Raw genomic sequence first — 57,671 nt, forward strand, 5'->3', positions numbered from 1 at the left:
GCCTTCTGATATTGGTGAAGATAGAGCCATGACAAATATGATTCTTAAACAAGGCTATCATGTATTGTTTCAAAGAAACGCAGTCGCCTATACAGATGTACCAGAAAAATATAGAAACCTTCATAAGATGTTTACCCGTTGGGGTAGGTCTAACGTTAGAGAAAACATAGAAATGGGTAAATACGTTTTCACCAATTTTAGAGAAGGAACCAAAGCTGGAGCAAGACTGTTATTTATTAGTCAAGCGCTAAAAATTATTATGTGTTATCCGCTTTTAATATTAATGTTTTATTTTGCAATAACACACCCATTATTATTCATTAGTTCAACCCTATTGAGTATTTTAATTGTAACCTCTTTTCCTGTATTGTTTTATGCAAAACGTTACAAATCGTTTGATTCATTTTGGGCATATTCTTACAGTATTCTATTTACGTTTGGGTTGTTTTGGATAACTCCTTACGCAATTGTAACTGCCAATAAAAGAGGATGGTTAACAAGAACTATGCCTGCAAAATAAAAAGTAGATTGATTTAAATTATAATAGGCTGAGTTGGTAATTCAGCCTTTTTTTATGCTTTTAATTTCAACCCAATGCGCAATACCAGCAAACAAAAAGTAACTTATTAATGCTGAAATAGTTAAACTAACCAAATCATGATTAACGGGTAAAACATAATAATTTAAATAGTTTACTAAAATCATAAAAAGCACAAAAGACCATACATACAAAGCCGCTCTTTTCTTAGCCATTAAAACAGTCTGCTTAAGAAAGTAAAAAGCTGCAACAACTAGTAAAACCAATTCTACTATAAAAGTGGCTAATTTATTATTCCAAAGTCCGAAGCCTAGCTTTGGTTCTCCATGTAATAAGGGTAAATCTGGGGTGTGTACTATCAAATCTGCAAACCAGTGAGATAATACCCCTAAAGTCATGATTATAGCAATTTTCTTTTTGGAACGCTGTTCGCGTTTAGAAAGTAATAAATAAACTCCACCAAAAATACCTGCCCATAATATCGAAGCTAATAGGCCATGGGTGAAAGGGAACGTCATTTTAAAATCGTTAACTGCTGTAAAACCCGATACAAATTCTAGTTTTTCCCATCCTAGAAGCGTAAAAGGAAAAAAAAGAATATCAACAAATTGGGTTGCAATAAATAATACACCTAAAGAAGCTTTTGGTGATTTACCTTTTAAGACAAAAGCTGCCGCGTAATGACCTACAAACATTTTAAATTTCTAATTTTTAGTAAGATAAAATATTTACTGTTAATTGTTAGATTCTAAAATGGCATTAATAGCTAAATCTAAATGCTCTTGCACCTTAGGGTCTGTACAATTAATAAGAATAGAAAAAACCTTTTTTTCGTTTGGATATACAAATAAGTTAGAATACGCTCCTACGCTACTACCCACATGACCATAAAATGGTCTGCCTTTTGCGTCATGACTTACTTGAAAACCTAATCCGTAATACGTAGGATTATCTTGAACTAGTTGTGAAGAAAGTAGTTCCTGATAGGTATTTTTATGTAACAAGGATTGAATTCGTATTTCCTCTCCAAGTTTCGCCACATCTTCACTTGTAGACAAATAACCGCCACCTGCTATTTTATAAGCATTATTAACTTCTATAGCCTTTTTAAAACAAATTGGAGTCTTAGTATAAAATTGTACCGCTGTATTAGTTGTAGGTGACACCGTATTATTGAGCTTCAACGGTTTTAATACCATAGTTTTTACGTATTCCTCAAACGAAATTCCGGCGGCATTTTGCATAGCTAAGGAAAGTAACACAAAGTCAAAACTATTATAGAGATATCCATTACCGGGTTGAAACTGTAATGGGTCATTTTTAAAAACTTCAATACTATCTTTAATCGAAAGGTTTTGGTTTAATGCAAATTCTTTTCCCCTATACCCTCTAATACCCGCAGTATGAGAAGCCAATTGTTTTACGGTAAAATCAAAATTCTTTTGCGGAAAATCTGGAACATATTTATAAATAGAATCCTCCCAATTTAAAATACCATCTTCTACCATTTTACCTAAAGCAATACCTGTTATACATTTAGATATGCTAGCAATTCTGAATAATTGGTCTTTAGGATTAGCCTTTAGTTTAGATTCTAAATTAGCGTGACCGTATCCTTTTTGTAAAATTATTTTACCCTTATTACTTACAGTAACAACAATACCAGGTACTTTTTGCTCAGCACTAAGGTTATGAAAAATAGCATCTGCAAGTTGAACCCCTTCTAAACCTAATGTGGACTTTGGTCTAAAAGATTTCTCTTTAAAAAGCGTAAAAAATTTTTCAATCCACATTAATCTTGAAAAATTAATTTTCCTTCAAATTGCTCATCAACTAATACAGAAGGTGGTCTATTAACACAAATTACATCACCATAACTTCTTATAACACCAGAAATTTGTTCTTGTGGATTCACAATAATGTTGTTAGTTCCTCTATGATTAACTACGACGTTAGTTGCTATAAGTTCTTGAGCTTCAATACGAGAATCACCAGAAGCAATATTCACACTCAAATTCTGTGAATTGCCCCTAAGTTTAAAATATGCAATACCATTAACTACAATACCAACTGTTTCGGTATTCAATTCTAAATCAAAAGAACCATCTGTTGTTTCAGCTTCAGGCACATTAAAACTTTCAGAAACTAAAGAAAGACTCTCAAAACCTAATGGCCCATTGCTTTGAATTAATCCGCCAGTACTACTTCGTAATTGTTTAAGGTCTGGACAGGTTACGTAAACTGTTGAGATACCGTAGGTTCTAAACCAATTACAGTCGTTTTCATTACGTAAAATCAAACGGTCATCTTCGACTTTGGCAGTAATATCATTAATCAAATTTTCACCAGATTCAATTTCTACTTTAAAATCATCGCCCTGTGTTAGCACTAAATTAAGGTTTTCGAATACGGTAATATTTTCGAAGGCTGTTACACCTACTTCAATTTTTTGCATATCTCCAGCGCTCTGAAAACAATCAGGCGTATTTTCTCCACCACAGGAAATCAATACAAAAACAAACAAAATAAATCCGTAAACTCTCATAATCGTACACCTATTCCGAATTCAACCGCTTCAGCTTTAGCGGCATGACTTTTTAGCGTTACCGCTGCAAAAATGCTATCACCAAAATATCGCTTTAAACCAATTCTATTATACGTTCTACCTTCAAAATCAAAAGGATAGTAAACATAATATCCAAATTGCGTTAATACACTCATTTTGTTAACAAATAACTCATGACCAAGAAAAATACCAGCTCGTTTAAAATCGGCATTAGAATCTACATTTAATTCTGGAAAAGATGAACTTTGAAACCGAATTAATTCTTTTAAGAAATTTGAATGAAAATAATCACCTCCTAACTGTATAGCACTTTTTCTTCCTAATCGTTTATCTGCATAGGCTGAGGCAATCCAAAAACCATATTGCCCAGAGCCATTAACATCACTTTCATTAACCCCGGAACGCAATGCCAAGTTAAATCTAATTGGTTCGGTAATTTTTATCGTTTTCTCTTTTGGTATAAATTCCTTTTGTAAAGAAGAGTTCAAATCATAAACCAATCCAAAATTGAAAGCGGCCGTATTGGTAGATGTATTGGGTGCTTTTACGTTTGCATTAGAATAATGCACTAAAGTGAGTCCTGTTTTAAACCCTAAACCACCAACAAGATTTTCTTTTTGGTAATTTAATAGCAACATAGTTGAACTTAATATATGACTTCCGTACGCGTTGTTTCTAAAGTTAGTATCCTTATCATACGGATTTGAATTGTAGGCGAGCCCCTGACCAACTCTAAATTGTAGTTTTCGTTTAAAAAAATAGAAATTATAATGTGCGTATAATGAAGTATTGGTACCTAACGTACCATTGGCCATATCTTGATAAATAAATGTAAAACCAGTATCAGGGTAACCAAAATCTTTCTCCCATTCTTTTTCACCAAATCTCTTTTGATTGAATCCCACTAATACACCAGCAGGATGCCCTGTTATTAAATGTGAAATATCTGGATTATGTAAAAGTATAGTACCATTGAACTGACTTACATCAATTGTATATTTATTTTGGGCAATACCCCTAATAGAAATTAGTGTAACTAGTAATAAAATGTAATGCTTCACAGCCTTCAAAAGTAGACATTAAAAAATGGCAGCTGCAATAGCTTTTATATTATCTGATTTACCCATGGAGTAATAATGCAGAACAGGAACCCCCGCAGCTTTTAATTGTTTTGATTGCTCAATACACCACTCAATACCAACCTGTCTAACATCTTTATTAGTATTGCATTTTTCAACAGCATCTATTAGGTCTTGAGGTAAATCAATCCAGAATACTTGTGGTAAAATACTAAGGTGGCGTTGAACCGCTAAAGGTTTTATTCCAGGAATTATAGGTACTGTAATACCCATCTCTCTAGCAGCATTCACAAATTCAAAATATTTTTTATTATCAAAAAACATTTGAGTAACTACATAATCTGCCCCAGCATCCACTTTCTCTTTAAGTCGTTTTAAATCAGATTGTAATGAAGGTGCCTCCATGTGTTTCTCTGGATAACCAGCTACACCAATACAAAATTCAGGCGTATTCTCTGTTTGAATCTGTTCTAGCAAAAACTTACCTTGATTCAAATTTTGAATTTGTTCAACTAACTCTACGGCGTAGCAATTTCCGCCTTTGGTAGGGGTAAAATATTTCTCCCCTTTCATGGCATCACCTCTTAACGCCATTACATTCTCAATACCCAAATATTGGCAATCAACAAGTAAATATTCTGTTTCTTCTTTGGTAAAACCACCACATAAAACGTGTGGCACAGTATCTACATTGTATTTATGCTGTAAAGAAGCACAAATACCTAAGGTTCCGGGTCTAAGTCTTGTTACTTTTTTCTCAAACAACCCATCTTTCTCAATAAAAACATATTCCTCTCTAGAAGTAGTAACATCTATGAACGGAGGTTTAAATTCCATTAAAGGGTCAATGTTATTATACAGTTCTTGAATATTTTTCCCTTTTACCGGAGGTACAATTTCAAAACTGAATAAGGTTTCTCCTTTGGCGTTTGCTATGTGTTCTGTTACCTTCATAAGGTTTGCAACTTATTTTTTATGATTTCATAATCCTCTTTGTATTCCCAATAAATCCATCTACCATCTAAATAATCAGTAAGGATATATTTTTCACTCAAGGATTTAATTCTTGCAACAGAAACGGTTTTCTTAGAAAATCCGTCTACCGCAATATGTTCTTCAATCTCCTTGTTATTTTCGTCAAACCCATGACTAATAACAAAATTACCAAAAGACAATTCAATAAACTTTTCCATTAATTCTCTGCAATATTGGGGGCCAACCATCTTTCTGCAACTTCCTTTCCTATGCCTTTACGATTAGCAAAGTCGTGCACTTGGTCTTCTTTTATTTTTCCTAATCCAAAGTATTTAGCTTCTGGATGTGCAAAGTAATAACCACTCACACTAGCTGCTGGCCACATGGCCAAGCTATCTGTTAATTCCACCCCAATGGTTTCTTTTATTTGCATCAATTCCCAAATGGTTAGCTTCTCTAAATGGTCTGGACAGGCAGGATAACCCGGTGCAGGACGAATACCCCGATAACTCTCCTTAATGAGCTCCGTATTGTCTAAATGCTCTGCACTAGCATAGCCCCAATAGTCGGTTCGTACTTCTTTGTGTAAGTATTCTGCAAAAGCTTCTGCCAAACGGTCTGCTAATGCCTTAACCATAATACTAGAATAATCGTCATGGGCAGCTTCGTATTTTTCTGCCAATTCTTTGGTTCCAAAACCTGCCGAAACACAGAAACAGCCAATATAATCTTGCAACCCACTTTCTTTTGGGGCTATAAAATCTGCTAACGCGATATTTGGCACACCCTCTCGTTTTTTAGTTTGCTGCCGAAGCGTTCTAAAAACAGTGGCTTCACTACCCGGTACACCCAATTCTATATCATCATCGTTTATCTGATTGGCAGGAAACAACCCAAAAGTGGCTTTACCTTTTAGCAATTCTTGCTCTAGAATTTCTACAAGCATTTTCTGCGCATCTGAAAACAGTTCTTTTGCTTGTGCACCTACCACTTTATCTTCTAAAATCTCCGGATATTTACCGTGTAAATCCCAGCTTCTAAAAAACGGCGTCCAGTCTATAAAGTCTGTTAATACTCTCAAATCAAAGTCTTCTAAAACCGTAGTTCCTAAAACCTTTGGTTTTACAATATCTTCTGGTTTAAAATCGATTTTTAATTTATTAGCTCTAGCCTGTTCTAAAGTCAAGAATTCTTTATGTTTGGAACGATTCAAAAACTTTTCCCTAAAGCTTTCGTAATCTAGCTTTACCGACTTTTTATAGGTATCTGATGATTCTTTTTGAAGCAAATCGCCCACCACGGTTACCGCTCTAGACGCATCATTTACATGCACAACTGCATGTTTATACACTGGGTCTATTTTTACTGCCGTATGTGCTTTACTGGTGGTTGCGCCTCCAATTAATAAGGGTACATTAAAGTTTTGGCGTTCCATTTCTTTGGCCAAGAAAACCATTTCATCCAAAGAAGGCGTTATTAATCCACTAAGACCAATTACATCTACTTGTTCTTCTATTGCACGATTGATAATTACCTCTGGCGGCACCATCACCCCTAAATCTACAATCTCATAATTGTTACAAGCCAATACTACCGATACAATATTTTTACCAATATCGTGCACATCGCCCTTTACAGTAGCCATCAGCACCTTTCCGTTAGCTCCCGTAGATTTGTCCTTAGATGCTTCTATATAAGGTGTGAGGTAGGCAACCGCTTTTTTCATAACCCGAGCAGATTTTACTACTTGTGGCAAGAACATTTTTCCGCTCCCGAACAAGTCGCCCACCACATTCATACCCGTCATTAAATTACCCTCAATAACGTGCAGTGGTTTTGCTGCCTGTTGTCTAGCCTCTTCTACATCTTCTATAATATATTGGTCAATACCTTTAACCAAGGCTCTGGTAATACGGTCTTGCAATGGCTCTTCTCGCCAAGATAAATCTACCGTACTTTCCTTGGTTTTTCCTTGAAAGGTTTCTGCAAATTCTAATAATCGCTCTGTAGCATCATCCCTTCTATCAAGAATTACATCTTCTACGTGTTCTAATAGGTCTTTAGGAATATCATCATAAACCTCTAACATAGTTGGATTTACAATACCTATATTCATGCCCGCCTTGATAGCATGGTATAAAAACACAGAGTGCATGGCTTCCCTAACGGGATTATTACCTCTAAACGAAAACGAAACATTACTTACCCCACCACTTACACTACAATACGGCAAGTTTTGGCGCACCCAACGTGTGGCCTCGATAAAATCGATTGCGTTCTTTCGGTGTTCTTCCATTCCCGTGGCAACAGGGAAAATGTTCAAATCGAATATAATGTCTTCTGGCGCAAATTTTACTTTATCTACCAGAATTCGGTACGAGCGTTCTGCAATTTCAATTCGCCTTTCATAATTATCTGCCTGCCCAACCTCATCAAATGCCATTACAATAACTGCCGCCCCATACCTCTTGATCAATTTAGCGTGGTGAATAAATTCTGCCTCGCCCTCTTTTAAACTAATAGAATTTACAACACATTTACCTTGCACCACTTGTAATCCGGCCTCTATAATTTCCCATTTAGAACTATCTATCATGATAGGTACACGGGCAATATCTGGTTCGGCGATTATTAAATTAAGGTATTTTACCATGGCCGCCTTACCATCAATTAGGCCATCATCCATGTTAATATCTATAATCTGTGCACCACCTTCTACCTGATGTCTGGCAACATCCAAAGCTTCTTCAAACTTTTCTTCTTTTATTAACCGCAAAAAACGCTTAGAACCAGCCACATTGGTACGTTCCCCTACATTGATGAAATTACTTTCTGGGGTGATGACTAGCGGTTCTAGACCACTTAACTTCAAAAACCGTTGACCGTTATTCGTTTTATGTTGTTCGTTTGACAGACTCATAACTTTCTATGGTAATTAATGAATCCATTGAGCAGTTTTTTAACTCGCTCAATTTCATCTAAAATTTCACTTTCATTGTGCGGAAGATATTCTAAATCTGACGCTAAAATTGTTTGAGTCTCCAACTCAAACAAAGAACCTCTGGCGATATGCAAGAAATTAATCGTGTCTTTTGCAGTCTGTCTTCCACAGCCCTCGGCTATATTTGAGGAAACCGATACGGCACATCTTCTAATTTGAGAAGTAAGACCATAACGCTCATCATCAAGAAAAGCTTTTGAAAGCAAGTATATTTTCTTTACTAATTCTCTAGCTTGCACCCAAACATCCAATTCTTTGTAATCCATCCTTTCGACCTACGATTAACGATTAACGAACAACGGGCGAGGCGCATAGCCAGCAGCCAATTTTGCTATCGCACTAATATGTTCTGGTGTGGTTCCGCAGCATCCACCTATTATATTCACCAAGTTTTTATCTAAATACTCTTTTATCTGTGCAGCCATTTCTTCTGGCGTTTCATCATACTCTCCAAAAGCATTTGGTAGACCAGCATTAGGGTGTGCAGAGGTAAAAAACTCCGACTTTGTAGAAATTACCTCTAAATGCGGCGTTAATTGTTTAGCTCCCAAGGCACAGTTAAACCCGACACTTAGTATGGGTAAATGCGAAATTGAAATCAAAAATGCTTCTGCGGTTTGTCCAGATAGAGTTCTGCCAGAAGCATCTGTAATAGTACCACTGACCATTATGGGCACTTCTATATTGCGCTCTTCTTTTACCTCTTCTATTGCAAAAAGTGCGGCTTTGGCATTTAGGGTGTCGAATATGGTTTCTACCAAAAGTAAATCTGCCCCACCATCTAACAATGCCTCTACTTGTTGTTTGTATGCCACACGTAACTCATCAAAAGAAATGGCTCTAAATCCAGGGTCGTTTACATCTGGACTCATACTAGCTGTTTTGTTGGTTGGGCCAATACTACCAGCCACAAACCTTGGCTTTTGTGGCTCTTTGGCAGTAAATTCTTCCGCAACGCGCTTGGCTATTTTGGCCGACTCGTAATTAAGTTCGTACACCAAATCTTGCATGCCATAATCTTCCATAGCAATGGTAGTGCCAGAAAAAGTATTGGTTTCTACTATATCTGCACCAGCTTCAAAATACTTGGCATGCACTGTGGCAATAGCTTCGGGCTGGGTTATAGATAATAAATCGTTATTTCCTTGTAAAGGACTTGGCCAGTCTTTAAAACGCTCTCCCCTAAAATCCTCTTCGGTAAACTTATAGCGTTGTAACATGGTACCCATGGCACCATCTAAAACTAATATGCGCTCCTTTAAAACTTCTTCAATCTTCATAACTACAAAGGTCACCAATATTGGCGACGTATTATTTTAGTAGGCTAGCAAAGTTACAAGGGTACACAAAAGACTGTTGTTTTTGTTATCCTTCTTCATAAATGCTGCTGGAATAAGTCAACAAACCCTAAATTAATTTCAGGATGAAGTAGAATGTAGCACCTTCATTGCTTATAATAATTAAAGCAAGGGTTGCTAAGGTTTCAACGGGTCTATTCCCTCCACCTTTCTTGATAACCTACATTATTTTTAATGAACTGCGTGCAAAGAAAAGGCCCTTAGGGATTAAATACAAAAAAACCGTTTCTTTTATCACAAAAAAGCCTCCCTTGGTAAGGAGGCTCGCTAACTCAAACTCATCTAAGATTTTAGACGATACTTTGCACCACCTCTTTTTTGGCTTCTTTCTTGGATCCGTCGAATCCTTCTACACCGCCAACCGTGGTATACTTCATTACAAATCGTTTATCTGGATTTATAATTTGGTAGGCATATTGACACATTACCGCTGCTTCATGAAAGCCTGATAAGATTAGTTTTAACTTTCCTTCATACGTATTCACATCACCAATAGCAAAGACTCCCGGTATATTGGTTTGGTAGTCTTTTGCATTATTTACTTTAATAGCATTCTTTTCTATCTCTAAGCCCCAGCTACCTATAGGTCCTAATTTAGGAGATAGACCAAACAACGGAATAAAATAATCGGTCTCTACGTACTTGGGTTCCACACCTTCTTCTGTAGATTTTATAACTACCGCTTCTATAGTATCCGCGCCATGTAATTCTTTTACTTCTGCTTTGGTGTGCAGCTTAATTTTACCTACCTGCGCTAATTCTCTTGCTTTTTCCACTGAGTCTAAAGCACCACGGAATTCGTTTCTACGGTGTACCAAATGTACCTCTGAAGCTACATCTGCCAAGAAAATAGACCAATCTAGGGCAGAATCTCCACCACCAGCAATTACCACTTTTTTATCGCGATACACTTCTGGGTCTTTTATCATGTATTCCACACCTTTGGTTTCATAGATATCCAAATTTGGAATTTGTGGTTTTCTTGGCTCAAAAGAACCCAAACCACCAGCAATTACCACTACTGGCGCATGGTGTTGCGTACCCAAATTAGTAGTAACAATGAACGAACCATCTTCTTGCTTGTCTAAAGTCTCTGCACGTTCACCTAAGGTAAATCCTGGCTCAAAAGGCTTTATTTGCTCCATTAAACGGTCTACCAAATCGCCCGCTAAAATTTCTGGATAAGCCGGAATATCATAAATAGGTTTTTTAGGATAAATCTCTGAACACTGCCCACCCGGTTGTGGTAATGCATCTATAATGTGGCATTTAAGTTTTAACAATCCTGCTTCAAAAACAGTGAACAATCCTGTTGGTCCTGCACCAATAATAAGTATATCAGTCTTTATCATGTTATCTCCTTTTGTATTTCCGCTAGCGCGGGAATTTCAATCTATTTTAATTTTCTTTTTCTAATGCTTTCTCTTTTACCGCGATTACGCACGGCCCTTTTATTTTTTATTGACCAGCTTCTCTGTAATCTGATTCATCTGGTCTACTTTCTCTTCAAAATTACCCTTAATGGTTTTTCTATATTCATTTAAGTTTTTAACCATTTGGTCTATGTCTTCTGGAATTACTTCCTCAAAAAACTGACGTAAGCGTTTTGCGGTGGTTGGTGATTTACCGTTGGTAGAAATCGCGACCTTTACATTCCCTTTAGTCACAATACCCCCCATGTAGAAATCGCACAATGGTGGGTTGTCCGCAACATTCACCAATTTACTCTGCGCCCTACAGTCATTATACACCTGTATATTTACTTCTGGAACATCTGTAGTTGCCACTACCATATGTTTAGCCTCTAAATATTTAGGATGATAAACATCGGTTATCATAGTCACATTAAATGCATTGGCCAGTTCAACAGTTGCATCTCTAAACATAGGAGATACCATTGTTACTTTTGCATCTGGACTAGACTTGGTTAAAAAATGTAACTTTTCTTCGGCTACAAATCCACCACCAACTATTAGCACTTCTAATTGTGAAGTTTTCAGAAATATGGGATAAAGGTTATTGCGTTCCATTAGGCTTGTACGTTTTGTTCTTGTTGTACTGCTAAGATACGCGCTCTATGCGCCACCACATCCCCTATAATAATGATTGCAGGATTGGACAGCTGCTGCTCCTTTGCCTTGGACTCTATGGAAGCAACAGTGCCAATACCTATTTTTTCATCTTTTCTAGTCCCATTTTGTATAATGGCAACCGGAGTTTCTGATTTACCTTCTTGTTGAAACAATGCCATGATTTCTGCTAATTTGCTCATGCCCATTAAAATCACCACCGTTGCGGAAGATTTTGCCGCCAACGCCACGTCTTTAGACAATTTATGTTCCTTAGTTGTACCGGTAATTACCCAAAAACTTTCTGATGCCCCTCTTTTGGTCACCGGAATATTTTGATAGGCAGGAACGGATACCGAAGAAGAAATACCGGGTACCATGGCCACTTCTAATCCAAAACTAGCGGCATATTCCATCTCTTCAGCTCCACGACCAAACACAAATGGGTCGCCACCTTTAAGGCGTACTACGTGTTTTCCTTCTTGGCCACGTTGTACAATTAGCTCGTTTATTTGTTCTTGTTGATAACTGTAACAACCTTTGCGTTTCCCCACAAAAATTTGTTCTGCTTGCGGGGCGTACTCCAATAAATCAGGGTTCACTAGGGCATCAAACAAAACCACATCTGCACTTTTTAAAGCTTTTATGCCTTTAAGTGTAAAAAGGTCTGCGTCTCCTGGTCCGGCCCCTACCACAGTAAGCTTACCAGCGGTCCCAAATGGCCCTGAAAATGGAGTAGTGTTTGCTGTATAATTGTTACTAAAACTCATTTTTTACGCTTCTTGTAATTCTAGGTTTCTAAACGCTTCTAGTTTGGCCAATACCTGTTTGGCGTCTTCTAAATAACTTTTAGCAAATGCTTCGGTAGGTTGGTTTTGATTTAGTTGTAGCACCAAATCACTAAAACCACCTTTAAAATCTATTTTATTAGTGGCTACAAACAAGGCATCAAAATCCTTGATGATGCTGTTGTGTGTATTTACCTTCGTCTTTTCTGATGTCAATAATGCTTTTGCAGAATTTACCATAGACTGATAGCTATAATAAACACTTGCCGCCCACTTACCTTGCTCTAGTGCTTCTGCAGCATTATCAATTTTTTCTTGGCTTTCAAAGAATAACGTAGCTACCAAATCCACGATAACCCCTGCACATTCCCCTACACCAATCTCTTTTTTATATTTTTCTGTATTTCCCCAGTCTACAAAATCTTCTGCGGTAAGGTTATCTACATCGGTCAACTCTTTAAGAAAATCGTAGAAGTACAGCTGACCTTTTTCCGCATAATACGCATCAAAAGATTTACCTTGTCCGTTAGCTTCATAATCATCTAAGATTAAGCGCAATGCCTGCGGCCCTCTTTTAGACGGCACTTTAACCACTTTATCTGCAAACGTTCCGTTACCATTACCGTGGTTACCACCACCTAGCAATACCTGTAATGCCGGCGCCACTAATTTATCCTTGGTACGTACACTCATCCCTTGAAAACCAATGTGTGCCATATTGTGCTGCCCACAGGCGTTCATACATCCGCTAATTTTAATTACCACATCTGGATTGTTGATGTATGATGGGTATTCTGCTTTAATTACACGTTCTAGTTCCGCCGCAATCCCAGTGCTACTGGCAATACCCAAATTACACGTATCCGTACCTGGGCAAGCCGTAATGTCCAAAGCTTTGTTATACCCTGCTTCTACAAAACCAAGTTTTTCCAACTCTTGATAGAAGTAAGGAACCAACTCCTCTTTAACATAAGGAATTAATATATTTTGACGCAGCGATAAGCGTAACTCACCAGCTGCATATTCTTTTACGAGATTCGCTAATTGTCTTGCTTTGTCCGTATAGAAATCGCCCAACAAAACTTTAATACCAATAGCCACATAGCCTTTTTGCTTTTGTGGAATTACGTTAGTGCTTTTCCACAACTCGTAGGCTAATGTTTCTTTAATTTCTATCGTTGGAATTTTTGGCTGCGCGATGTTTACCTTTGCATACGACTCAGCATCAATAGGATAGGTTTGGTGTGGTACCGCTGTTTTTTCTTGCTCTAGTAATTCTTTAAAAGCATCTAAACCAATGTCTTTCAACAAAAACTTCATTCTTGCTTTAGCTCTACTTTTACGTTCCCCGTATCTGTCAAATACACGAATCACCTGTTCCATTAAAGGAATTATTTGGTCTGATGGTAAAAAGCTATACAACTGGTCTGCGTGTCTTGGTTGTGAACCCAAACCGCCGGCCAACATCACTTTAAAACCTTTTACACCATTTTGTATTTTAGCAATGAAACCCAAATCGTGCATGTAAGACAAGCCCGTATCTGCATCAGAAGCAGAAAATGAAACCTTGAACTTACGTCCCATTTCTTGCCCAATAGGATTTCTAAGAAAGTATTGAAAAACAGCATGTGCATATGGTGAAACATCAAAAGGCTCGTCCAAATCTATTCCAGCAGTCTCACTAGCGGTTACGTTACGCACCGTATTACCACAAGCTTCCCTAAGGGTTACATCGTCTTTTTCTAGCTGCGCCCACAATTCTGGAGTACGTTCCAAATCCACATAATGAATTTGTATGTCTTGCCTTGTGGTAATGTGTAAACGACCGGTAGAAAACTCGTCCGAGACATCGCAGATACGTAGCAATTGGTTTGCAGTAACCTTGCCGTAAGGTAGTTTAATACGAATCATCTGCACACCCGGCTGTCTTTGACCATACACACCACGGGCCAATCTAAGACTACGGAAGCGCTCCTCGTCTACCTTACCTTCTTTAAACTGGCGAATCTTCTTCTCCAATTCAATGATATCCTTTTCTACTACTGGATTTTCTATTTCGGTTCTAAAACTTTGCATTGCCACACCCGACCTTTCTAATGGAAAGGAGCACTTTACGGTAATATTTAATTAAACTTTTACTATCCCCTTTAAACCTCTCAAAAGAGCGGAAAACTCTTTGGAGGAAGTGGTATTTTTAATAATTTATAATTCCTATAGATTTTATAGGTTATAAGTCTAAAAAATTCTGGAACCTTACGCTCCAGAACTTCATTTTATGCTATAAAGCCAACGCCAGCTGTAGCGTTAGACTGTGCATCTATCAATATAAAAGAACCATTGGTTCTATGGTCTTTGAAGGCATCGTAAAAGATAGGCTTGTTCAATTTAAAGCTCACTTTTGCAATATCATTCATCCCCAAACTTGTTGCCGCTTCATCTATACCCGTATAGTCTGGTTTAATTTTATGATGAATAGCATCTACTTTAGCCAACACCTTATTAACCCCATGCTGTACCACGTATTTTTTACCTGGAGTAAGTTGGTCAGAATCCATCCAAGATACCGTTGCGGTAAATTGCTTTTCTATCTGCGGCAAATCGTCCGCCTTAACCAACATATCTCCCCTACTCACATTAATCTCATCTTCTAGCGTAATGGTAACCGAAGACCTTCTTGATGCCGTTTGGAATTTTTTATCGTGAAAATAAATTTCTTTGATTTTAGAACGCGTTTGTGATGGTAAGGCTACCACCTCATCCCCCACACTTAATTCGCCACCGTACACTTTCCCAGCAAAACCACGAAAATCATGATAATCGTCTGTTTTAGGGCGAATTACATATTGCACCGGAAAACGAGGTGTACCTGTGTTATAGATATCTTTTAAATCTAACTCCTCTAAATGCTGCAACAAGGTTTGCCCATGGTACCAAGGCATTGCGTCAGATTTGTTAACTACATTATCACCTTTTAAAGCACTTACTGGAATAAACGTGATGTTCTGATCTTGATAATCGCGCTTCGCCATTAACTCCTCAAAATCAGCTTTGATTGCGTTAAAAGTGTCCTCTGCATAATCTACCAAATCCATTTTGTTGATAGCAACAATCACATCTTTAATGCGAAGCATATTATTGATGAAAAAGTGTCTATACGTTTGCTCAATAACCCCCTTACGTGCATCGATTAAAATAATCGCCGCTTGCGAAGTAGAAGCACCTGTAACCATGTTACGGGTATATTCTACATGCCCTGGAGTATCTGCTATAATGTAACTCTTGGTTGGTGTAGAAAAATAAATGTGAGCAACATCTATTGTGATACCTTGTTCACGTTCTGCCACCAAGCCGTCTGTTGCCAGGGAAAAATCCAAATAGTCATAACCACGTTGCTTACTGGTTTTTTCTATGGCCTCTAATTTATCTGTAGTTAAGGATTTGGTATCGTAAAGTAAACGCCCAATCAAGGTACTCTTACCATCGTCTACACTCCCTGCTGTTGCTAATTTTAAAACTTTCAATTTCGTTTATCGTTGTTAGTTCATAGTTGTTGGTGGTATTCGTAAAAATGTAGCAACGAACAACCAACGGCCATCAACTAGATTAAAAATATCCTTGTTGTTTACGTTTTTCCATGGCAGCCTCAGAACGCTTATCATCTATACGTGCTCCACGCTCAGAGATAGACGATTCGCGAATTTCTGCCACTACTTTTGCTATGGTATCCGCATTGGATTCTACCGCTGCAGTACAAGACATATCCCCTACTGTTCTAAAGCGTACGGTACGTTCTTCTACCACCTCATCTTCTGCTCTAAAAACAACATCGTCTTCTGCCGACCATATTAAGCCGTCTCTCAAAAAGATTTTACGTTGGTGTGCAAAATAGATAGAAGGTATCTCAATTTGTTCTCTTTCTATATAGCTCCACACATCTAGCTCTGTCCAGTTACTTATTGGAAAAACGCGTACGTTTTGCCCCAATTCTATCTGGCCATTCAACATATCAAACAATTCTGGACGTTGGTTTTTCTCATCCCACTGCCCAAAATCATCACGTACAGAAAAAATACGCTCTTTAGCACGCGCCTTTTCTTCGTCTCTACGAGCACCACCTATACACGCATCAAACTTAAACTCTTCAATAGCGTCTAATAAAGTTGTTGTCTGCAGCATGTTTCTACTAGCATACTTACCCGTTTCTTCCTTTACCTTTCCTTGGTCTATGGAATCTTGTACGTTACGCACTATCAATTCCAAGCCCAATTCTTCTACCAACCTATCTCTAAATTCAATAGTTTCTGGAAAGTTATGCCCCGTATCTATGTGCATTAACGGGAACGGAATTTTTGCTGGCCAAAACGCTTTTTGTGCCAAGCGCACTAAGGTTATGGAGTCTTTACCTCCTGAGAATAACAACACGGGCTTCTCAAATTGTGCCGCCACTTCTCTGATAATATAGATAGCTTCGTTTTCCAGTGCATTAGCCACATCTCCTGTTGCGCCCAATACTTGTGAATCCGTTGCCAAAATTTCTTTAGTTACTGTGTCCAAGGTCATATTTTTATATAGCCAACGCAGTTGGCGTTCTTTCTATTTATTAGGTATGCAATCCACACTCACGGTTTTCTAAAACCTTTGTAGGATCAAAATACTTATGTTCGTTAGGTAAGTTGTTTTCTTGCAGATATGCATCTAGTTGCGCATCACCCCAGTAAAAAAATGGACTCACTTTTAACACCCCGTTTTTACTTAAACTTAAAATATCTAAAGAATCTCTTAGTGCTGTTTGTCCCTTTCTTAAGTTAGTAAACCACACATCTGGTTTGTGCTCTTCCATTGCTCTACGAAAAGGCTCAAGTTTTACCTGTTCTGTAAATTCTTTGTGTAAAGGATCATCAATTTGCGGAATACCCATAATAGCATCTCTATGTGCAGCAGTTTGTTTAGGCACATAAAGTTTTACATTTAAACCCAACTTTGAAATAAGTTCCTCGGCATGTTTATAGGTTTGCGGAGTATTATACCCCGTATCACACCATATTACGGGAATATCTGGATTAACATCTGCCACGGCATGTAAGATTGCCACTTCATAAGGGCGAAAGTTTGTCGTAATAACAGGCTTAGCACCATGTTGAATAGCCCAAGCAATGATTTCTTGCGGCGGAATACCTTTTAATTGAGCATTCCATTTTGGTAATTGATCTTCAGACATAATACGAATTTATTTTCCCCAATTAATGCTATTCCAGAGACGCTCATGAAAAAAGTAAAGTACCATTTTGGTGACCAACTCTACCAAACCAATGGAAAAGGCCATTGTTAACGTCCCGGTTACAATCCAAGAGATAATAATAGTATCTAGTGTACCAATTACTCTCCAACTAATAGATTTAGCGATACTGCGTTTAGGGGATTCAGAAGTCTTATCTTGATTGTAGGTTGACTTCTCTTTTTTATTATCTAATACTAATTGTTCTGTAATCATTTTTATTATCCTATCAATTTAGTAGGGAATGCAAACATATATTTTTTAAAGCAGTAATTATCTAAAAAAGTGATAAAATATTTATTTATCCTATCGTTTTAATAGATTATTAAAAAAACAATTGAAAAATCGAAGATTTTTCAATGTATCAACATGTATTATTTTGAAATTAAGTCAGCTAGTGTAGTATTTCTATAAACTTCAAGGTTCGCATCACGAACTTTAAGCATCAAATCATGAACAGAACAACTTGCCTCATCTGGGCAATCATCGCACTTTTCATAAAAATTTAAGCTAACACAAGGAACCATTGCAATAGGACCTTCTAAAACACGCATTACTGCGGCCATACCAATTTCGTGCGGTTCTTTAATTAGGTAGTAGCCACCACCTTTGCCTTTTTTGGAACCCAAAAAACCATTTCTTCTAAGCGTAAGAAGAATACTTTCTAAAAATTTCTGAGAGATGTTTTCACTTTCTGCTACCTCCGCAATTTGAACTGGCGATTTATTATCTTTTGTAGCTAAATAGGTTAGCGCCTTAAGTCCATATTTAGTTTTCTTAGAAAGCATGAGGTAAAGATACACAAATCAAAATTTTGTTAATTTTTATTTTTTGAATTTGGTATAAGTGAAAATAGTATGCTTCAACAATCCTAAAATTACCCCTAAATCACTGAATAAAAGTATTTTATATTACATTCTAAATAACTGTTAACAAAGTGTTATAGCTATAATTTTAACCTATTCTAAATGATTTAATTTATAACTTCAATCACAAACTTTTTCAAAAATGGCAACATTCAATCTAAAAATTAACGGAGAAACAAAAAAAGTTGATGTAGACGGTTCTACACCAATGCTTTGGGTACTAAGAGACCATCTACAAATGGTAGGCACTAAATATGGTTGCGGTATTGCCCAATGTGGTGCGTGTACGGTACATTTAAATGATAACGCCGTACGTTCATGTCAATTACCCGTCTCTGCTGTAGGGGAACAAGAAATTACAACCATTGAAGGACTTTCAGAAAATGGAGACCATCCTGTACAACAAGCATGGTTAGAAGTTGATGTACCGCAGTGTGGGTATTGCCAAGCAGGACAAATAATGACTGCCTCTGCCCTACTGAAAAAAAATCCAACACCAACTGATGACGAAATTGCAACTGCAATGAATGGTAACATTTGTAGATGTGGTACGTACACTCGTATTAGAAAAGCTGTGAAAATGGCAGCAGACAACTCGTAAGTCACTTTAAAATTTACAAAAATGACACTTGTAAAAACACAACTGGGCCGTAGAGCCTTTATTAAAAACACTGGTTTAGCTGGTGGAGGGCTGGTACTAGGATTTAGTTTTTTTAATTCTTGCAAACCTAAAGTTGCCGAGGCTGTTGCTATGGAATTAGAAATGCCAAAAGAATGGTATGAGATTAATGGTTATTTAAAGATTGGAGACAATGGTGTAGTTACTATAATGTCTCCAAATCCTGAAATTGGTCAGAATGTGCGTACATCTATGCCGATGATTGTTGCTGATGAATTGGAAATAGATTGGAATAATGTTGTTGTTGAACAAGCTCCTTTAAATACTAATTTATATAGCTGGCAGGTAGCTGGCGGTAGCCGCTCTATCTCTAGTTCTTGGCAAAATTTACGAATGGCTGGTGCTACAGCACGCCAAATGTTAAAACAAGCTGCAGCAAATACTTGGCAAGTTCCTGTAAATGAAATCACAGCCGTTGCAGGATTTTTAAAGCATGAAGCAAGTGGCAAATCAGCAGGTTATGGAGAAATGGCTTCTGTTGCTGCTGAATTAGAGGTGCCCGAAGAAATTGAGTTAAAAGAACATTCGCAATTTTCTATAATTGGAACTACTAAAAAGAATGTTGACGGTAAAAAAATTGTAACCGGTGAACCTTTATTCGGAATAGATGTACAACGAGAAGGTATGCTAATTGCTGGTTTAGTGCATCCGCCAGCTTTCGGAAAAAAATTAAAATCATTTGATGCTGAAACAGCTAAAAGCATGCCTGGTATTAAAGATGTTTTTTCATTGAAGTTATATGATGAGGACTTTGATAAAATGGCATTTCATTTTACTGCTTTTAACGAGGTAATTGTTGTAGTAGGTGATTCTACTTGGCAAGTGATGCAAGCTAAAAAAGCAATTAAGGCAGAATGGGAAAATGCACCAGACATTTCAGACACCATGACACTTTTTGGTAACACAATGAAAGTGAATTTCCCATCTGGAATGGAAGATTCTGAAAAACACACCAGCAAATTAAAAGACCTTATCAACAGAAATGCTAAAGTTGCTCGTAAAGATGGTAATCCGGAAGCAGCATTTAAAAATGCAGCAAAAATTATCGAAAGCGAATACAGTTGTCCGTTCTTAGCGCACAACACCATGGAGCCTATGAATTTCTTCGCCAATGTAACTGAAAATCATGCAGAATTATTAGGTCCGACCCAAACTCCAGAATGGATGGAACCCGCGGTTGCTGAACGTTTGGGTCTTCCTCTAGATAATGTTGATATACAAATGACCCGCCAAGGTGGAGGTTTTGGTAGAAGGTTATATGGGCATTTTATGGTTGAAGTTGCTGCTATATCTCAGCGAATGAAAGCTCCTGTAAAATTGGTTTACAGTCGTGAGGACGACATGACTCAAGGTATATATCGCCCAGCATATTACGCTAAATACAGAGCAGCACTTGATGAAAACAACAACCTAATAGGTTTTCATGTTAGAGCTGGCGGAATTCCTGAAAGTCCTTTATTTGCTAATCGTTTTCCGGCAGGGGCAATTGATAACTACCTAGCGGAAGATTTTACCCTTGATTCGAACATTACCACTGGTGCTTTTAGAGCCCCACGTTCTAATTTTATAGCAGGGGCCGAACAATCCTTTTTAGATGAAATTGCAGAAGCCATGGGTAAAGACCCTATAGCGTTTCGCATAGAATTACTTAAAAAAGCAGAAACCAATCCTGTTGGAGAACCAGAATCTAATGACTATGATGCTGCTCGTTATGCTGGTGTATTAGAGCTTGTAAAAGAAAAAGCAAACTGGGGTCAGCAAGAAGCTGGCGTGCACAGAGGAGTTTCAGCTTATTTCTGCCACCAAAGTTATGTTGCACAGGTATTAGATGTAGTTATGGAAAACAATAAGCCTGTAGTACAAAAGGTTACCGCTGCTATTGATTGCGGAATTGTAGTTAACCCTGGTTCTGCTGCAAACCTATCTGAAGGAGGTGCTGTTGATGGCATCGGCCATGCCATGTATAGCGGCTTAACCTTTAAAGATGGAGCTCCAGAACAATCAAATTTTGACCGCTACCGATTAATTAGACATACCGAAGCTCCAAAAGAAATTGAAACCCATTTTGTTCAAAATAATATAGACCCTACAGGTATGGGTGAACCGCCATTTCCACCTATAATGGGTGCATTGGCTAATGCTTTGTATAAAGCAACAGGAAGAAGACATTATCATCAACCTTTTATTACAGATAGACCACCATTAGTAGGATAGTTAAAGAATTTTAGAAAGCGAAATCATGAGCATTGTTAAAACCAAAGTAGGAAGAAGAGCATTTATTAGAAATACCAGTTTAGCTAGTGGCGGCTTAGTTATAGGCTTTAGTTGGCTAAATTCTTGCAAGCCAAAAGAAGCCGCTAAAATTGTAGCTATGGAAATGCCAAAGGAGTGGTTTCAAATTAATGGATTTTTAAAAATTGGCGACAATGGCGTTGTAACCATTATGTCTCCCAATCCTGAAATTGGTCAGAACGTAAAAACGGCAATGCCAATGATTGTTGCTGAAGAGTTAGATACGGCATGGAAAAATGTTTTGGTGGAACAGGCACCGCTTAATACTGATATTTTCACTAGACAATTAGCTGGTGGTAGTCAAAGTATTCGTCAAGGTTGGGAAGGTCTTAGAATGGCTGGAGCAACTGCGAGAACAATGCTAAAACAAGCCGCTGCTGATGCCTGGCAGGTTGCTATTAATGAGATTCAAACATCAGAAGGTGTGGTTAGTCATACAGCAAGTGGTAAAAGTGCCACATATGGCGAACTTGCTTCGGCGGCAGCTAAATTAGAAGTACCAGAAGAAGTATCATTAAAAGAAACAAGTGACTTTACTATAATTGGTACCGACAAAAAAAATGTTGACGGACATCAAATTGTAACAGGTCAATCGCTGTTTGGTTTAGATATTCAAAAAGAGGGCATGTTAATAGCTATGGTGACGCAGCCTCCTGCTTTTGGAATGAAGTTTAAAGCAATAGACAGTAGTAAAGCAGAAAGCATGCCGGGTATCAAAGCTATTTTCCCAATAACAGTCTATCCAGAAGGAATTAAAAAGCAATGGTCAGACGGCGGTGCAGTTCCAGAAATGGTAGCTATAGTTGGTGAGTCTACTTGGCAATGTATGCAAGCTAAAAAAGCTTTAGATATTACTTGGGAACAGGCAGAAAAAGCCGAGGATACAGCTTATCATAATAGAGAATTAGATAACCTATTAAATACTAAGCCAGCCTCACCAGCAAGAGCAGATGGTAATGTAGAAGCTGCATTTAAGAATGCCGCTAAAATTGTAGAAAGTACCTATAGCGCACCTTTCTTAGCACACAATACTATGGAGCCTATGAACTTTTATGCGCATGTAACTCCTGAAAAAGCTGAATTACTAGGCCCTATTCAAACACCAGAGTACTTGGAATTAACTTTGGCGGAGGTTTTAGAAATGCCATTAGAGAAAATTGATATAATGATGACCCGTATGGGTGGTGGTTTTGGCAGAAGACTATACGGGTCTTTTGGCGTAGAAGCGGCAATGATTTCAAAGAAAATGAACGCTCCCATAAAATTGGTTTACACACGTGAAGACGACATGGCTCAAGGAACCTATAGACCATCCTATAAAATTCGTTATAAAGCAGGATTAGACGAAGAAGGTAATCTTATCGCTTGGCATGTTAGAGGTGCCGGAACAAATGATGATTTAGTATTCGAAAATCGTTTTCCAGCGGGGGCCGTAGACAACTATTTAGCGGAAAAACTTAGTTTATCTACTAATGTAACTACAGGAGCATGGAGAGCACCTCGTTCCAACTTTATTGCTGGTGCTGAACAAGCGTTTATAGATGAAGTAGCAGAAGCAGCAGGTAAAGACCCCATAGCATTTAGACTTGAATTGTTTGATAGAGCCATTTCTAAGCCTGTTGGCGATACAGAAAAAAACGATTACGACCCAGAACGTTATGCAGGTGTACTTAAATTGGTAAAAGAAAAATCTAATTGGCAAATTGGAGATAACAGAGGGGTGGCAGCATATTATTGTCACAATTCTTATGTAGCTCAAGTTTTAGATGTTACCATGAATGGTGATACGCCAAAAGTGGGTACTGTGCATTGCGCTGTTGATTGCGGTATTGTAATAAATCCTTTAAGTGCAAAAAATCAAATCGAAGGTGGAATAATTGATGGTATTGGCCATGCTACCTTTAGTGAACTAACGTTTAAGGAAGGAGAACCACAGCAACATAACTTTGACCGTTATCGTTTAATGCGCAATACAGAAGCTCCAGAAAAAATAGAAACTTATTTTGTTGATAATGGAATTGCACCAACTGGTTTAGGTGAGCCCTCATTACCACCTGTACAAGGAGCATTAGCAAATGCCCTGTATAAAGCTACAGGAAGAAGATATTATCAACAACCTTTCATCACAGATAAGCCACCGTTAGTTGGTTAATGTCTTAAATGAGCGAGATGTAAATTTTATCATTTATATTGAAAGAAATATAACTAAATGAAAACCAAACTATTTCTTTCAATTAGTTGCCTTACGCTTGTATTCCAGATTTGCTGGGGACAACAAAATAAAGTTATTAGCCTTTTCCCCGAAGGTACCGTTTTACATAGCAATGTAAACTATAACAATGATACACATGCTAAGCATCTATTAGATATTTATCTACCTCCTAATTCTTCGAAAAAAGTTCCTGTAGTAATTTTTGTTCATGGTGGCGGTTGGGTTGTAAACGATAAATATGCTGACATGGGCTATATGCGAAGAACTGTTCGAGATATAGTTTCTAAAGGTTATGCTTTAGTTTCCATAGATTATCGATTTGCTACTCAGGCCATTTTTCCTGCACAGATTCAAGATTGTAACAGGGCTATTTCATTTTTAGTTGATAATGCTGAAACGTATGGATTAGACACCTCTCTAATGGCAGTTATGGGTTTTTCCGCAGGTGGGCATTTAGCAGCAATGATGGGCTTATCTAAAAATGAAGACATTCAAGATTTTTTTATGCCCGAAACTACTAGAGATTTTAGCTTTAAAGCAATTGTAAACTTTTATGGTCCCGCTGAATTGGTATTGTTTCCTAACGCTGAAAATCCAGAGTCACCAGAAGCACTCTTACTAGGCGCAACTCCAGTTTCTAGACCAGATTTAGCAGAAAAAGCTAGTCCTATTAATTATATTGATAAAGATGACCCGCCTACGCTGCTAATACATGGCGAAAAAGATGATATGGTAGATCCTAGACACTCAAAACTCATGAGCGGATGGTTGTCTGCTAATGGAGTAAAAAACGAGTTAATAATTGTAAAAGACGCACCTCATTTTGGAAAAATGTTTGATGTAAATGAAGTTCGGTATAGAGTAATTGATTTCTTGTCGGAATATTTGAATTAATTCCGCTAAAAGCCGATTGAAATTTTGACATTCAAATAACAATTTTTTTGACATAAAAAAGGAGCAAAAATTTGCTCCCTTTTTAGTTAAATTAACATGAACTATAAATCAACAACAACATTCTTTAAAAAGTAGTATCTAAAAATTCATAACGAGCATCGCTTTGAGCATTTTTAGAGGAACTTTCAGTATCTAAAATCATCACTGGTGGTGTTTTATCATTTGCTTCTGCGTTAGGCCATTGAGGTAAATTTTCTCCATTTGGATTACCCATTTTTATAAAGTTTGCAAAAAAATCTTGCATAGTTTTTGAGACTCTAAAATCATCCGCTGTCCAAGCATAATCTTCAACTAGATGTAAATTACCCATGGCGTATTCAATTTCTACAGCATGTGGTGCTCCTAAAGGCTTTGGCGCTGGTGGTGCATCAGAACCTCTTTCAACAGTTCCTCCTGCCAAACCTGAGGTTAAATTTGCATCTCTTAAGGGTGGTCTAATTTTACTGTATAAATAGCGATATACTGGTTCATTACTATTTTTTCTATGCAAATCGAACCACTTCCAAGTACTGTAAACGATAAAACGGTCAGAGGCTAAATTAGTTGCGGCCCATTGTAACTCTTCATCTGTGTTGTGTGGATATAACGCTAACACCTCTTTGTACTTTTTAGGATACACTTCTTTTACTTTAGCAATAAAGCCTTCTTTGGTAATAGGAGCTTGCGTGAATGCCATACCAGGAATCTCCGCTGAATTCCAACCCACCAACAACGGTACTTGAGCTTGTTCACCAGAATTAAAAATTTCCGGTAGCGACTTTGGAAGCAAATAGCCATCTATAACCATCGGAAAACCAAATCTTCCGGCAGCATTATAGATTTCGTAAATATCTCTGGTTGACATTTTTCGTAACTGGTCGATGCTTATTATTCCAGCCTTAGTGAGAAATTCTTTTCCTTGTTTTTCCGCATCTTCTAGGGTAACCGGAGCCATTGTTGGATTGATTGAAGCACCGCTCTCCCCAATTGCACCGGCAATCAAATTTTTACTTAACGGTGACGCCATTTGAACACTTACTCCAATTGAACCTGCTGATTCTCCCGCAATAGTAACTTTACTAGGGTCACCGCCAAAAGCTTTTATGTTGTTCTGCACCCATTGCAAGGCCATATTTTGATCTAGCTGACCATAATTACCCGAAGCCTTATAGGGTGATTCGGCGCTTAATTCTGGATGTGCTAGATTTCCAAAAATATTTAGTCTGTAATTTGTGGTAACCACTACTATCCCTTTTTTGGCCATACTTTCACCATCATAACGGTATTCAGAAGCGTCACCAGCTACGTTACCTCCACCATAAAAATACACCAGTACTGGTAAATTTTTATTTTCTCTGGTTGTAGGTGTCCAAACATTTAAATACAAACAATCTTCACTCACCCCGTTAGAACGCGATTTCATATCACCAAAGACCATTGTTTGCATCGGTCTAGGACCAAATTTTTTAGTTTGCTTTACCCCTTGCCACACATCCATTGGCTGAGGTGCCTTCCAACGTAAATCTTTAATTGGTGGTTTTGCAAAAGGAATTCCGAAATAGGTTTGAATACCTGTGTGTGTATTATAATTACCTTCAATAATTCCCTTATCGGTGGTAACTTGAACAGGAAATGCATTATTACCTTGAGCGTACATTTCAAAAGAAATTAGTACTAGTAACAGTACAAGTTTTATTATGTTTTTCATGTGTCATTCAGTTTTATTGTTTCATATTGTTACAATAATAAAATATTTTTAGGACTTTTACACTTACTTAAGGGATTACTTATACATGAAAGAAAATAAAAATCAATTACTTTCTCCAGCAGAATACATTCCCCATCTAGCTTTTGATTCTGTAATATTTGGTTTTAATGGAAGAGAACTAAAAATCTTGGTTCTTGAATATCACAATACTGGACTCTTTGCCTTACCTGGTGGATTTGTAAAACACAATGAAACTTTGGATACCGCCGTTAAAAAAGGGTTGGAAGTAAGAACAGGAATTAAAGATGTTTACCTAGAACAGTTCCATACCTTTGGTGGCTTGTCTAGATTTCAGCCAGAAATCATGAAAACAATTCTAGAAGCAAACCACATTTCTTCTGTTGAAAATGAATGGATGCTTAAGCGATTTATCTCTGTAGCATACTACGCGTTAATCAACTTTACCGATGTTAAACCTACCCCCGATGCTTTGGCAGATTCTATTGATTGGTATGCAATAGACTCACTACCAAAATTAATGTTAGACCATCAAGACATCGTAAATAAAGCGTTAGAAACTTTACGTGAAAATTTGGACAGAAAATTAATCGGCATGAATTTGCTACCTAACAAGTTTACAATGAAGGATTTGCAATTAGTGTATGAGGCAATTTTGGGAACTAAATTAGAACGTACGGCCTTTCAACGTAAAATGTTAAACAAAGATATTTTAGTGCGTCATGAAAAGCTGTTCAGTGGTGGCGCACACAAAGCACCATATCTCTATAGCTTTAAAAGTTAAATCAATTTTCGGATATTTTTTTAATCTCTTTGGCGGGTACCCCAGCTACGATTGTATTTTTTGGAACATCTTTGGTAACGACGGCACCCGCAGCTACAATTGAGTTTTCACCAACCGTTACCCCAGGTAAGATGGTGGAACCAGCACCTAGCCACACATTTTTTTTGATATGAATAGCACTTAAATCCAATGATTTTCTGTCTGAAGGATTTACTGGATGATTTTCTGTGATTAAACTAACCTTCGGTCCTATGAGGACGTCATCTTCGATTCTAATACCCCCTAAATCCAAAAAGGTACAGCCATGATTTATAAAAACATTCTTTCCAAGAGAGATATGTTGTCCAAAATTGGTATGAAAAGGAACAAAAACCCGGGTAGAAACGTCGACCTTTGAATTGAGTAACTCCGATAATCGCTTTCTAATTTCGTCCACACTTTGCGCAGTGTTTAATCCCGCTGATAGTTTTATAGCTCTATTTACAAATTTCCACACCTTTGGCCATTGCGGATGGTCTTTAGGAATTAGACCACCTTTTAGCATCAAGTCAAAAATAGCTATATCTAGTTTGTTCATATGTTAACCTAATGCCTGTTTAATATCAGAAATAATATCATCTACATGTTCCAAACCAACAGAAACTCTAACTGTACCCTCCGTAATTCCCGCTTCTAACCGTTGCTCAGGTGTTAATTTACTGTGTGTAGTTGACGCTGGATGTGTTACAATACTACGAGAGTCCCCCAGGTTTGCTGAAAGTGACAACAATTTTATAGCATCAAAGAATTTACGACCCGCTTCTAATCCACCATTAACTTCAAAGGCAACAACACAGCCACCAGCTTTCATTTGTTTTATAGCCACTTTATATTTTGGATGCGATTTTAAAAAAGGATACTTTACCCAATTCACCTTCTTGTGTTGTTCTAAAAACTCTGCGAGCTTTAGTGCATTGTCACAATGCCTATCAACTCTTACCGCTAAGGTTTCCAAACTTTTAGAAAGCACCCAAGCATTGAAAGGTGATAAGGCTGGGCCGGTTATTCTTGAGAATCTGTATATTTTATCAACCAATTCAGCGCCACCCACAGTTATTCCCCCTAAAACTCTGCCCTGACCATCAATTAATTTTGTTGCCGAATGAATCACCAAATCTGCACCAAATTTCATAGGTTGTTGTAGATAAGGCGAGGCAAAACAGTTATCAATAATCAAAATCAGATTATGTTTTTTTGCAATGGTACCCAATAGCTCTAAATCAATAATATCAACTCCTGGGTTTGTTGGAGATTCGGCATAAAGGATTTTTGTTTTTGGCGTAATAAGACGTTCTATGGAATCTAGTTCATTTACTCCAAAATAACTGGTTTCAATATTCCATTTAGGTAAAAAAGAATTGAATAAATTTAATGTTGAACCAAAAATGCTTTTTGAAGCTACAATGTGGTCACCACTTTCTAGAAGCGCAGCAAAAGTTGAAAAAACCGCTGCCATACCAGACGCAAAAGCAAAACCAGCTTCCGCACCTTCCATTTTACAAATTTTAGCTACAAACTCATTAGTATTTGGATTGCTGTAACGCGAATAAATATTTCGTTCTTTTTCTTCTGCGAAAGATGCTCTCATATCTTCAGCATCATCAAACACAAAACTTGAAGTCACATACATGGGTACAGAATGCTCTAAAAACTGAGAACGCTCTAATTGGTCTCTAATCGCATCTGTTTCAAACTTATTTTTACTCATTTTCTTTTTACTTATAGTGAATGAGCCAAAAAAGGCGCTTCAACTATTTAATTCTTAATGCTAACCTACAATTTCTCGGCAATACGCAAAATATCACCAAACACTCCACGGGCAGTAACTGCTGCACCAGCTCCAGCTCCTTGAATAACTAATGGATTATCACCGTAAGATTCAGTATAAATTTCTATAATAGAATCAGAACCTTTTACTTGCCCTAATGCACTGCTTTTTGGCACAGAAACTAATTCAACCTTTAGTTTTCCTTTTTCTTGTTGCAAATCGCCATGCAAATCGCCAATGTAGCGTAATACATGATTTGGTTGTTGCGCCGTCTTAGCTCGTTTAAAAGCATCGTCTAATTCATTAACCCTATTTAAAAATTCATCTTTTGATATCGCTTCTAATTCTTTAGGTATAAGATTTTCAATTTCAATGTCTGAAAACTCGTTACTTAAATCTAATTCTCGAGCCAGAATTAATAGTTTTCTGCCCACATCGTTACCCGACAAATCTTCTCTAGGGTCAGGTTCTGTATAGCCTTTTTCTTTAGCTTCTAAAACCACTTTTGAAAATGATATATCATCTTCAGAAAATGTATTAAAAATATAGCTTAATGAACCCGAGAAAACACCTTTAATTCTTGTAATATTTTCACCTGAAAGATGAAGTAATTTTATGGTGTCAATTAATGGGAGACCTGCCCCCACGTTAGTTTCGTACAAATATTGCTTTTGATTTTTTCGAAGTGATTTTCGGATAGCACCATAAAAATCAAAATCTAACGTATTGGCAATCTTGTTTGATGACACCAAATCAAAACCTGCCTCAATTAAATTAGGATACTGCTTTACAAATTCAGCATTTGCTGTATTATCAATAGCTATTAAATTTTCTAAATGATGTTGTTCTGCAAATGATATAATATCATTAAGTTGATACGGTTTACCACTTGCTTCAATTTGATTTCGCCAATCAGCAGAAATACCATTTTTGGCCAAAAGCACTTTACGTGAATTGGCAACTGCAAAAACATTCAGCAATACATCTTTTCTTTTTTCAATTTCTGCTTTTGATTCTAAAATTTGGTCGACCAAAGTACCGCCAACTAAGCCATGACCAAAGACTACTAAGTTCACTTTTTTGGCTATACCAAATAATTGGCCATGAACTACATTAAGAGCTTTATGTAAATCTGACCTTTTGAGTACCAAACTCACATTTTTACCCGAAACCGTATTGTTAAAAAGTAAAGGGACAATTTTATTCTTAATCAACGAATTATACGGTTTATGAAAAGAGCTTAAGTCTTCTCCTACAATTGAAATTACCGCAACATCTTTTTCAATTTTAATATTGTTTACGTCTTTGGTTGAGTAATCAGAACTAAATTCTTCTTCAAGTGCTTTTTTAGCCTCTTCAGCCTTATTAGCGTCTACCACTAATCCAATACCACGCTCAGAGGAGCCTTGTGATATAATACCTACACTAATATTGCGCTTACCTAAACTACCAAATATCCTAGCGTCTACACCTACTTTACCTAACAATCCTCTTCCTTCTAAATTTATGAGGGATTGCTGTTCAATTACCGAAATAGATTTAATACCGCCATTGCTAGATTTTGCACTTATAAGTGTACCCTCAGAACTAGGGTTAAACGTATTTAAAATTCTGAGTGGAATATTCTTTTCTATAAGCGGAATTATAGTTTTTGCGTGTAAAATTGTTGCCCCAAAATTGGCTAGCTCATTAGCTTCACTAAAAGTTAAAGATTGTAGTATCTGTGCATCTGGCACCAAATCTGGATTTGCGGTATATATACCATCTACATGGGTGTAATTTAACAATTCATCAGCATCTAAAAAGTTAGCTAGCAAAGCTGCAGAGTAATTACTACCATTTCTACCTAAAGTGGTAGTTTCTCCGTTATCATCAGAAGCAATAAACCCTGTAAAAATAGGCACTTCTCCTAGTTTTAATTCAGAAAATTTATTGATGATTTTTAATTTTGAAACAGGCTCATTTACCTTAGCAAAACCAAAATCACTATTGGTTTTTAAAAGTGTTCTTGCATCTATAAAAACAGCCTTGATACCTCTTTGCTGTAAAGCTTGTGTAACCCATTTACCAGAAAGCAATTCTCCAAGAGCTAAAACCTCATCTGCTATTTTAGCACTAAAATCACCTAGTAAAGCTACTCCGGCAAGCTTCTGTTTTAAGAGTTCAACTTCTTCTGAAATATCAAAATCAGAAACAGCACCTTTTTGGTATGCTATAAACTCCTCTAATTTTTCTTGGTAAGCTTTACCTTGAGATGCGCGTTTAAGAAGACCTTCTAATTGAGCTGTAGATTTACCCCTAGCAGAAAGCACACAGGCAATTTTTTCTTTCGCCTTTGCTTTTTCAACTATTATATTCAAAACACGCTCTACTCCTTCACCATTACCTAGTGATTTTCCACCAAACTTTAAGACTTTCCAGTTATGCTGCTCACCTTCTTTAGGAAATACATCTTTTAATAGATTTTGAAGTTGTTCAAACTCCATTAAAAATGCATCATGGCCATGTAAAGATTGTACTTCACCATAGGTAACATTGCTATTAGCTTGGGCTATTCTGCGAAAAGTTTCTTTATTTTCTTCTGCAGTAAAAAACAAATCAGAATTCACCCCAATAATGTGAATTTTCATTGCGCTTTGCTGCAACTTTTCAAAACCCGCTTCGCCTTTACGGGTTACATCAATAGACCGTAACAACTGGTTCATTAATTTATAAGCTGATAATTGAAAGCGTTCTTGTAATTTTTTACCGTGATGCGTTAACCAACTCTCTACATTAAAAACCTGTAACTCTTCATTTGTGCTACGTTTAAAACGCTCTTTAAAAGATTCAGGCGTTCGGTAACATAACATCGCATGCATACGAGCATCATGAACAGGCTCTTTAGAATTGTTAAGTATTTGTTCTTGAATTTGGCAATTCGCAATTAACCAATCAGTAGATTTCCAATCAGACGCTACAGGTATGAGATGTTCTGAAATTTCGGGATTTTCTACTGCCATCTCCCAAGCTATACCGCCACCGAGTGATCCTCCAATTATGGCAAAAAGCTTTTGAATTTCTAAAGATTTCAATCCAAATAAAAACAGTTTTGCAATATCTAATGCTACAAACTCTTTATATGCTTCAATTACAAAACCATCATAACCATTACCGGGAATATTAAAACAAAGTACTGTATATTTCTCAGTATCGATGCATTTACCATCGCCGATTAAATCTGACCACCAACCATTTTCTCCGGCAACGCTAGAGTTGCCTGTTAAGGCATGATTTACCAATATTATTGGTGCCGTATGTAAAGGCTCACCAAATAGCTCATAAGAAAGTTGTATATCTTGTGAATGCCCAGATAATGTGGTAAAATTCTTTATTTCAAGTTTATGAATCATAGTTGCTTTTCTTCACCGTATTTAGCTACAAATGCTATCGCAGCGTTTGTTTTTCCTCAGCTTAATTAACTCCAGAATACTTAGGAATAATTAGTTAATAGCTGCGAAAGCTTGTTCTAAATCTGCCTTAAGGTCTTCGATATCTTCTAATCCTACAGACAAACGAATTAAATCTTGTGTTACCCCTGCACTTTCTTGCTGCTCTTCACTCAATTGTTGATGAGTTGTACTTGCCGGATGAATAATTAATGATTTGGTATCTCCAATATTGGCCAACAACGAGAAAATCTTGGTAGCATCTGTTAATTGTTTAGCTGCTTTAAAACCGCCCTTAGCACCAAAAGTTACAATTCCGCTTTGCCCTTTTGGTAAATATTCTTCAGCTAAGATATTATACTTACTACTTTTTAATCCCGGATAATTTACCCAAGCAACCTCATCTCTACCTTCTAACCATTGCGCCAATGCTAAAGCATTTTTACTATGTTGTTTAATACGAACAGGTAACGTCTCTAAACCTTGTAAAATTTGAAAAGCGTTAAACGGACTCAATGCACCACCAAAATCTCGCAATCCTTCCAAAATTAATTTAAACGTAAATGCCGCAGCACCTAAAGCCTCATGATACACCAACCCATGATAACCCGCAGAAGGTTCTGTAAATTCAGGAAATTTACCATTAGACCAATCAAAAGTACCTGCATCAATAATGGCACCTCCTAAGGAGTTACCCTGACCACCAATATATTTTGTTAAGGAGTGAATCACCAAATTGGCACCGTGTTCAATAGGGTTTAATAATCCTGGCGTGGCTACAGTGTTGTCTACAATAAAAGGGACTTCAGCCGCTTTAGCTTCTTTAGAAATACCCTTTAAATCTAACACATCTAGTTTTGGATTACCCAAAGATTCTACAAAAAAGGCTCGTGTATTTTCTTGTACCGCCTTACCAAAATTTGCAGGGTCTTCTGCATCAACAAAAGTTGTAGTAATACCCAAGCGTGGTAAGGTTACATTCAATAAATTGTATGTGCCGCCATATAAACTGCTTGATGCTACAATATGGTCACCTGCCTTTAAAAGGGTTAACAATCCGGTTGAAATTGCTGCAGTACCAGAAGCAAAAACAACAGCCCCTACACCGCCTTCTATGGCAGCTAAACGCTCTTGTAAAATTTCATTGGTGGGATTGTTAAGTCGCGTGTAAATAAATCCTAATTCAGCCAAAGAGAATAAGTTAGCTGCGTGGTCAGTGTTATTAAACACATAGGATGTGGATTGATAAATGGGTACCGCTCGAGTTCCACCAGTTTGAGTGGTGTCATGCCCAGCGTGTAGTGCATTAGTAGAAAATTTTTGATTGCTCATGTTTTTAATTTTTTGTTTTCGGTTCTTTACATTATTTCGTCTAGGCTTTAAAAAATACCAAGACAGGTCAAAAAATTTAAACACAGGTTTAACCGTTTAAGGCATACCTTATCAAAAAAGTTATAAGAAAGTGTTCTATCGATGTAATTCGATGATTATTATCTTTTCCTGAAAATGCAGGATAGAATGTAGCACCTTCATGACACTAGGGGTCAAGGGTTGCTAAGGCTTCAACGGGTCTATTCCCTCCACCTTTCTTGATAACTATTCAATACGTGTTTGAACTTTGATGGACAAATATAAAGGCAGAAAAATGGAATTTCCTAATGATTTTTAATTATTTCACAAAAAGCGAGTGATTGTTGATTCTGACAAAATTCAACAATTAGTAAGGTAGTACACTTTTATACGCTCACATATTTTATTGCATTTTAAAGTTTTTCTTAATATAATAGTAAAACTATTGGTTAAGCAAGTATTAGTTTTGTATTTTTAAAATTGAACAAATTGAAAAAGATAGCACATGGGATTTATGAGTAAAGTAAAATGGATTTTAGGAATTTTAATGATTTTTGTTTTAATCATTGCTACCAATTTAATTGACAGAAATAACTTTTTACGTGTTAAAGATGCGGTTGAAACCATATACGAAGACCGTGTTGTTGCTAACGATATTATATTTGAAATCAACAGTTTAGTTCACGATAAGGAATTGGCTTTGGTAAAACAAGATTCGCTCTATTTTATTGAAAAAAACGAAGTCAAAGTTAAAAAAATGTTGAGTTTACTATCGCGGTTTGAGAAAACAAGACTTACCAAAGAAGAAAAACTTCTTTTTGCCAATTTAAAGGAACATATAACACAAATGAACACCTATAAACAGCCTTTTGGCACCAATGAATCCGAAGCTTTACAGGCAAAAATTAATGAAGTTAAAGATGATTTACATGACCTTACTAAAATTCAATTAAGTGAAGGTGGCCGACAACTAAATATTAGTAAAAAAGCCATTAATAGCGTAGAACTTTTTACGCAATTAGAAATTTATATTTTAATAGGATTGGCTATTCTAATTCAGATTGTGGTTATTTACGACCCTAAGAAAACGGAATAAAAAAATTAGAGCGCAGCATCAAAATCACTTTTCATAGTGTTTACTGATGGTCTTAGAAAAGCAAAGTAAAGAATAACCAAGAGGCCAACAACTATAAATTCTGGCTTTAAAAATAATACTAAAAAGGCTGCGCCTTCTAAAATGGCCCAACGTACTATAGAAGCCGTTTGATACACGCCCATTTTTTCTTCTAATGGCGTTCTTTTATCAGCTTGTTTTAACTGTTGTTTAAATAAGATATTACCCATAAAAATAGCAGCCATGGGTACTACCAAAAACAATATAGAAGAGGAATCAACTTTAGGAAACGTAAAAAAATCTAACTTGTACAATTCTCCTAGAATGGTATACGCCAATATCATACCTATTAATAAAACTAGGTGTATAAGCTTAAGAATTTTCATTTTATCTTCCATATATGCGTATTGAAATTTTGTCATTATCCATTTCCCCGTCCTAAATAAGCTCTTATTGAAGCAATTTCTCCTGCAGTATTAAAAGTAATTACATCAACCACATAAAGCACTTCTGTTTTATTCACAGTAATTTTTAATTCTGCTAGAACCGTGTCTTCATTTTCATAAGTTTTTAAAACTTCGATTACAATAGAATCTGCGGCCTCAAAATTCTCTTGCGTTTCTCGTAAAGCTTCATTTTTACCTTCAACGTATATCTTCCAATCTCTAAGTATAATATCTTCTGCAAACATGCTTTTCATGGCATCCATGTCTTTTTCAGCATACTTTTCTAGATATTTAATACATCGTTCTTTGTTAGATACATTCATTTTTTTGGTGGAACTCCTATTGTTATAATTTTATTCACTTAATGATTTGCTAGTAAAAAAGTCTATCGCTTTTTTGTATTTTAAACCACCTTCTTTGGTTTGTTCGTATAAAAATCCTTCTAGTTCTGGGTGGTTTTCGTTTGTCCAATTCACCAATTCATCTCTATTTTTAACAAAAGTAGAGTCATTAAAAACCTCATAACCGGTTGTTTCTACGGCAACAATTTTTTTATTCTTAATATGTATGATATTTGTGGTGATAATTGGCTCTTTATGAAGAAAAGAAATGCGAGAATCTATTTTAGAAACCTTTACCTCAACCCCATTTGCTAAGGTATCTAGCGCTATTATTTTATAGGTTGGATTAAAAACTGAATCCCACTGCATCCATTGCAGATATTCACTTTTGGTAAAGGTTTGCTTATAGTTAAATTCAGTTTCTTTGGTAACCAAACTATCAGTTAGCATGGTTGAAAGTTTAGGTATGTCAGAATTATCTAAGGCATCATAATACGCCTTTGCCAAGGCTATATTTGATGCATGCTTATCTATAGGATTACAGGAGTAAAAAAATACAATTCCGAGAAAAACTAGAAAACAGCGTTTGAGCATTTATTAATGATTTAGGTGACTAATTTAACCCGAATTTCATCATCAACTATTTTAGGTTAGTACTCGTAATCTGTTGTTATCCAGAATTTCTTTGGCTTGTTTACATTTTCCCTATAGCTGTTACTTTAAAATATTACCTCAACACCGAAAATTCAATATTAGAATCTGTAAACACCGTATGGGTTTGGCTTTTAAAGTCTTCTTCGTTAGCCTTAAAGATATTTTCCACATAGGTTTGTGGGTTTAAATCTATCAACGGGAACCAAGTACTTTGCACTTGAATTTGCAATTTGTGCCCTTTTTTAAAGGTGTGATACACATCTTGCAACTTAATGTTTACGTCTGTTTTTTTGTTAGGTGTAAACGGTTCAGGCGCTGAAAAACTATTTCTAAAGCGGCCACGCATAACTTCACTACGTACCATAAGGTGGTAATTACTCATTTTTAAGTGGTCTTGCATTTCTTCATTGGTTTCAACATCATCTGGGTGTACATCTATCACCTTAACAATCCAGTCTGCTGCAGTACCTGTTGTGGCAACTTTAAGATTTGCCAAAATTGGCCCTGCAAGGGTTAAATCTTCAGGCAACTCATCAGTTTCAAAAACCAAAACATCTGAACGCCTAGCAGCAAAACGTTGGTCATCTGTCATATACTTTCTTGGTGTAAAAACCGATTTAATATCCTCAGAATAGGGAACTGGCTTATTAACATCACTCACAAACGAAATTCCCTCAGCACCAGTTTGGTTTGTTGTCAACTCTTGATTTTCTGACAAATACATGGTTTGGGTTACCGCTTCTTTTGGGGGCCATGAGCTACGCTCACTCCACTGTTTTTTACCAGAGTCGAACACATAGGCTTCTGGTAATCCGGTTTTACCATCACCAGCTCCTTTTAAGAAGTGATTAAAAAATTTGGTTTCAATCTTATCTTGGTAAAAAACAGAGATAGAATCACCAAAATAGTAGTTACCTACTAGGTTTCTTTCGCTTCGGCGTGCCCAACGACCATGATCCCACGGACCAAATACCATAGTATTGTAGGCACCTTGGTTATGTTTTTCAATGTTCTTATAGGTTTCTAACGGACCGTATAAATCTTCGGCATCAAACCAACCCCCAACAATCATAGTAGCTACGTGAGACTTTGTTTTATCTAAGTGCTGAATAAGTCCGCGTGGTTGCCACAACTCATCGTAGTTAGGGTGCTCTTTTAGCTCATTCCAAAAGAAATCATCTGTCATACCATCTGGTGAAATAGACGCTTGGTCTTTTAGTCCGTATTCAAAAAAATAATCTAAATTTTTTAGTGGCCCTTTTTCTAAGAAAAATTCGTACTGGTCTTCTGTACCAATATCTGGTAAGGAATACCAAGCAGTATCAACTGGCTGGTCACCATTTGGCCTTGGCGTTCCAAACAATGAAGTAGCTCTAAAGTAACTCAACAAGTAGGCCCCGTTATGATGAAAATCATCAAAGAAAAAATCACCAATACAAGCTTGTGGAGACGATGCTTTAAGAGCAGGATGTGGGTCAATAGTACCATATGTAGCATACATGCCCGGGTAAGAAATACCCCAGAGGCCTACCCGACCATTGTTGTTCTCTACATTGTTCACCAACCAATCAATGGTATCGTAAGTATCTGAACTTTCATCTACTTGGTCATTAGAAGTTTTATTAGGAATGTAAGCCCGCATATTTTCGTAGTGCCCTTCACTCATCCAACGGCCGCGAACATCTTGGTATACTACAATGTAGCCCTCTTTCATCATATTTACGTTTGGGGCAATGCGTGTTCTAAATTTACCTTCACCATACGGTTGCGAGCTATACGGCGTACGCTGCATTAGTATAGGATATTCTTGTGAAGTATCTTTAGGTGAATAAATTGTGGTGTGGAGCTTTACACCATCTCGCATAGTAATAGCAACCTCTTTTTTGGTATAGTTTTCGGCAACGTAGTTATCTTCAACAGTTTCCGTAGCGGTTTCTGTTGTTTTCTTACACGATTGTAGGCTAAAAACAGTTAAGAGGAGGATAAACGATATACGAAATAGTAGCTTCATAAATATAGAATTAGTTTGTTCTAAAGCTACAAAAGAAATCCCCTAAACGAAATTAATTTATACTGTTATTTAGGGTATTCCTCCTAAGAAAAACTATCCTAATAGTTAAGAAATTAGATGTTGGTAGGTTGTTATAGTCGACAAAACCGAACTACTTACACACCTTGGAACTTTAAAGTCTGAACTAAAAAACTACAATTTAAAAGCTGCTTTTACCTCAGCTACTTTATCTAGTTTTTCCCAAGTAAACAGTTCTACCTCTTTTTCTACTCGACCATTATAAGGCGATTCAAATACTTTGGTTACCGTTTTAGGGGTTTTACCCATATGGCCATAGGCAGCAGTTTCAAGATAAATAGGGTTGCGCAATTTTAAGCGCTCTTCTATAGCGTAAGGTCGCATATCAAAAAGTTCAGTAACCTTTTTGGCTATTTGTCCGTCATTTAAATCCACCTTAGCCGTACCGTAAGTATCCACAAAAATAGAAGTTGGCTCTACCACACCAATAGCATAACTCACTTGCACGAGTACCTCATTTGCCACTCCAGCGGCTACAAGGTTCTTGGCAATATGCCTAGCAGCATACGCCGCACTGCGGTCTACTTTACTTGGGTCTTTTCCACTAAATGCACCACCACCGTGGGCACCCTTACCACCGTAGGTGTCAATTATAATCTTACGACCTGTTAAGCCGGTATCACCGTGTGGGCCACCGATTACAAATTTTCCTGTTGGATTTATATGATAGGTAATGTTTTTATCGAATAATTGTTGAATATCTGGTGAGAGTAATGCCTTTACACGCGGTATTAGAATTTCAACAATGTCTTTTTTAATCTTGCCCAACATAGCTTCATCTTCATCGAAAGCATCATGCTGAGTAGAAACCACAATAGTATCTATACGTTGAGGAACATTTTCATCTGAGTACTCAATGGTAACCTGTGCTTTAGCATCGGGTCTTAGATAGGTAATTTCTTTTGCTTCTCTACGTAAGTCTGCTAAAACCTGTAATATCTTATGTGATATATCTAAGGCTAAAGGCATATAGTTTTCAGTCTCGTTTGTAGCATAGCCAAACATCATGCCTTGGTCACCTGCCCCCTGCTCCTCCTTTGTAGCTCTATCTACACCCTGATTAATATCTTGTGATTGTTCGTGAATTAGCGAAATTACCCCACAAGAGTCACCACTAAATTGATACTCCCCTTTGGTGTACCCTATGTTATTAATAACCTCACGAGCAATATGTTGAACATCTAAATACGTTTCACTTTTTACCTCTCCTGCAAGAACCACTTGACCAGTGGTTACTAAGGTTTCACAGGCAACTTTACTTTCTTGGTCAAAAGCCAGAAAATGGTCTAAAAGTGCATCGCTAATTTGGTCTGCAATTTTATCTGGGTGTCCTTCACTAACCGATTCAGAAGTAAATAAATATGACATGCTAACAATTTTTTTTAAATATGAATTTGTTGAAGCAAGCTAAAAAAGTGAATTCTCTAAATGGAGAAGAACCAAAATTAAATTTGGCAGCACTGCTTTAGCATTTTTAGGCTGTTTTTAATAGCACTAGAGGTTGCAATCAGACAAATCTTTCCTCAAATGTTGGTCGGCAAAAATACAGTTTTATTACAGAAATAAAAACAAGTTCGCCATTTATCGAAACAATATAAATTCGTTTTTTTGAATGCGCTTTAACTTTGTATATTGCACGCTCCCAAAAAGCAAAATCACCCTTTAAGAAGCGTACACTATGCACATTGCCGTTGCAGGAAATATTGGAGCAGGAAAAACAACATTAACAAGCTTATTAGCTAAACATTTTAAATGGGAAGCACATTATGAAGATGTAGTAGACAACCCCTATTTAGATGATTTTTACACCCAAATGGAACGATGGAGTTTTAACCTGCAGATTTATTTTTTAAACAGTAGATTTAGACAGGTACTCTCTTTTAGAGAAAGTGGTAAAAACATTATACAAGACCGTACCATAGATGAGGATGCCTATATTTTTGCGCCCAACTTGCATGCCATGGGTTTAATGACCAACAGAGATTTTGAAAATTATCAAAGTCTTTTTGAGTTAATGGAAAGTTTTGTACAACCACCAGACCTTTTAATTTATCTACGCAGCAGTATTCCTAATCTGGTTAAACAGATTCACAAAAGAGGTAGAGCGTACGAAAGCAGTATTTCAATCGACTATTTAAGTCGCTTAAATGAGCGTTATGAAGCTTGGATAAATCAGTACGAAAAAGGCAAACTGTTAATTATTGATGTAGATAATATTGATTTTGTGGACAATCCAGAAGATTTAGGACAAGTAATCAACAGAATTGATGCAGAAATCAATGGTTTATTCTAGATGAAGTTATTAGGTTTAGTTTTTTGGCATGAGCAATTGCCTCTTCGGTTTTATAAACCATTTTAAACGGCACGTCCGTATAATTTTCAAATAATTCACAAACTCGTTTTACGCGTTTTGGATCATTAACACTGCGTAAATAAATAGCTTTTACGCGACCTGGAAATTGTTCTGCCACCTTTTGGTAAATAGCCCCATCGTGCTCTCCGCTATCTCCTATAAGTACGAAAGATAACTTAGGATAGGTTTTAAAAATATTGATGATTTCTTGATGTTTTTGCGGAATAGCTGGGTTCGCCCTATTTCTGGCTCTAAAGCTAGCCATGCTTCGTAACAAGATTGGGCCTTTAGGAAAATCGTTAGTCTTAAGAAAGAGTTTTAAATAGCGATACAAATTCCAAGGACTATGACTTACATAAAAAATAGGATTAGCATTTACCCCACTATGACCTAAGTGAAGCATTTGATAAAAATCAGCAGCACCTTCTAGGGCTGAACGATTGGTAGCACGTTTAAAAAAAGTATTTACTAACACCTGCCATTTAAGTGAAGATACTACCCCAGTCCGCAGAATAGTGTCATCTATATCACTAATTACGCCAAATTCAGCTTCAGCATTAGGTATAAGCATCTCTATAGGAAACTTGTTCTGATGCAGAATTTCATGTTTTAAATGCGTGTTTTGAAAAGAAAGTTCACATTGCAACCAACCTTCGCTATTGGCCAAATGCGTTAAGTTGATATTGTTCTTTTTTATTAAGAAATACCCATGGTTATCGGTATTACCCGCAAAAACAGTTTGGTCTGGTAACTTTGCATTTATACCTACTGCTTTTAGCTCATCAGTTTCAAAACGCTTCCATGTATTTCTGAGCAAATTAAAAAAGCCTTTCTGTTCCAAATCAATTTCTTCGTCTTCTAAAGCTCTACCTCTCAAATACAATTTTGAAGGTGTACCATAACTTTGAAAACCTATGATTTGTAGTTTGTCTTTTTTAAATAAACGCATATTCAAATTTAACTGCTAAAATGATTTTACAAAGATGAATGGTTTTTTAAAGTACCGTTAACTCAATCAAAATACAACTTTGCTCAATCCTAGTTTTTATAATTACCATTAGCTAGTAGCTTACTAATAGCAACAATAAAATTTGATATTATGAAAGCTAAAAAAATTGAGAAACTACAACTCGAAAAAAATTCAATGCTCTATTTTTTAATAGGGCTTACCTTAGTATTAGCACTTATCTATTTAGCCTTAGAATGGAAAACTTATGACAAAAGTTTTGCATATGGTGAAACATTAAATATTGAAGACGATTTAGGGGAAATTCCACCCGTAACGCTACGCCAATTGCCACCTCCACCAGCGCCAAAAGTTATTGCTCCACCAGTAATTGAAGTTGTTACAAATGATAATCCCGTCATAGAAACTAGTATCACCACAGATGAAATTGACCAAAACACGCCAATTATGGCTATAAACACTTTATATTTTGATGAGCCAGAGGAGGAGGAAGTTATTTTTATAAAAGTTGAAGACAAACCCGTTTTTCCAGGATGTGAAGATGCAAAGGATCAAACAGCATGCTTTCAAAAAATGCTGCAAAGACATATTCAGAAAAATCTAAGCTATCCTGAAGCTGCGGTACAAATGAATTTACAAGGGCGAGTAAATGTGCTATTTACAATAGAAAAAGATGGTAGTATTGGTAATGTACAAATGCGTGGTCCGCACAAAATATTAGAAAAAGAAGCCTCAAGAATCATAGGTACCTTACCAAAAATGACACCAGGTAAACAACGAGGAAAAGCAGTTAAGGTTCCTTTTGCTGTACCCATAACTTTTCAATTACAATAATTAAAAAACCCCGCCAATGGCGGGGTTTCTAGTAATTTGAGTTAGTTATTATTCAATTTCTTTTTTAATAACCTTTTTAACTTTCACCTCAACATCTTCAAGGCTTTCTAGTTGTGCTTTTACTTCTTCTTCGGTGCCGTTAAATACCTTCTCAGTAACCTCATCACCTTCTGTGGTTGTTACTGTGGCCGATACCGTACCATCATCATTTTTAAGCATTTCAACTCTTACTTCTTTATGTTTTTCTATGGCATCTGAAAAATGAATTTCTTTTTCTGCATCAATTTTATGTTCGTTACCATCTTCATCAATCCAAACACGTTTTTCAACGTTAATAGCCATTGACGAATCATCTGCACTTAAAGCAATACTAGGAGCAATTACCAAGGCAACAACAGACATTAACTTTAATAAGATGTTTAGTGATGGACCAGAGGTATCTTTAAAAGGGTCACCTACGGTATCACCAACTACAGCTGCTTTGTGAGCATCTGAACCTTTACGACCTTCACTCTCAATGGTCTTTTTGGCATTATCCCAAGCACCACCGGCATTCGACTGAAAAATTGCCATAAGAACACCTGCTGTAGTAACACCAGCTAACAATCCTCCAAGCATTTCTGCGCCACCGAGAAAACCAATAGCAACTGGTACTGCAATTGCTAATAGACCTGGAAGCACCATTTCTTTAATTGAAGCTTGTGTAGAAATAGCCACACATTTATCGTATTCTGCAACACCATCTGCAGCATCAAAAATTGCACGCTGCTCAGTAGTTGCCTTAGACATATCAGAATCTACGGCACGCATTACTTCTAATGCAGCTTTAAGTTGAGGAATATCTCTAAATTGACGACGCACCTCTTCAATCATTGCCATTGCCGCTCTACCCACAGCATTCATAGATAATGCCGAAAATACGAACGGTAACATACCGCCAATTAATAAACCAGCCATTACAGTAGGTTTAGAAACATCAATACTAGTAACATTTGCTGTTTGCATAAATGCAGCAAATAAGGCTAAAGCTGTTAAAGCAGCAGAAGCAATAGCAAACCCTTTACCAATTGCTGCAGTAGTATTACCAACAGCATCTAATTTATCAGTACGTTCACGAACTTCACTTGGCAATTCTGCCATTTCAGCAATACCACCCGCATTATCAGAAATAGGACCATAAGCATCAACAGCTAATTGAATACCTGTGTTAGCTAACATACCCACAGCTGCAATAGCGATACCGTATAGACCAGCAAAGTGGTGAGATACTAAAATTGCTGCAGCAATTAAAATAATTGGGAACATGGTAGACATCATACCTACACCTAACCCAGCTATAATATTTGTAGCTGCACCAGTATCTGACTGGCGAACAATTGAATTCACAGGTTTGGTACCTGTACCTGTATAATATTCGGTTACTTTACCAACCGCAAGACCGGCAACAAGGCCTGCAATTACAGCGAAGAAAACACCAATTGAGCCATACTCAACGCCATTGAACGTCCAGCTTTCTGGAAGCATAGCATTTATAATAAAGTAACAAGCTACTAACATTAAGCCTGCAGAACCAAATTCACCAATATTTAACGCAGTTTGTGGATTACCCCCATCTTTTACGCGTACAAAAAAGGTACCTATGATAGACATAATTATACCTACCGCAGCTAATACCAATGGCAAATACACAGCACCAAGACCATCAAACGCTCCTGCGAATTCAGGAATTTGAGTGAAGGCAGCACCTAAAACCATAGTACCAATGATAGAACCAACATAAGATTCAAAAAGGTCAGCACCCATACCGGCAACATCACCAACATTATCACCAACATTATCTGCTATAGTAGCAGGATTTAAAGGGTGGTCTTCTGGAATACCAGCTTCAACCTTACCAACTAAATCTGCACCAACGTCAGCAGCTTTGGTATAAATACCACCACCAACACGAGCAAATAGTGCAATTGAAGAAGCACCAAGAGAGAAACCAGAAAGCACATTAAGTACTTCAGCAAGTTCCCAACCTTGACCACTATATATCATGAATAGTCCACTAAGACCTAAAACTCCAAGACCAACAACGCCTAGACCCATTACGGCACCTCCGGCAAAAGCAACTTCTAAGGCTTTACCTAAAGATGTACGTGCCGCGTTTGTAGTTCTAACATTAGCTTTAGTAGCAACTTTCATACCTATGAAACCCGCTAAAGCCGAACAAATGGCACCTACAATAAAAGAAACGGCTACCATTCCGTTTGAACCTACCTCGTTACTACCTTTAAAGAAAAGTAATACTGCTACTGCAGCAACGAATACAGCTAAGATTTTATATTCAGCTTTTAAAAATGACATAGCCCCATCGGCGATGTTCTTGGCAATACGTGCCATTTTTTCTTCACCTACTGGTTGTTTAGATACCCATCCGCTTCTAATGAAAACATATAACAGGCCTAAAACTCCAAATGCAGGCAAAAACTTTACGATTAATTCCATAATTGTGAGTTAGTTTAGATTTTTTTAAGAATTATAATGCCCGCAAATGTAAAAAATGGCAATGAATAAAAAAAGCATTGCCATTTTGAGAATTTGTTAAGTATGTAGAATAATTTTTATTAAATCATAAAAGTGCGTTTAAGCTTATGGTCACTTTCTTCATAACGCTTCACACACATGTGGTAAATTTCTACTGCCTTTTGGGCATCACTCCATCCACCAGTATCTACTTTTTTCTCTTCTAAATCTTTATATACCTGAAAGAAATGTTCAATTTCTTTTAAACGGTGTGGGTTCAAATCACTTATATCATTATTCTTACTCCAGATAGGGTCGTTTACAGGAACACAAATAATTTTTTCATCAGGTCCTTTTTCATCTGTCATATGAAAAACCCCAATAGGCTTAACTTCCATAACTACCATAGGGTATGTAGGTTCTGTACCTAGTACCAGCACATCTAAAGGGTCAGAATCTAATGCTAATGTTTCTGGTACAAATCCGTAATCACCAGGATACATCATAGAAGAGAACAAGGTTCTATCAAATCTAATTTTATTTAAAGTAAAGTCGTATTCATACTTATTTCTACTTCCTTTAGGTATTTCAATTAATACGTCAAAAGTTACTGTAGATTTCTTAGCCATAAGTCAATGTTTAAAATGTAAAGTATGCCAACGTTGGTTAGCACTTTAAATTGTTCGTTTACAATTATGTTTATATTAATTAATTCTATTCTAGACTATTTTAGAAGCTAAACCCAAAAGTTCCAGTAACTCCAAACTTTCTTGCATCTGGAGCATCGAGATAATTTCCTCTGAAATTAAAATCTATTCGTAAAATTTTAAAAATGTTACCTACGCCAAAAGAATACTCCCAATAGGGCTTTTTGTTAGGTGCTTGCAAAGGTATATTTGTTGGTGCATTTAGGGCAATGTTTTCTGCTGAAATTTGCCCCCAAGCGCCACGAATACCTACGATTTCTCTTAGATTTAGTTTTCGAAGGAATGGAACTCTAGAAAATATTCTTCCATTAAAGTTGTGTTCTAAATGCAACGTAGCATACGTATCTGTGACAAACTCATAAAAATCTAAGTTGGGAAAAACGTTATATAGAGAAAACACCGTTTGGTTACCCGGAATAACGCTTAACAATCCTAATGGTACTTCTCCAAAGGTTTTACCCAATTCAACAGTACTTGTTAATCTACCAATGCCACCTAATTGCCAGGGTTGGGTATATGAGAATTGTAGGCGTTCATAATCAAAATCACTCTCTAAAAATCCAGACATCCCTTTGGTATAATTCAATAAAAGTGTGCTGTACCTATCATTAACATCATAACGTTCTACGCCATAACCAATAGTTTTTTTACCTGGGGTATACACTACTGTGGTATTAATGTCAAACTGTTTTATTTCGGAGGATATCCCCGTTGGAGAGCTGGGGTCTATATAATCTAGACTAAACTCTTCTGGCAAGGCAGAACTTAAGGTTCTAAAGGCACCACCAATTTGAAAACGGAGGTTTTTTACGGGTTCTATTTCAATACTTGCCACTGACAAGTTAATGTTAGTAAGTCTATTATTGTTACCTACAGAGACCAAACTAGATGAAGCTAAACTTCTACCTAAAACATCTGTAGTACTAGTTAAACTAAGACCTAGCTGTTCAATATCTCTTCGATTACCACCAGAAAGTATAAGTCTGTTTTTTCTGTCTAATAAAAACTTGCCTGAAACACCATATTTGAATTTTTTATCATCAAAACCGTAGGCGGTATACGCTTCAATACGCCAAGGGTCATTCTGATTAAAAAACGTTCGGAAACCACCGCGTACGCGTATACCCTCTGCATCATTTATACCAAAAGTGCTGTAGAGGTCTCCAATGTCTATGTTCCATTTATCAATTTCAATATACCCTGATGCTAAGACACTCGCTATATCATAATAGGTTCTAAACTTAGGTACTGTTTTTAAGGTGTCTAAAAGTTTAAAAATTCCAGACTCATCCTCATTCAATTTTTCTAAACGAGCATTTGTCCAGAAAATACTGTCTTGTTTGAATACTCGTGGGTCATAAGGGTCAGACTCTGCTTTGTAAAAATCTTCTGGTCTTTTTAAATCAAAAGCATAATTATCATATACCGTTGTTCTTTTACCATTTACACCCCTAGATTTTTCTTTTTTAGAAAAGGCAAAATCGCTCAACATATAATCTCGCTTCAAAAGAAATACAGAATCGCTAATTACATCAAACTCTTGTTCAATATAGATATCTTTTACCCAGTTGATATTAGCACTTTTAGTTACTTCAAGGTTTATCTTTTTTACTGCATAAGTGGTGTCGTTAACCCAAAAATCACCTTTAAACGTAAGCTCGTTTTTTCTTCGAGGATAATAAATAATGTTGTAACACCACTTATCGCCTATAAACGTACTATCAGAAAGCACGTAATTATAAACATCGACCCCAGTTTTGGATAACGGACTAGTAAAACTTTTATCAAAGAATTTTAAATAGTTATTGTAAATATTATAATCTGCGTATAAATCTTCTACAAAAGCTGTTATAGCTTGATTACCACTAAAACCTGAACTCTTGTTACCCAATACATCTTCTTTGGTAAGATTTAAGTTGTTGTCACCATAAACTTTTGAAAAAACTTCGTTTAGAAAAATTGGCAAATAGGTTTTACCTGTAATTCTGGAAGTATCAAGGTCTTCAAACATAAATTCTAGCCCCTTAAATACTTTGCTTTTTATTAAGGCACTATCTATTGTATTTAAGTCAAACTCAACCTTCTCATACTTATCATACTGGTAACTCTGGTATTGATAAACTCCATTCTCTCTTTTTTTGGCCCATATTTTTTTAAGTATATCAATTGCTGGGTTATTTTTTTTGGACTGTTTACCCGTATATACCACCACCTCTTGAAGCTGTTCAGCAGATTCTTTTAAAGCAATTTCAAGATTATAATTTACCCTAGAAGCAAGAGTAATTTCTTTGGTCTCATAGCCAATAAAAGAAATTTCAATAGCCCCGTAGGTGTTATCTGACTCATAGTAAAACCGACCGTCATCATTGGTTATGGTACCTTCAGATGAATTCACAAAAATGACATTTGCGAAGGGAATTGGGTTACCAAAGTCGTCTAAAACAATACCCTCTATTTTTGTTTGAGCAAATAGAGCAATAGGTAATAGTAAAAAAAGGAAAAGGAACTTCTTCATGTAAAGGGTAGCAAAACCTAATTGGCTTTGGGTTTGAAATTGATTTTGATTACAGCGTAGCTTTGTGCAATAATTGTTCCTATTAAAAAAAAACCTCGCTAACTCAGTTAATTGGTTTAGCGAGGCAAATATAAGTTTGATAATAGAAATTACCCTTTGTATAACACTTTCTTAACGGCTTTTATAACATCTTCACTGTTTGGTAACCATTCTTTAAGTAAAACTGGAGAATATGGAGCAGGTGTGTCTGCCGTATTTAGTTTCACAATTGGTGCATCTAAATAGTCAAAAGCTTTGTCTTGAACTTGATAAATAATTTCTGTAGCTACGTTACCAAATGGCCAGGCCTCTTCCAAAATAACCATTCTATTGGTTTTCTTTACAGAAGCTATGATGGTATCGTAATCCATTGGTCTTACTGTACGCAAGTCAATAATTTCACAACTAATACCTTCTTTTTCTAATTCATCAGCAGCTTTATACGCTTCCTTAATTATTTTTCCAAAAGAAATTATGGTTACATCATTACCTTCTCTCTTTATATCTGCTACTCCAATAGGAATAGTGTACTCATCTTCTGGAACCTCACCTTTATCACCATACATTTGTTCAGACTCCATAAAAATAACTGGGTCATCATCTCTAATTGCTGATTTTAAAAGTCCTTTAGCATCTGCAGGGTTAGATGGCACTACAACCTTAAGACCAGGGCAATTAGCATACCAGCTTTCAAATGCTTGTGAGTGTGTTGCCGCTAGCTGACCCGCCGAACCTGTAGGCCCTCTAAATACAATAGGACAATTAAACTGACCACCACTCATTTGGCGAATTTTTGCAGCGTTGTTTATAATTTGGTCTATACCAACTAATGAAAAGTTAAAGGTCATAAACTCAATAATTGGTCTATTACCAATCATTGCAGAACCCACACCAATACCAGCAAAACCTAATTCAGAAATAGGGGTATCAATAACTCTTTCTGGGCCAAATTCATCTAGCATACCTTTAGATGCCTTGTAAGCGCCATTATATTCGGCTACTTCTTCACCCATTAAATAAATGCTGTCATCCTTACGCATTTCTTCTGACATTGCTTCGGCTATTGCCTCTCTAAATTGTAATGTTTTCATAAGATGTATTAGGTATAAGACCTTTTTTTTGCAACCACAAAAATAGGAAAAAACAGTACATTTATAAGTAAGTAATTGAGCAATTAAAAAGAAAATTTATTATGCATGCATAATAAATTTTAGGTTTTTATTATCTTTGAACCAACAAAAACTAGACTTATGAAGATATTGGTTTGCATTAGCAATGTACCTGACACGACTTCAAAAATAAATTTCACGGAAGGCGACACAAAGTTTGACACAAATGGTGTTCAATTTGTTATTAATCCAAATGACGAATTTGGCTTAACCAGAGCCATGTGGTTTAAAGAAAAACAAGGCGCTGCGGTTCATGTTGCTACAGTAGGTGATGCTTCTGTTGAACCTACTATGCGTAAAGCATTAGCAATTGGAGCAGATGAAGGCATTCGTATAAATGCCAATCCTACAGATGGCTTTTTCGTTGCAAGACAATTAGCCGAAGTTGTAAAAAAGGGAGGTTACGACCTTGTTATTTGCGGTAGAGAATCTATAGATTATAATGGCGGTATGGTACCTGGCATTCTTGCCACTTTATTAGACATGAACTTTGTGAACACTTGTATCTCTTTAGAGATAGACGGCTCATCAGCTAAAGCAGTTAGAGAGATAGATGGTGGTAAAGAAACCCTGGAAACCAACTTACCATTGGTAATAGGTGGTCAAAAAGGATTAGTAGAAGAAAGTGACCTAAAAATACCTAACATGCGTGGTATTATGATGGCGCGCAAAAAAGCATTAAACGTGGTAGAACCTGTTGATGCACCAACTATGACTAATGACCAAAAATTTGAAAAACCTGCTCCAAAAGGTCCAGTAAAATTAGTAGATGCCAGCAATGTTGGCGAATTAGTAGAATTATTACATAACGAAGCAAAAGCCATTTAAACATGTCAGTACTAGTATATACAGAGACAGAAAAAGGAAATTTCAAAAAAAATGCTCACGAAGTAGCTTCGTATGCTTATGAAGTAGCTTCTAAAATGGGCGATACAGTAACTGCGGTGGCATTTAATGCTACCCAGGCAGAGGAATTAGGAAAATATGGAGTAGCCAAAGTGTTAACTATTTCTGACGAAAAGTTTGAAACATTTAATGCCAATGCTTATGCCAATGCTATTGCTCAAGCAGCAGAGGCTGAAGGTGCAAAAGTGGTAATCATAAGTTCAAGTGCGGATAGTCGATTTTTGGGCGGTATTCTAACTGCCAAATTAAATGCGGGTTATGTGCCTAATGTGGTAGCTGCCCCAGAAAGTACAAGTCCTTTTATTGTAAAAAGAACAGCTTTTAGTAACAAAGGATTTGCGAATACTGAAATAACTTCTGAAACAAAGATAGTAGGAGTATCAAATAATGCCTTTGGCGTTGTTGAAAATGAAACCTCCGCAGGTGTGGAAGCCTATTCACCAAATATTAATGATAATGACTTCTCTACTAAATCTGTAGATGTTGACAAGGTTGTTGGCAAAGCAACGATTGCTGATGCCGATGTAGTTGTATCTGGCGGTAGAGGACTTAAAGGTCCAGAAAATTGGGGCATGGTTGAAGAATTAGCTGATGTTTTAGGCGCCGCTACAGCGTGTTCTAAACCAGTTTCTGATTTAGGTTGGAGACCACATTCAGAGCATGTGGGGCAAACTGGCAAACCTGTAGCGAGTAATCTCTACATAGCCATTGGAATTTCTGGAGCAATTCAACATTTGGCTGGTGTGAGTTCATCTAAAACCAAAGTTGTAATTAATAATGACCCAGAAGCACCTTTCTTTAAGGCAGCAGACTATGGTATTGTAGGCGATGCCTTTGAAGTGGTTCCAGAGCTAATTGAAAAATTAAAGGAATTTAAGGCACAAAACGCTTAGTTTTTTGTTAATTTGTCCTTTTGAGGAGGGCTGTTCAAAATGATGCAAAGTCACTCTTTTGAACAGTCTTTTTCTATTTTAGAGGGATATGAGTTTAGTGAGATTAAAAATTAAGGGTATTTCCTATAGCCAAACACAAAATGGGGCGTACGCTCTTATTTTAAATGAAGTAGATGGTGATAGAAAATTACCTATTGTCATAGGAGCTTTTGAAGCCCAATCCATAGCAATTGCACTTGAGAAGGAAATAAAACCTCCACGACCGCTTACACACGATTTATTTAAAAATTTTGCTGACCGTTTTAATATTGTCATCAAGCAGGTAATCATTCATAAGTTAGTAGATGGGGTTTTTTACAGCAGTATAATTTCTGAAACCGAAGAAAAAGAAGAAATTATAGATGCAAGAACAAGTGATGCCATTGCTTTAGCTTTACGCTTTAACGCACCAATATTTACCTACAAAACCATTTTAGATAAAGCTGGAATTTTTCTTAAGTTTTCTTCTAAGGATAAAGAAGGAGATGAGGATGATAGTATTATGGTTAATGAAATACTTCAAGAAGGTGAAACCGTTGAAATTAGTGCTGACCCTTCTGGCGGCTACAGAGAAATGACACTTGAAGAATTAAACAAAGAGCTAGATAGTGCTGTTGCCAATGAAGATTATGAGAAAGCAGCCAAAATTAGAGACGAGATTTCTAAAAGAAGCTAAGCAACCAACCTTTCATGAAAAAATATACATTTTTAATACTCTTACCATTTCTGCTTATTACATATCAGGTTACCGGTCAAGAGCCACAAGCTATTTCCACCGCGGTTGATTTAGTTCCCAATCAAGGTTTTAGTATCAACAGCCTATGGCGAGGTGTTTTAGGTATGGCGGTATTGGTCTTTGTTGCATTCTTATGCAGCAAAAACAGAAAAGCAATCAATTGGAAAATGGTTGGTGTAGGTCTTGGTTTGCAACTATTAATAGCCATCGGAGTACTTAAAGTTCCGTTCGTTAAATTGATTTTTGAAAGTATCGGAAAAATATTCATCAACATTCTTGACTTTACACGAGCAGGAAGTAAATTTTTATTCGAAGGTCTTGTAGTAGATATGGATACTTTTGGATACATCTTTGCTTTTCAAGTATTACCAACAATTGTATTTTTCTCGGCCCTCACCTCTGTATTGTTTTATTTAGGAATTATTCAAAGAGTAGTAAAATGGCTAGCCTGGCTACTTACTAAATCTTTAGGAATTTCTGGAGCAGAGAGTCTTTCTATAGCAGGTAACATCTTTCTAGGGCAAACCGAAGCACCATTACTTATTAAAGCCTACTTAGAAAAAATGAATAAATCAGAAATCCTTTTGGTTATGATTGGTGGTATGGCAACAGTGGCAGGTGCTGTACTAGCTGCATACATAGGATTTTTAGGTGGTGATGATGAAGCGTTACGTTTGGTTTTTGCAAAACATCTTTTAGCAGCTTCGGTTATGGCTGCACCTGGTGCTATTGTAATTTCAAAAATTTTGTACCCACAAACGGAGGCAATAAATACAGAAGTTGAAGTTTCCGCCGATAAAATTGGTTCCAACTTTTTAGATGCCATTGCTAATGGAACCACTGAAGGTTTAAAATTAGCAGCAAACGTTGGTGCTATGTTATTAGTTTTTGTAGCCTTTATTGCAATGATAAATGGTATTCTAGGTTGGGTTGGTGATTGGTCCACATTAAACGAATGGGTAGCCGCAAACTCACCTTACGAAAAGTTTTCCTTAGAAGCCGTTTTAGGAACCGTATTTGCCCCTTTAATGTGGTTAATTGGAGTAAATAATGAAGACATTATGCTTATGGGGCAACTACTTGGTATTAAGTTGGCAGCCTCAGAATTTGTAGGCTATATACAATTAGCAGAATTAAAAGACTTAGCTTCATCTACAAGATTCACCTATAATAAATCTGTAATTATGGCCACCTATATGTTGTGTGGTTTTGCAAATTTTGCTTCTATCGGTATACAAATAGGTGGTATAGGTTCACTTGCCCCAGGCCAACGTAAAACATTATCAGAATTTGGTTTAAGAGCTGTACTAGGAGGTACATTAGCGTCTTTAATTTCTGCTACAATTGCAGGAATGATTTTAGGGTAAAATTGGTTAAATTCTGAGATAAATAGGAAAAACTTTTAGGTAGTTAATAAATAGTTCATAATCCAAAAGTTATAAAGTGTTCTTCTTTTCAATTTCCTTTTAAATTTGAAAAATTTAAATAGCAGCTTCCATTTGGGAGATTGAAGAGGGAGATATGAAACAATACCACGACTTATTAAAGCATGTCTTAAAAGAAGGCAATCAAAAAGGAGATAGAACAGGCACTGGTACATTAAGTGTTTTTGGGTATCAAATGCGATTTAATTTGCAAGAGGGTTTTCCTATGGTTACTACTAAAAAATTGCATTTAAAATCGATTATCCATGAACTATTATGGTTTTTAAATGGAGATACCAATGTTAAATATCTTCAAGATAATGGCGTACGTATTTGGAATGAATGGGCTGATGAAAATGGTGAGTTAGGTCCGGTATACGGTCATCAATGGCGCAACTGGAATAGCGAAGAAATAGACCAGATTAAAGAGGTTATTGAAACATTAAAAACCAATCCTAATAGTCGTAGAATGCTAGTATCTGCATGGAACCCAAGTGTTTTACCAGATACTAGTATTTCATTTTCAGAAAATGTAGCTAATGGTAAAGCTGCTTTACCGCCATGTCATGCTTTTTTTCAGTTTTATGTTGCAGATGGTAAATTAAGTTGTCAGTTATACCAACGTAGTGCAGATATTTTTTTGGGTGTACCTTTTAATATTGCGAGTTACGCCTTATTCACTTTAATGATGGCCCAAGTTTGTGGTTATCAACCCGGAGATTTTATACACACTTTTGGTGACGCCCATATTTATAATAATCATATGGAGCAAGTTGAACTGCAATTAAGTAGAGAACCTAGAGCGTTACCAACCATGAAATTGAATTCTGAGGTAACTAATATTTTTGACTTTAAATTTGAAGATTTCACTTTAGAAAATTACAATCCACATCCACATATTAAAGGTGTTGTTGCGGTGTAAAACAAAGCGCTCAAACAAATGTTTGAGCGCTTCTAACATCTAACTGAATTACGAACATTAAGGGGGTCGTAAGCCCCACACTTCTCATAGCAATTAATTCCGCGTAACGGTAATAGAGTTAGATAATCCATAGAGGCCTTGTAGTTCACTAATATTATTTCCCATTTCTAGTCCGGTTAAACCATCTTCATATCGCATATACCAGATAAGACATACTCCTGCTCCTGCGCCATCAAAATCTACCCCTTCTACCGCTGCTAGGGTTGGAGGTATACCTAAAATAGTACCTTGGTCATCGGTAATTATCCAAGTTCTATTGGTACCAGTAGCTGAAGTAGCATCTAACATAATGCCATTTACCATATCTGGCATTCCGTCAACATTGAAACTAAAAGGACCACCAGAGATTACTCCTGCGTTAGGATTACGGTATACACGAATACTATTAGACAATGCAAAGAATCCGTCCAAGTTTGCTGCATTTTCACCAGCTATTAAACCTGTTAACCCATCTTCATAAGTAATATGCCATATTAAGCAAACTCCAATACCAGCTCCATCAAAATCTACACCTTCAACAGCATCCAAAGTTGGTGGTAAACCTAAAATGTTTAATTCTTCATCTGTAATTACATATCCTTGATTACTTCCTGTAAGTGCAGTATCATCTAAATTAATACCACTGACCATGTCTGGGGTACCATCAACCGTAAACATAAAAGGCCCACCAGATAAGGTTCCGGCGATCAGCGCATCACGGTTAACCGTTACAAAATTTGAAACCGCGAAAGAACCCTCCAAACTATCTAAATTACCTCCAGATTCTAAACCTTCTAATCCTGTGGAATAGGTTAAATGATAGATATAACAAGAACCTACCCCAGCACCATCGAAATCTACACCCATTACAGCATCTAAAGTTGGAGGAATTCCTAGAATATTTTTATTATCATCCGTAATTATGTACGTCTGATTTTCTCCGTTCAATTCAGTGTCATCTAAGGTAATTGCAGATACCATATCTGGATTGCCATCTACTACAAAATCATACGGACCCCCAGTCAATGAACCAGCATTTAACGCTATCCTGTCTACAACTATAAAATTTGACAATGCAAATTCACCGGTAAGGTTATCTAAATTTTCACCAGAAGCTAAACCATTAAGACCAGTAGAATATGTTAAATGATAGATATAGCAAGAACCTACTCCTGCGCCATCAAAATCTACACCCATTACAGCATCTAAAGTTGGAGGAATCCCCAAAATGTTTCTAGAATCATCTGTAATTACATAGGTTTGGGTTTCACCAGTTAAATTAGTGTCATCTAATGAGATATTAGCAACCATATCTGGAATCCCATCAACCACAAATTCATAAGGGCCTCCTGATAACGTTCCAGCATTTAATGCTCCACGATTAACCATAATGAAATTGGATAGGTCAAACTCACCACTTAAACCATCTAAATTTTGTCCAGCTTCTAAACCAGTCAGTCCAGTTTGATAAGTAATGTGATAAATATAACATAGTCCAATACCAGCTCCATCAAAATCTACACCTTCTAGAGCTTCAAAAGTTGGAGGAAGCCCTAAAATATTTCTTGAATCATCAGTTATTACAAAAGATTGTACGTCTCCTTCTCCATTAAAATTGGATAAAGAAATACCACTAACCATATCAGGAACTCCATCCACTACAAAACTAAAAGGGCCACCACTCAAGGTACCAGCATCAAGTAGTAAAGGGGTATCATCATCTGAATCACTTTCACATCCTACAATAAAAATTAGGGCCGCTAAGCTTACTAAAATTGTTTTTACGTTGTTCATCTTGCTGTGTTTTAAAATTTTGATTCAAAGGAATTTAGAAGTTGTTGCAAAATGATCACAGAAAAGTAAACTTTTGTAAACATCTGATTTATTGTTAGTTAAGTTATATTTTATAGCATTAAGCAATGTTTTTGATTTTACAACGACGAATTATAAACATCACTGTAATGTCTACGTGAACTTTTCGTGATAGTTCAATAGTTAATTTGTATTCAATGAAAAATGTTTTAGTCATAGAAGATGATGCTGAAATAGTTCAGTTGTTAGAAATTCATCTTAAAGATTTAGGTTGTTCCACAGCCGTGGCCAATAGTGGAACCACCGGTTTATTAAAAGCTATTGAGTTACAACCAGATTTGGTGATTTTAGATGTAATGTTACCAGAAATGGATGGCATAGAGGTATGTCAAAAAATAAGAGCGAACAATATTAAATCTCCAATAATGATGCTTACCGCTAAATCAGAAGAGATTGATAAAGTTTTGGGTCTAGAGGTTGGTGCAGATGACTACTTAACTAAACCATTTAGTGTTCGAGAATTTATCGCACGAGTAAAAGCAATATTTAGAAGACAAAAAATGAGTGGTGTAACTCAAAATAATGGCATTGTCGGGAGTCCACTTCAATTTGATAATTTGAGTATAGATATAGAAAAAAGAAAAGTAAAAGTAAACGAAGAACGTGTAGAATTATCACCAAAAGAATTTGAATTATTGGCTTTATTATCTGCAAATCCAGGCAAAAGTTATGATCGCGCCAAATTATTGAATATGATTTGGGGATATGACTTTAAAGGATATGAACACACGGTAAACTCCCATATTAATAGATTAAGGTCAAAAATTGAACCAGATATGGCGCATCCCAAATTTATTCTAACCACCTGGGGTGTAGGTTATAAATTCAATGAAGAATTATAATTGTCAATTACTATTCTAAAAAAAAATGTCTAAGTCAAAGAAATGAAAAAGAAATTATTTTCAAATAAGCTTATCAAAAAATTGATGCTTGCCTTTATTGTTGTTCTCATTTTAGCTGGCTTAGGTTATACTGGTGCAACCCTATATTTTTCCAATCAATATTATAACGAAACCACACAACGTTTACACGCCAATTTAGCACAGGATTTAATTGATGAAAAGTTTGTAAACGAAAGTCCTATAGATAGCGTTGGTAATGTAAACAAAGCGTTATTTGGTGATATTATGCATGATATGATGGCGGTTAACAAAGCCATTGAAGTCTACTTATTAGATACCAAGGGTAACGTTCAGTATTCTGTGGTTCTAGACCATAGCGACCCTGATAAAACGCAAGAAAAAGTCTCCCTAGAGCCTATTACCAATTTTATTGCTAATAAGGGTCAACGTTATGTTTTAGGAGATGACCCCCGAAACAAAGAGGAAAAAAAGATATTCTCAGCAGCAAAATTCGAGAAAGGTGGAAAAGAAGG

At 36.6% G+C, this 57,671-nt stretch carries 50 protein-coding genes and 2 riboswitches (2 of these 52 running past the window's edge); of the genes, 16 read left to right on the forward strand and 34 right to left on the reverse strand.

Annotation, left to right across the window (positions count from 1 at the left end; translation table 11 throughout):
- Nucleotides 1-520: the 3' end of a glycosyltransferase gene (locus H5V42_RS10575; RefSeq protein WP_185783141.1), read on the forward strand. 908 nt of this gene lie to the left of the window's left edge; only the last 520 of its 1,428 coding nucleotides appear in the window; its start codon lies beyond the left edge, outside the window; its stop codon occupies nt 518-520.
- A gap of 41 nt (nt 521-561) precedes the next feature.
- Here H5V42_RS10575 and H5V42_RS10580 read toward each other — a convergent pair whose 3' ends face one another.
- The 18 genes from H5V42_RS10580 to H5V42_RS10665 all read right to left on the reverse strand — a co-directional run bounded on the left by H5V42_RS10580 (nt 562) and on the right by H5V42_RS10665 (nt 18,437).
- Nucleotides 562-1,233 (reverse strand): hypothetical protein, encoded by a 672-nt coding sequence (locus H5V42_RS10580; RefSeq protein ID WP_185783142.1) that lies wholly within the window; start codon nt 1,231-1,233, stop codon nt 562-564.
- Nucleotides 1,234-1,272: 39 nt separating this feature from the next.
- Nucleotides 1,273-2,331: a serine hydrolase domain-containing protein gene (locus H5V42_RS10585; RefSeq protein WP_185783143.1), complete on the reverse strand. Its 1,059-nt coding sequence runs from the start codon at nt 2,329-2,331 to the stop codon at nt 1,273-1,275.
- Nucleotides 2,331-3,083, reverse strand: coding sequence for a head GIN domain-containing protein (locus H5V42_RS10590; protein WP_185783144.1), 753 nt, complete (start codon nt 3,081-3,083; stop codon nt 2,331-2,333). Before H5V42_RS10590 ends, H5V42_RS10585 begins: the two co-directional genes overlap by 1 nt.
- On the reverse strand, nt 3,080-4,165 hold the full coding sequence (locus tag H5V42_RS10595) for an acyloxyacyl hydrolase (RefSeq protein WP_185783145.1): 1,086 nt from the start codon (nt 4,163-4,165) through the stop codon (nt 3,080-3,082). Before H5V42_RS10595 ends, H5V42_RS10590 begins: the two co-directional genes overlap by 4 nt.
- Nucleotides 4,166-4,183: 18 nt before the next feature.
- On the reverse strand, nt 4,184-5,137 hold the full coding sequence (metF, locus tag H5V42_RS10600; RefSeq protein WP_185783146.1) for a methylenetetrahydrofolate reductase [NAD(P)H]: 954 nt from the start codon (nt 5,135-5,137) through the stop codon (nt 4,184-4,186).
- A complete protein-coding gene (locus H5V42_RS10605) occupies nt 5,134-5,376 on the reverse strand; it encodes a hypothetical protein (RefSeq protein ID WP_185783147.1) in 243 nt (80 codons plus the stop codon). The genes metF and H5V42_RS10605 overlap by 4 nt, the downstream gene beginning before the upstream one ends.
- On the reverse strand, nt 5,376-8,078 hold the full coding sequence (metH, locus tag H5V42_RS10610; protein WP_185783148.1) for a methionine synthase: 2,703 nt from the start codon (nt 8,076-8,078) through the stop codon (nt 5,376-5,378). The genes H5V42_RS10605 and metH overlap by 1 nt, the downstream gene beginning before the upstream one ends.
- The gene (locus tag H5V42_RS10615; protein ID WP_185783149.1) at nt 8,075-8,425 is read right to left on the reverse strand and encodes a four helix bundle protein; all 351 of its coding nucleotides are present in this window, start codon (nt 8,423-8,425) and stop codon (nt 8,075-8,077) included. The genes metH and H5V42_RS10615 overlap by 4 nt, the downstream gene beginning before the upstream one ends.
- 15 nt (nt 8,426-8,440) lie before the next feature.
- Nucleotides 8,441-9,439, reverse strand: a complete 999-nt coding sequence (locus H5V42_RS10620) for a homocysteine S-methyltransferase family protein (protein WP_185783150.1) — start codon at nt 9,437-9,439, stop codon at nt 8,441-8,443.
- Nucleotides 9,440-9,553: 114 nt separating this feature from the next.
- Nucleotides 9,554-9,679, reverse strand: a riboswitch (SAM riboswitch).
- Nucleotides 9,680-9,807: 128 nt separating this feature from the next.
- Nucleotides 9,808-10,869, reverse strand: a complete 1,062-nt coding sequence (locus tag H5V42_RS10625; protein ID WP_136949574.1) for an NAD(P)/FAD-dependent oxidoreductase — start codon at nt 10,867-10,869, stop codon at nt 9,808-9,810.
- A 99-nt stretch (nt 10,870-10,968) separates the two neighbouring features.
- Nucleotides 10,969-11,547 (reverse strand): precorrin-2 dehydrogenase/sirohydrochlorin ferrochelatase family protein, encoded by a 579-nt coding sequence (locus H5V42_RS10630; protein ID WP_185783151.1) that lies wholly within the window; start codon nt 11,545-11,547, stop codon nt 10,969-10,971.
- Nucleotides 11,547-12,356: a uroporphyrinogen-III C-methyltransferase gene (cobA, locus tag H5V42_RS10635; protein ID WP_185783152.1), complete on the reverse strand. Its 810-nt coding sequence runs from the start codon at nt 12,354-12,356 to the stop codon at nt 11,547-11,549. The genes H5V42_RS10630 and cobA overlap by 1 nt, the downstream gene beginning before the upstream one ends.
- Before the next feature lie 3 nt (nt 12,357-12,359).
- Nucleotides 12,360-14,450 carry a HEPN domain-containing protein gene (locus H5V42_RS10640; RefSeq protein ID WP_185783153.1) on the reverse strand — a complete coding sequence of 697 codons (2,091 nt, stop codon included), beginning with the start codon at nt 14,448-14,450 and terminating at the stop codon, nt 12,360-12,362.
- A gap of 197 nt (nt 14,451-14,647) precedes the next feature.
- Nucleotides 14,648-15,895 carry a sulfate adenylyltransferase subunit 1 gene (locus H5V42_RS10645; RefSeq protein WP_185783154.1) on the reverse strand — a complete coding sequence of 416 codons (1,248 nt, stop codon included), beginning with the start codon at nt 15,893-15,895 and terminating at the stop codon, nt 14,648-14,650.
- 82 nt (nt 15,896-15,977) lie between these two features.
- Nucleotides 15,978-16,934: a sulfate adenylyltransferase subunit CysD gene (gene cysD, locus H5V42_RS10650; protein ID WP_229665689.1), complete on the reverse strand. Its 957-nt coding sequence runs from the start codon at nt 16,932-16,934 to the stop codon at nt 15,978-15,980.
- Between the two features lie 40 nt (nt 16,935-16,974).
- Nucleotides 16,975-17,592 (reverse strand): phosphoadenosine phosphosulfate reductase domain-containing protein, encoded by a 618-nt coding sequence (locus H5V42_RS10655; protein ID WP_185783155.1) that lies wholly within the window; start codon nt 17,590-17,592, stop codon nt 16,975-16,977.
- 9 nt (nt 17,593-17,601) lie between these two features.
- A complete protein-coding gene (locus tag H5V42_RS10660; RefSeq protein ID WP_185783156.1) occupies nt 17,602-17,865 on the reverse strand; it encodes a DUF2061 domain-containing protein in 264 nt (87 codons plus the stop codon).
- Nucleotides 17,866-18,023: 158 nt separating this feature from the next.
- Nucleotides 18,024-18,437 (reverse strand): RrF2 family transcriptional regulator, encoded by a 414-nt coding sequence (locus tag H5V42_RS10665; protein WP_185783157.1) that lies wholly within the window; start codon nt 18,435-18,437, stop codon nt 18,024-18,026.
- Nucleotides 18,438-18,657: 220 nt separating this feature from the next.
- Between H5V42_RS10665 and H5V42_RS10670 the strand changes: the two genes are divergently transcribed.
- Genes H5V42_RS10670 through H5V42_RS10685 form a run of 4 tightly spaced genes read left to right on the forward strand, consistent with a single transcriptional unit; the run spans nt 18,658 to nt 24,592 of the window.
- A complete protein-coding gene (locus H5V42_RS10670; RefSeq protein ID WP_185783158.1) occupies nt 18,658-19,116 on the forward strand; it encodes a (2Fe-2S)-binding protein in 459 nt (152 codons plus the stop codon).
- A gap of 21 nt (nt 19,117-19,137) precedes the next feature.
- Entirely contained in the window at nt 19,138-21,408 is a 2,271-nt protein-coding gene (locus H5V42_RS10675) for a xanthine dehydrogenase family protein molybdopterin-binding subunit (RefSeq protein WP_185783159.1), read from the forward strand.
- Between the two features lie 25 nt (nt 21,409-21,433).
- Nucleotides 21,434-23,638, forward strand: coding sequence for a xanthine dehydrogenase family protein molybdopterin-binding subunit (locus H5V42_RS10680; protein ID WP_185783160.1), 2,205 nt, complete (start codon nt 21,434-21,436; stop codon nt 23,636-23,638).
- 57 nt (nt 23,639-23,695) lie between these two features.
- Nucleotides 23,696-24,592, forward strand: a complete 897-nt coding sequence (locus H5V42_RS10685; RefSeq protein ID WP_185783161.1) for an alpha/beta hydrolase — start codon at nt 23,696-23,698, stop codon at nt 24,590-24,592.
- 124 nt (nt 24,593-24,716) lie between these two features.
- On the opposite strand, the gene H5V42_RS10690 is transcribed toward H5V42_RS10685, so the two are convergent.
- Complete coding sequence (locus H5V42_RS10690; RefSeq protein WP_185783162.1) at nt 24,717-26,339, reverse strand: carboxylesterase/lipase family protein; 1,623 nt, start codon at nt 26,337-26,339, stop codon at nt 24,717-24,719.
- An 85-nt stretch (nt 26,340-26,424) separates the two neighbouring features.
- On the opposite strand from H5V42_RS10690, the gene H5V42_RS10695 reads away from it, so the two are divergent.
- Nucleotides 26,425-27,141 (forward strand): NUDIX hydrolase, encoded by a 717-nt coding sequence (locus H5V42_RS10695; protein ID WP_185783163.1) that lies wholly within the window; start codon nt 26,425-26,427, stop codon nt 27,139-27,141.
- A gap of 1 nt (nt 27,142) precedes the next feature.
- Here H5V42_RS10695 and H5V42_RS10700 read toward each other — a convergent pair whose 3' ends face one another.
- The 4 genes from H5V42_RS10700 to H5V42_RS10715 all read right to left on the reverse strand — a co-directional run bounded on the left by H5V42_RS10700 (nt 27,143) and on the right by H5V42_RS10715 (nt 33,708).
- A complete protein-coding gene (locus H5V42_RS10700) occupies nt 27,143-27,718 on the reverse strand; it encodes a sugar O-acetyltransferase (RefSeq protein WP_185783164.1) in 576 nt (191 codons plus the stop codon).
- Between the two features lie 3 nt (nt 27,719-27,721).
- The gene (locus tag H5V42_RS10705; protein WP_185783165.1) at nt 27,722-28,888 is read right to left on the reverse strand and encodes a trans-sulfuration enzyme family protein; all 1,167 of its coding nucleotides are present in this window, start codon (nt 28,886-28,888) and stop codon (nt 27,722-27,724) included.
- A gap of 65 nt (nt 28,889-28,953) precedes the next feature.
- Complete coding sequence (gene thrA / locus H5V42_RS10710) at nt 28,954-32,340, reverse strand: bifunctional aspartate kinase/homoserine dehydrogenase I (RefSeq protein WP_185783166.1); 3,387 nt, start codon at nt 32,338-32,340, stop codon at nt 28,954-28,956.
- A 90-nt stretch (nt 32,341-32,430) separates the two neighbouring features.
- Nucleotides 32,431-33,708 (reverse strand): O-acetylhomoserine aminocarboxypropyltransferase/cysteine synthase family protein, encoded by a 1,278-nt coding sequence (locus H5V42_RS10715; RefSeq protein ID WP_185783167.1) that lies wholly within the window; start codon nt 33,706-33,708, stop codon nt 32,431-32,433.
- A 155-nt stretch (nt 33,709-33,863) separates the two neighbouring features.
- Nucleotides 33,864-33,975, reverse strand: a riboswitch (SAM riboswitch).
- Between the two features lie 265 nt (nt 33,976-34,240).
- On the opposite strand from H5V42_RS10715, the gene H5V42_RS10720 reads away from it, so the two are divergent.
- Nucleotides 34,241-34,822 carry an MCP four helix bundle domain-containing protein gene (locus tag H5V42_RS10720; protein ID WP_229665690.1) on the forward strand — a complete coding sequence of 194 codons (582 nt, stop codon included), beginning with the start codon at nt 34,241-34,243 and terminating at the stop codon, nt 34,820-34,822.
- A 5-nt stretch (nt 34,823-34,827) separates the two neighbouring features.
- On the opposite strand, the gene H5V42_RS10725 is transcribed toward H5V42_RS10720, so the two are convergent.
- The 5 genes from H5V42_RS10725 to metK all read right to left on the reverse strand — a co-directional run bounded on the left by H5V42_RS10725 (nt 34,828) and on the right by metK (nt 39,738).
- On the reverse strand, nt 34,828-35,262 hold the full coding sequence (locus tag H5V42_RS10725; protein WP_229665691.1) for an MFS transporter: 435 nt from the start codon (nt 35,260-35,262) through the stop codon (nt 34,828-34,830).
- Complete coding sequence (locus H5V42_RS10730; protein ID WP_185783169.1) at nt 35,262-35,609, reverse strand: nuclear transport factor 2 family protein; 348 nt, start codon at nt 35,607-35,609, stop codon at nt 35,262-35,264. The genes H5V42_RS10725 and H5V42_RS10730 overlap by 1 nt, the downstream gene beginning before the upstream one ends.
- 30 nt (nt 35,610-35,639) lie before the next feature.
- Entirely contained in the window at nt 35,640-36,221 is a 582-nt protein-coding gene (locus H5V42_RS10735; RefSeq protein WP_185783170.1) for a hypothetical protein, read from the reverse strand.
- A gap of 133 nt (nt 36,222-36,354) precedes the next feature.
- Nucleotides 36,355-38,292 carry a CocE/NonD family hydrolase gene (locus H5V42_RS10740; RefSeq protein ID WP_185783171.1) on the reverse strand — a complete coding sequence of 646 codons (1,938 nt, stop codon included), beginning with the start codon at nt 38,290-38,292 and terminating at the stop codon, nt 36,355-36,357.
- A 192-nt stretch (nt 38,293-38,484) separates the two neighbouring features.
- Complete coding sequence (metK, locus tag H5V42_RS10745) at nt 38,485-39,738, reverse strand: methionine adenosyltransferase (protein ID WP_185783172.1); 1,254 nt, start codon at nt 39,736-39,738, stop codon at nt 38,485-38,487.
- 310 nt (nt 39,739-40,048) lie between these two features.
- On the opposite strand from metK, the gene H5V42_RS10750 reads away from it, so the two are divergent.
- On the forward strand, nt 40,049-40,663 hold the full coding sequence (locus tag H5V42_RS10750) for a deoxynucleoside kinase (protein WP_185783173.1): 615 nt from the start codon (nt 40,049-40,051) through the stop codon (nt 40,661-40,663).
- On the opposite strand, the gene H5V42_RS10755 is transcribed toward H5V42_RS10750, so the two are convergent.
- On the reverse strand, nt 40,647-41,672 hold the full coding sequence (locus H5V42_RS10755; protein ID WP_185783174.1) for an App1 family protein: 1,026 nt from the start codon (nt 41,670-41,672) through the stop codon (nt 40,647-40,649). The two genes, H5V42_RS10750 and H5V42_RS10755, sit on opposite strands and share 17 nt — an antisense overlap.
- A gap of 150 nt (nt 41,673-41,822) precedes the next feature.
- Between H5V42_RS10755 and H5V42_RS10760 the strand changes: the two genes are divergently transcribed.
- Nucleotides 41,823-42,524 (forward strand): energy transducer TonB, encoded by a 702-nt coding sequence (locus H5V42_RS10760; RefSeq protein WP_185783175.1) that lies wholly within the window; start codon nt 41,823-41,825, stop codon nt 42,522-42,524.
- Nucleotides 42,525-42,572: 48 nt separating this feature from the next.
- On the opposite strand, the gene H5V42_RS10765 is transcribed toward H5V42_RS10760, so the two are convergent.
- From H5V42_RS10765 to H5V42_RS10780, 4 genes are all read right to left on the reverse strand, one after another.
- Nucleotides 42,573-45,017 (reverse strand): sodium-translocating pyrophosphatase, encoded by a 2,445-nt coding sequence (locus H5V42_RS10765; protein WP_185783176.1) that lies wholly within the window; start codon nt 45,015-45,017, stop codon nt 42,573-42,575.
- A gap of 119 nt (nt 45,018-45,136) precedes the next feature.
- Nucleotides 45,137-45,664, reverse strand: coding sequence for an inorganic diphosphatase (locus tag H5V42_RS10770; RefSeq protein WP_185783177.1), 528 nt, complete (start codon nt 45,662-45,664; stop codon nt 45,137-45,139).
- Nucleotides 45,665-45,764: 100 nt separating this feature from the next.
- Entirely contained in the window at nt 45,765-48,257 is a 2,493-nt protein-coding gene (locus tag H5V42_RS10775; RefSeq protein WP_185783178.1) for a DUF5686 and carboxypeptidase-like regulatory domain-containing protein, read from the reverse strand.
- 149 nt (nt 48,258-48,406) lie between these two features.
- On the reverse strand, nt 48,407-49,387 hold the full coding sequence (locus H5V42_RS10780) for a pyruvate dehydrogenase complex E1 component subunit beta (RefSeq protein ID WP_185783179.1): 981 nt from the start codon (nt 49,385-49,387) through the stop codon (nt 48,407-48,409).
- A gap of 159 nt (nt 49,388-49,546) precedes the next feature.
- On the opposite strand from H5V42_RS10780, the gene H5V42_RS10785 reads away from it, so the two are divergent.
- From H5V42_RS10785 to H5V42_RS10805, 5 genes are all read left to right on the forward strand, one after another.
- Nucleotides 49,547-50,293, forward strand: a complete 747-nt coding sequence (locus tag H5V42_RS10785; RefSeq protein ID WP_185783180.1) for an electron transfer flavoprotein subunit beta/FixA family protein — start codon at nt 49,547-49,549, stop codon at nt 50,291-50,293.
- Nucleotides 50,294-50,295: 2 nt separating this feature from the next.
- Nucleotides 50,296-51,264, forward strand: a complete 969-nt coding sequence (locus H5V42_RS10790) for an electron transfer flavoprotein subunit alpha/FixB family protein (protein WP_185783181.1) — start codon at nt 50,296-50,298, stop codon at nt 51,262-51,264.
- Between the two features lie 88 nt (nt 51,265-51,352).
- On the forward strand, nt 51,353-51,979 hold the full coding sequence (locus H5V42_RS10795) for a bifunctional nuclease family protein (protein ID WP_185783182.1): 627 nt from the start codon (nt 51,353-51,355) through the stop codon (nt 51,977-51,979).
- Nucleotides 51,980-51,993: 14 nt separating this feature from the next.
- Nucleotides 51,994-53,406 carry a NupC/NupG family nucleoside CNT transporter gene (locus H5V42_RS10800; RefSeq protein ID WP_185783183.1) on the forward strand — a complete coding sequence of 471 codons (1,413 nt, stop codon included), beginning with the start codon at nt 51,994-51,996 and terminating at the stop codon, nt 53,404-53,406.
- A gap of 154 nt (nt 53,407-53,560) precedes the next feature.
- Nucleotides 53,561-54,385, forward strand: a complete 825-nt coding sequence (locus tag H5V42_RS10805) for a thymidylate synthase (protein WP_185783184.1) — start codon at nt 53,561-53,563, stop codon at nt 54,383-54,385.
- Between the two features lie 93 nt (nt 54,386-54,478).
- Here H5V42_RS10805 and H5V42_RS10810 read toward each other — a convergent pair whose 3' ends face one another.
- Nucleotides 54,479-56,218 (reverse strand): hypothetical protein, encoded by a 1,740-nt coding sequence (locus tag H5V42_RS10810; protein ID WP_229665692.1) that lies wholly within the window; start codon nt 56,216-56,218, stop codon nt 54,479-54,481.
- A 215-nt stretch (nt 56,219-56,433) separates the two neighbouring features.
- Between H5V42_RS10810 and H5V42_RS10815 the strand changes: the two genes are divergently transcribed.
- Both H5V42_RS10815 and H5V42_RS10820 read left to right on the forward strand, forming a co-directional pair.
- Nucleotides 56,434-57,138, forward strand: a complete 705-nt coding sequence (locus tag H5V42_RS10815) for a response regulator transcription factor (RefSeq protein ID WP_185783185.1) — start codon at nt 56,434-56,436, stop codon at nt 57,136-57,138.
- Nucleotides 57,139-57,180: 42 nt separating this feature from the next.
- A protein-coding gene (locus H5V42_RS10820; RefSeq protein WP_185783186.1) for a sensor histidine kinase crosses the window boundary here: on the forward strand, nt 57,181-57,671 show its 5' end (the start). It continues 1,003 nt past the right edge of the window; the window shows 491 of its 1,494 coding nt (coding positions 1-491); it begins with the start codon at nt 57,181-57,183; its stop codon lies off the right edge, out of view.

Origin of the sequence: Croceivirga lutea (assembly GCF_014235875.1) — a bacterium.
In the GTDB taxonomy this organism is placed as follows: Bacteria; Bacteroidota; Bacteroidia; order Flavobacteriales; family Flavobacteriaceae; genus Croceivirga; species Croceivirga lutea.

Excerpts from the sequence above, each read along its gene's own strand:
- H5V42_RS10735 (WP_185783170.1), bottom strand. The coding sequence starts at position 36,221 with ATGCTCAAACGCTGTTTTCTAGTTTTTCTCGGAATTGTATTTTTTTAC.
- H5V42_RS10640 (WP_185783153.1), bottom strand. The coding sequence starts at position 14,450 with ATGCAAAGTTTTAGAACCGAAATAGAAAATCCAGTAGTAGAAAAGGAT.
- H5V42_RS10725 (WP_229665691.1), bottom strand. The coding sequence starts at position 35,262 with ATGACAAAATTTCAATACGCATATATGGAAGATAAAATGAAAATTCTT.
- H5V42_RS10705 (WP_185783165.1), bottom strand. The coding sequence starts at position 28,888 with ATGAGTAAAAATAAGTTTGAAACAGATGCGATTAGAGACCAATTAGAG.
- H5V42_RS10770 (WP_185783177.1), bottom strand. The coding sequence starts at position 45,664 with ATGGCTAAGAAATCTACAGTAACTTTTGACGTATTAATTGAAATACCT.
- H5V42_RS10780 (WP_185783179.1), bottom strand. The coding sequence starts at position 49,387 with ATGAAAACATTACAATTTAGAGAGGCAATAGCCGAAGCAATGTCAGAA.
- H5V42_RS10800 (WP_185783183.1), top strand. The coding sequence starts at position 51,994 with ATGAAAAAATATACATTTTTAATACTCTTACCATTTCTGCTTATTACA.
- thrA (WP_185783166.1), bottom strand. The coding sequence starts at position 32,340 with ATGATTCATAAACTTGAAATAAAGAATTTTACCACATTATCTGGGCAT.
- cobA (WP_185783152.1), bottom strand. The coding sequence starts at position 12,356 with ATGAGTTTTAGTAACAATTATACAGCAAACACTACTCCATTTTCAGGG.
- H5V42_RS10580 (WP_185783142.1), bottom strand. The coding sequence starts at position 1,233 with ATGTTTGTAGGTCATTACGCGGCAGCTTTTGTCTTAAAAGGTAAATCA.
- H5V42_RS10670 (WP_185783158.1), top strand. The coding sequence starts at position 18,658 with ATGGCAACATTCAATCTAAAAATTAACGGAGAAACAAAAAAAGTTGAT.
- H5V42_RS10685 (WP_185783161.1), top strand. The coding sequence starts at position 23,696 with ATGAAAACCAAACTATTTCTTTCAATTAGTTGCCTTACGCTTGTATTC.
- metK (WP_185783172.1), bottom strand. The coding sequence starts at position 39,738 with ATGTCATATTTATTTACTTCTGAATCGGTTAGTGAAGGACACCCAGAT.
- H5V42_RS10715 (WP_185783167.1), bottom strand. The coding sequence starts at position 33,708 with ATGAGCAATCAAAAATTTTCTACTAATGCACTACACGCTGGGCATGAC.
- H5V42_RS10750 (WP_185783173.1), top strand. The coding sequence starts at position 40,049 with ATGCACATTGCCGTTGCAGGAAATATTGGAGCAGGAAAAACAACATTA.
- H5V42_RS10690 (WP_185783162.1), bottom strand. The coding sequence starts at position 26,339 with ATGAAAAACATAATAAAACTTGTACTGTTACTAGTACTAATTTCTTTT.
- H5V42_RS10765 (WP_185783176.1), bottom strand. The coding sequence starts at position 45,017 with ATGGAATTAATCGTAAAGTTTTTGCCTGCATTTGGAGTTTTAGGCCTG.
- cysD (WP_229665689.1), bottom strand. The coding sequence starts at position 16,934 with ATGACCTTGGACACAGTAACTAAAGAAATTTTGGCAACGGATTCACAA.
- metH (WP_185783148.1), bottom strand. The coding sequence starts at position 8,078 with ATGAGTCTGTCAAACGAACAACATAAAACGAATAACGGTCAACGGTTT.
- H5V42_RS10655 (WP_185783155.1), bottom strand. The coding sequence starts at position 17,592 with ATGTCTGAAGATCAATTACCAAAATGGAATGCTCAATTAAAAGGTATT.
- H5V42_RS10620 (WP_185783150.1), bottom strand. The coding sequence starts at position 9,439 with ATGAAGATTGAAGAAGTTTTAAAGGAGCGCATATTAGTTTTAGATGGT.
- H5V42_RS10630 (WP_185783151.1), bottom strand. The coding sequence starts at position 11,547 with ATGGAACGCAATAACCTTTATCCCATATTTCTGAAAACTTCACAATTA.
- H5V42_RS10675 (WP_185783159.1), top strand. The coding sequence starts at position 19,138 with ATGACACTTGTAAAAACACAACTGGGCCGTAGAGCCTTTATTAAAAAC.
- H5V42_RS10590 (WP_185783144.1), bottom strand. The coding sequence starts at position 3,083 with ATGAGAGTTTACGGATTTATTTTGTTTGTTTTTGTATTGATTTCCTGT.
- H5V42_RS10755 (WP_185783174.1), bottom strand. The coding sequence starts at position 41,672 with ATGCGTTTATTTAAAAAAGACAAACTACAAATCATAGGTTTTCAAAGT.
- H5V42_RS10680 (WP_185783160.1), top strand. The coding sequence starts at position 21,434 with ATGAGCATTGTTAAAACCAAAGTAGGAAGAAGAGCATTTATTAGAAAT.
- H5V42_RS10665 (WP_185783157.1), bottom strand. The coding sequence starts at position 18,437 with ATGCTTTCTAAGAAAACTAAATATGGACTTAAGGCGCTAACCTATTTA.
- H5V42_RS10605 (WP_185783147.1), bottom strand. The coding sequence starts at position 5,376 with ATGGAAAAGTTTATTGAATTGTCTTTTGGTAATTTTGTTATTAGTCAT.
- H5V42_RS10615 (WP_185783149.1), bottom strand. The coding sequence starts at position 8,425 with ATGGATTACAAAGAATTGGATGTTTGGGTGCAAGCTAGAGAATTAGTA.
- H5V42_RS10695 (WP_185783163.1), top strand. The coding sequence starts at position 26,425 with ATGAAAGAAAATAAAAATCAATTACTTTCTCCAGCAGAATACATTCCC.
- metF (WP_185783146.1), bottom strand. The coding sequence starts at position 5,137 with ATGAAGGTAACAGAACACATAGCAAACGCCAAAGGAGAAACCTTATTC.
- H5V42_RS10790 (WP_185783181.1), top strand. The coding sequence starts at position 50,296 with ATGTCAGTACTAGTATATACAGAGACAGAAAAAGGAAATTTCAAAAAA.
- H5V42_RS10805 (WP_185783184.1), top strand. The coding sequence starts at position 53,561 with ATGAAACAATACCACGACTTATTAAAGCATGTCTTAAAAGAAGGCAAT.
- H5V42_RS10730 (WP_185783169.1), bottom strand. The coding sequence starts at position 35,609 with ATGAATGTATCTAACAAAGAACGATGTATTAAATATCTAGAAAAGTAT.
- H5V42_RS10740 (WP_185783171.1), bottom strand. The coding sequence starts at position 38,292 with ATGAAGCTACTATTTCGTATATCGTTTATCCTCCTCTTAACTGTTTTT.
- H5V42_RS10720 (WP_229665690.1), top strand. The coding sequence starts at position 34,241 with ATGAGTAAAGTAAAATGGATTTTAGGAATTTTAATGATTTTTGTTTTA.
- H5V42_RS10585 (WP_185783143.1), bottom strand. The coding sequence starts at position 2,331 with ATGTGGATTGAAAAATTTTTTACGCTTTTTAAAGAGAAATCTTTTAGA.
- H5V42_RS10785 (WP_185783180.1), top strand. The coding sequence starts at position 49,547 with ATGAAGATATTGGTTTGCATTAGCAATGTACCTGACACGACTTCAAAA.
- H5V42_RS10810 (WP_229665692.1), bottom strand. The coding sequence starts at position 56,218 with ATGAACAACGTAAAAACAATTTTAGTAAGCTTAGCGGCCCTAATTTTT.
- H5V42_RS10795 (WP_185783182.1), top strand. The coding sequence starts at position 51,353 with ATGAGTTTAGTGAGATTAAAAATTAAGGGTATTTCCTATAGCCAAACA.
- H5V42_RS10660 (WP_185783156.1), bottom strand. The coding sequence starts at position 17,865 with ATGATTACAGAACAATTAGTATTAGATAATAAAAAAGAGAAGTCAACC.
- H5V42_RS10775 (WP_185783178.1), bottom strand. The coding sequence starts at position 48,257 with ATGAAGAAGTTCCTTTTCCTTTTTTTACTATTACCTATTGCTCTATTT.
- H5V42_RS10625 (WP_136949574.1), bottom strand. The coding sequence starts at position 10,869 with ATGATAAAGACTGATATACTTATTATTGGTGCAGGACCAACAGGATTG.
- H5V42_RS10700 (WP_185783164.1), bottom strand. The coding sequence starts at position 27,718 with ATGAACAAACTAGATATAGCTATTTTTGACTTGATGCTAAAAGGTGGT.
- H5V42_RS10760 (WP_185783175.1), top strand. The coding sequence starts at position 41,823 with ATGAAAGCTAAAAAAATTGAGAAACTACAACTCGAAAAAAATTCAATG.
- H5V42_RS10815 (WP_185783185.1), top strand. The coding sequence starts at position 56,434 with ATGAAAAATGTTTTAGTCATAGAAGATGATGCTGAAATAGTTCAGTTG.